This is a genomic window from Gordonia lacunae (assembly GCF_002149015.1).
Taxonomy (GTDB): Bacteria; Actinomycetota; Actinomycetes; order Mycobacteriales; family Mycobacteriaceae; genus Gordonia; species Gordonia lacunae.
On sequence record NZ_NGFO01000002.1, the window covers coordinates 114841 to 172511 of the forward strand.

The 57671-nt window shown below is 69.0% G+C and carries 52 protein-coding genes and 1 tRNA gene (2 of these 53 only partly in view); 29 read left to right on the top strand and 24 right to left on the bottom strand.

What is annotated here, in order from left to right; all coding sequences use genetic code 11:
* On the top strand, nt 1–22 hold the final stretch of the coding sequence (locus CA982_RS02330) for a TetR/AcrR family transcriptional regulator (protein WP_244176101.1). Its footprint begins 635 nt before the window's first position; the window shows 22 of its 657 coding nt (coding positions 636–657); the start codon falls outside the window, past its left edge; the stop codon is at nt 20–22.
* A 225-nt stretch (nt 23–247) separates the two neighbouring features.
* Nucleotides 248–1618 carry an MFS transporter gene (locus CA982_RS02335; protein ID WP_086533736.1) on the top strand — a complete coding sequence of 457 codons (1371 nt, stop codon included), beginning with the start codon at nt 248–250 and terminating at the stop codon, nt 1616–1618.
* Between the two features lie 76 nt (nt 1619–1694).
* Here the strand turns inward: CA982_RS02335 and CA982_RS02340 are convergent, their stop codons facing one another.
* Nucleotides 1695–2549: an SDR family oxidoreductase gene (locus tag CA982_RS02340; protein ID WP_244176102.1), complete on the bottom strand. Its 855-nt coding sequence runs from the start codon at nt 2547–2549 to the stop codon at nt 1695–1697.
* Nucleotides 2550–2971: 422 nt separating this feature from the next.
* Here CA982_RS02340 and CA982_RS02345 point away from each other — a divergent pair, with 422 nt between their 5' ends.
* The 5 genes from CA982_RS02345 (at nt 2972) to CA982_RS02365 (ending at nt 10478) form a co-directional block, all read left to right on the top strand.
* The gene (locus CA982_RS02345) at nt 2972–4426 is read left to right on the top strand and encodes a 4-hydroxyphenylacetate 3-hydroxylase N-terminal domain-containing protein (protein WP_086533738.1); all 1455 of its coding nucleotides are present in this window, start codon (nt 2972–2974) and stop codon (nt 4424–4426) included.
* On the top strand, nt 4423–5181 hold the full coding sequence (locus CA982_RS02350) for an enoyl-CoA hydratase/isomerase family protein (protein ID WP_086533739.1): 759 nt from the start codon (nt 4423–4425) through the stop codon (nt 5179–5181). Before CA982_RS02345 ends, CA982_RS02350 begins: the two co-directional genes overlap by 4 nt.
* Before the next feature lie 73 nt (nt 5182–5254).
* Entirely contained in the window at nt 5255–7396 is a 2142-nt protein-coding gene (gene betT, locus CA982_RS02355; protein WP_086533740.1) for a choline BCCT transporter BetT, read from the top strand.
* Entirely contained in the window at nt 7393–8916 is a 1524-nt protein-coding gene (locus CA982_RS02360) for an aldehyde dehydrogenase family protein (RefSeq protein WP_086533741.1), read from the top strand. The genes betT and CA982_RS02360 overlap by 4 nt, the downstream gene beginning before the upstream one ends.
* Nucleotides 8913–10478 carry a GMC family oxidoreductase gene (locus CA982_RS02365; protein ID WP_086533742.1) on the top strand — a complete coding sequence of 522 codons (1566 nt, stop codon included), beginning with the start codon at nt 8913–8915 and terminating at the stop codon, nt 10476–10478. Before CA982_RS02360 ends, CA982_RS02365 begins: the two co-directional genes overlap by 4 nt.
* A gap of 2 nt (nt 10479–10480) precedes the next feature.
* Here the strand turns inward: CA982_RS02365 and CA982_RS02370 are convergent, their stop codons facing one another.
* Nucleotides 10481–11083 carry a TetR/AcrR family transcriptional regulator gene (locus CA982_RS02370; RefSeq protein ID WP_086533743.1) on the bottom strand — a complete coding sequence of 201 codons (603 nt, stop codon included), beginning with the start codon at nt 11081–11083 and terminating at the stop codon, nt 10481–10483.
* Nucleotides 11084–11152: 69 nt separating this feature from the next.
* Between CA982_RS02370 and CA982_RS02375 the strand changes: the two genes are divergently transcribed.
* The 3 genes from CA982_RS02375 to CA982_RS02385 all read left to right on the top strand — a co-directional run bounded on the left by CA982_RS02375 (nt 11153) and on the right by CA982_RS02385 (nt 14006).
* Nucleotides 11153–12052, top strand: a complete 900-nt coding sequence (locus CA982_RS02375) for an alpha/beta fold hydrolase (RefSeq protein ID WP_086533744.1) — start codon at nt 11153–11155, stop codon at nt 12050–12052.
* Nucleotides 12053–12138: 86 nt separating this feature from the next.
* Nucleotides 12139–12678, top strand: a complete 540-nt coding sequence (locus CA982_RS02380; protein ID WP_244176103.1) for an RNA polymerase sigma factor — start codon at nt 12139–12141, stop codon at nt 12676–12678.
* Nucleotides 12675–14006, top strand: a complete 1332-nt coding sequence (locus CA982_RS02385; protein WP_086533746.1) for a VOC family protein — start codon at nt 12675–12677, stop codon at nt 14004–14006. The genes CA982_RS02380 and CA982_RS02385 overlap by 4 nt, the downstream gene beginning before the upstream one ends.
* Before the next feature lie 186 nt (nt 14007–14192).
* Here the strand turns inward: CA982_RS02385 and CA982_RS02390 are convergent, their stop codons facing one another.
* Nucleotides 14193–14666 (bottom strand): anthrone oxygenase family protein, encoded by a 474-nt coding sequence (locus CA982_RS02390; RefSeq protein WP_086533747.1) that lies wholly within the window; start codon nt 14664–14666, stop codon nt 14193–14195.
* 116 nt (nt 14667–14782) lie between these two features.
* On the opposite strand from CA982_RS02390, the gene CA982_RS02395 reads away from it, so the two are divergent.
* Together CA982_RS02395 and CA982_RS02400 are read left to right on the top strand one after the other, a co-directional pair.
* Complete coding sequence (locus CA982_RS02395) at nt 14783–16093, top strand: PQQ-binding-like beta-propeller repeat protein (RefSeq protein ID WP_086533748.1); 1311 nt, start codon at nt 14783–14785, stop codon at nt 16091–16093.
* A 217-nt stretch (nt 16094–16310) separates the two neighbouring features.
* Entirely contained in the window at nt 16311–17075 is a 765-nt protein-coding gene (locus tag CA982_RS02400; RefSeq protein WP_086533749.1) for a lytic transglycosylase domain-containing protein, read from the top strand.
* 276 nt (nt 17076–17351) lie between these two features.
* Here CA982_RS02400 and CA982_RS02405 read toward each other — a convergent pair whose 3' ends face one another.
* From CA982_RS02405 to CA982_RS02420, 4 genes are all read right to left on the bottom strand, one after another.
* Nucleotides 17352–18644, bottom strand: a complete 1293-nt coding sequence (locus CA982_RS02405; protein WP_086533898.1) for a M18 family aminopeptidase — start codon at nt 18642–18644, stop codon at nt 17352–17354.
* Nucleotides 18645–18658: 14 nt separating this feature from the next.
* Nucleotides 18659–19339 (bottom strand): phosphoribosylformylglycinamidine synthase subunit PurQ, encoded by a 681-nt coding sequence (purQ, locus tag CA982_RS02410; RefSeq protein WP_010844202.1) that lies wholly within the window; start codon nt 19337–19339, stop codon nt 18659–18661.
* A 10-nt stretch (nt 19340–19349) separates the two neighbouring features.
* Nucleotides 19350–19589 carry a phosphoribosylformylglycinamidine synthase subunit PurS gene (gene purS / locus CA982_RS02415; RefSeq protein ID WP_010844201.1) on the bottom strand — a complete coding sequence of 80 codons (240 nt, stop codon included), beginning with the start codon at nt 19587–19589 and terminating at the stop codon, nt 19350–19352.
* Between the two features lie 95 nt (nt 19590–19684).
* Entirely contained in the window at nt 19685–20167 is a 483-nt protein-coding gene (locus tag CA982_RS02420) for a glutathione peroxidase (RefSeq protein WP_086533750.1), read from the bottom strand.
* Nucleotides 20168–20293: 126 nt separating this feature from the next.
* Here CA982_RS02420 and CA982_RS02425 point away from each other — a divergent pair, with 126 nt between their 5' ends.
* Both CA982_RS02425 and CA982_RS02430 read left to right on the top strand, forming a co-directional pair.
* Nucleotides 20294–20800 (top strand): MarR family winged helix-turn-helix transcriptional regulator, encoded by a 507-nt coding sequence (locus tag CA982_RS02425; RefSeq protein WP_086533751.1) that lies wholly within the window; start codon nt 20294–20296, stop codon nt 20798–20800.
* Between the two features lie 139 nt (nt 20801–20939).
* Complete coding sequence (locus tag CA982_RS02430; RefSeq protein ID WP_086533752.1) at nt 20940–22487, top strand: DHA2 family efflux MFS transporter permease subunit; 1548 nt, start codon at nt 20940–20942, stop codon at nt 22485–22487.
* 182 nt (nt 22488–22669) lie between these two features.
* On the opposite strand, the gene CA982_RS02435 is transcribed toward CA982_RS02430, so the two are convergent.
* Nucleotides 22670–24829 (bottom strand): S9 family peptidase, encoded by a 2160-nt coding sequence (locus CA982_RS02435; protein WP_086533753.1) that lies wholly within the window; start codon nt 24827–24829, stop codon nt 22670–22672.
* Nucleotides 24829–25725 (bottom strand): phosphoribosylaminoimidazolesuccinocarboxamide synthase, encoded by an 897-nt coding sequence (locus tag CA982_RS02440; RefSeq protein WP_086533754.1) that lies wholly within the window; start codon nt 25723–25725, stop codon nt 24829–24831. Before CA982_RS02440 ends, CA982_RS02435 begins: the two co-directional genes overlap by 1 nt.
* An 89-nt stretch (nt 25726–25814) precedes the next feature.
* Here CA982_RS02440 and CA982_RS02445 point away from each other — a divergent pair, with 89 nt between their 5' ends.
* Nucleotides 25815–26093 carry an Rdx family protein gene (locus CA982_RS02445; RefSeq protein ID WP_086533755.1) on the top strand — a complete coding sequence of 93 codons (279 nt, stop codon included), beginning with the start codon at nt 25815–25817 and terminating at the stop codon, nt 26091–26093.
* Between the two features lie 338 nt (nt 26094–26431).
* Here the strand turns inward: CA982_RS02445 and purB are convergent, their stop codons facing one another.
* The 3 genes from purB to CA982_RS02460 form a co-directional block, all read right to left on the bottom strand.
* The gene (gene purB / locus CA982_RS02450) at nt 26432–27859 is read right to left on the bottom strand and encodes an adenylosuccinate lyase (protein ID WP_086533756.1); all 1428 of its coding nucleotides are present in this window, start codon (nt 27857–27859) and stop codon (nt 26432–26434) included.
* An 88-nt stretch (nt 27860–27947) separates the two neighbouring features.
* A complete protein-coding gene (locus CA982_RS02455; RefSeq protein ID WP_086533757.1) occupies nt 27948–28349 on the bottom strand; it encodes a hypothetical protein in 402 nt (133 codons plus the stop codon).
* Nucleotides 28350–28434: 85 nt separating this feature from the next.
* Nucleotides 28435–29028: a TetR/AcrR family transcriptional regulator gene (locus tag CA982_RS02460; RefSeq protein WP_208617872.1), complete on the bottom strand. Its 594-nt coding sequence runs from the start codon at nt 29026–29028 to the stop codon at nt 28435–28437.
* A gap of 223 nt (nt 29029–29251) precedes the next feature.
* Between CA982_RS02460 and CA982_RS02465 the strand changes: the two genes are divergently transcribed.
* The 3 genes from CA982_RS02465 to CA982_RS02475 all read left to right on the top strand — a co-directional run bounded on the left by CA982_RS02465 (nt 29252) and on the right by CA982_RS02475 (nt 31594).
* Nucleotides 29252–30007 (top strand): DUF6882 domain-containing protein, encoded by a 756-nt coding sequence (locus tag CA982_RS02465; RefSeq protein ID WP_086533758.1) that lies wholly within the window; start codon nt 29252–29254, stop codon nt 30005–30007.
* 60 nt (nt 30008–30067) lie between these two features.
* Nucleotides 30068–30550 carry a nucleoside deaminase gene (locus tag CA982_RS02470; protein WP_086533759.1) on the top strand — a complete coding sequence of 161 codons (483 nt, stop codon included), beginning with the start codon at nt 30068–30070 and terminating at the stop codon, nt 30548–30550.
* Between the two features lie 81 nt (nt 30551–30631).
* Nucleotides 30632–31594: an alpha/beta hydrolase gene (locus CA982_RS02475; RefSeq protein WP_086533760.1), complete on the top strand. Its 963-nt coding sequence runs from the start codon at nt 30632–30634 to the stop codon at nt 31592–31594.
* Nucleotides 31595–31673: 79 nt separating this feature from the next.
* Here CA982_RS02475 and purD read toward each other — a convergent pair whose 3' ends face one another.
* The 3 genes from purD to CA982_RS02490 form a co-directional block, all read right to left on the bottom strand.
* Complete coding sequence (gene purD / locus CA982_RS02480) at nt 31674–32927, bottom strand: phosphoribosylamine--glycine ligase (RefSeq protein WP_208617861.1); 1254 nt, start codon at nt 32925–32927, stop codon at nt 31674–31676.
* A 177-nt stretch (nt 32928–33104) separates the two neighbouring features.
* Nucleotides 33105–35180 carry an ArnT family glycosyltransferase gene (locus CA982_RS02485; RefSeq protein WP_086533762.1) on the bottom strand — a complete coding sequence of 692 codons (2076 nt, stop codon included), beginning with the start codon at nt 35178–35180 and terminating at the stop codon, nt 33105–33107.
* Nucleotides 35177–36442, bottom strand: coding sequence for a bifunctional glycosyltransferase family 2/GtrA family protein (locus tag CA982_RS02490; protein ID WP_086533900.1), 1266 nt, complete (start codon nt 36440–36442; stop codon nt 35177–35179). The genes CA982_RS02485 and CA982_RS02490 overlap by 4 nt, the downstream gene beginning before the upstream one ends.
* Nucleotides 36443–36589: 147 nt before the next feature.
* Here CA982_RS02490 and CA982_RS02495 point away from each other — a divergent pair, with 147 nt between their 5' ends.
* On the top strand, nt 36590–38710 hold the full coding sequence (locus tag CA982_RS02495; protein ID WP_086533763.1) for a RecQ family ATP-dependent DNA helicase: 2121 nt from the start codon (nt 36590–36592) through the stop codon (nt 38708–38710).
* A gap of 18 nt (nt 38711–38728) precedes the next feature.
* On the opposite strand, the gene CA982_RS02500 is transcribed toward CA982_RS02495, so the two are convergent.
* The gene (locus tag CA982_RS02500; RefSeq protein WP_064569208.1) at nt 38729–39154 is read right to left on the bottom strand and encodes an HIT family protein; all 426 of its coding nucleotides are present in this window, start codon (nt 39152–39154) and stop codon (nt 38729–38731) included.
* A 92-nt stretch (nt 39155–39246) separates the two neighbouring features.
* Between CA982_RS02500 and CA982_RS02505 the strand changes: the two genes are divergently transcribed.
* Both CA982_RS02505 and CA982_RS02510 read left to right on the top strand, forming a co-directional pair.
* Nucleotides 39247–40347 carry a DNA adenine methylase gene (locus CA982_RS02505; RefSeq protein ID WP_425269019.1) on the top strand — a complete coding sequence of 367 codons (1101 nt, stop codon included), beginning with the start codon at nt 39247–39249 and terminating at the stop codon, nt 40345–40347.
* Between the two features lie 34 nt (nt 40348–40381).
* Nucleotides 40382–41221: a hypothetical protein gene (locus CA982_RS02510; RefSeq protein WP_086533765.1), complete on the top strand. Its 840-nt coding sequence runs from the start codon at nt 40382–40384 to the stop codon at nt 41219–41221.
* Here the strand turns inward: CA982_RS02510 and CA982_RS02515 are convergent.
* The 4 genes from CA982_RS02515 to CA982_RS02530 form a co-directional block, all read right to left on the bottom strand.
* The gene (locus CA982_RS02515; protein WP_086533766.1) at nt 41218–42657 is read right to left on the bottom strand and encodes a sensor histidine kinase; all 1440 of its coding nucleotides are present in this window, start codon (nt 42655–42657) and stop codon (nt 41218–41220) included. The two genes, CA982_RS02510 and CA982_RS02515, sit on opposite strands and share 4 nt — an antisense overlap.
* A gap of 28 nt (nt 42658–42685) precedes the next feature.
* The gene (locus CA982_RS02520; protein ID WP_086533767.1) at nt 42686–43408 is read right to left on the bottom strand and encodes a response regulator transcription factor; all 723 of its coding nucleotides are present in this window, start codon (nt 43406–43408) and stop codon (nt 42686–42688) included.
* 94 nt (nt 43409–43502) lie between these two features.
* Nucleotides 43503–44189: a DUF899 domain-containing protein gene (locus tag CA982_RS02525; RefSeq protein ID WP_086533768.1), complete on the bottom strand. Its 687-nt coding sequence runs from the start codon at nt 44187–44189 to the stop codon at nt 43503–43505.
* Between the two features lie 108 nt (nt 44190–44297).
* Nucleotides 44298–44507, bottom strand: a complete 210-nt coding sequence (locus tag CA982_RS02530; RefSeq protein WP_086533769.1) for a hypothetical protein — start codon at nt 44505–44507, stop codon at nt 44298–44300.
* Nucleotides 44508–44562: 55 nt separating this feature from the next.
* Here CA982_RS02530 and CA982_RS02535 point away from each other — a divergent pair, with 55 nt between their 5' ends.
* The 3 genes from CA982_RS02535 to CA982_RS02545 all read left to right on the top strand — a co-directional run bounded on the left by CA982_RS02535 (nt 44563) and on the right by CA982_RS02545 (nt 46900).
* Nucleotides 44563–44841 carry a hypothetical protein gene (locus CA982_RS02535; protein WP_086533770.1) on the top strand — a complete coding sequence of 93 codons (279 nt, stop codon included), beginning with the start codon at nt 44563–44565 and terminating at the stop codon, nt 44839–44841.
* 93 nt (nt 44842–44934) lie between these two features.
* The gene (locus CA982_RS02540; protein ID WP_086533771.1) at nt 44935–45174 is read left to right on the top strand and encodes a three-helix bundle dimerization domain-containing protein; all 240 of its coding nucleotides are present in this window, start codon (nt 44935–44937) and stop codon (nt 45172–45174) included.
* 100 nt (nt 45175–45274) lie between these two features.
* A complete protein-coding gene (locus tag CA982_RS02545) occupies nt 45275–46900 on the top strand; it encodes an HNH endonuclease signature motif containing protein (protein WP_086533772.1) in 1626 nt (541 codons plus the stop codon).
* A 12-nt stretch (nt 46901–46912) separates the two neighbouring features.
* Here the strand turns inward: CA982_RS02545 and CA982_RS02550 are convergent, their stop codons facing one another.
* The gene (locus CA982_RS02550) at nt 46913–48109 is read right to left on the bottom strand and encodes a winged helix DNA-binding domain-containing protein (protein ID WP_086533773.1); all 1197 of its coding nucleotides are present in this window, start codon (nt 48107–48109) and stop codon (nt 46913–46915) included.
* A gap of 480 nt (nt 48110–48589) precedes the next feature.
* Here CA982_RS02550 and CA982_RS02555 point away from each other — a divergent pair, with 480 nt between their 5' ends.
* Nucleotides 48590–52378 (top strand): nSTAND1 domain-containing NTPase, encoded by a 3789-nt coding sequence (locus CA982_RS02555; protein WP_086533774.1) that lies wholly within the window; start codon nt 48590–48592, stop codon nt 52376–52378.
* Between the two features lie 118 nt (nt 52379–52496).
* Here CA982_RS02555 and CA982_RS02560 read toward each other — a convergent pair whose 3' ends face one another.
* Nucleotides 52497–54131 (bottom strand): carboxylesterase/lipase family protein, encoded by a 1635-nt coding sequence (locus tag CA982_RS02560; RefSeq protein WP_208617862.1) that lies wholly within the window; start codon nt 54129–54131, stop codon nt 52497–52499.
* Nucleotides 54132–54203: 72 nt separating this feature from the next.
* Here CA982_RS02560 and CA982_RS02565 point away from each other — a divergent pair, with 72 nt between their 5' ends.
* Nucleotides 54204–54557 carry a Fe-S protein gene (locus tag CA982_RS02565; protein WP_086533776.1) on the top strand — a complete coding sequence of 118 codons (354 nt, stop codon included), beginning with the start codon at nt 54204–54206 and terminating at the stop codon, nt 54555–54557.
* A 66-nt stretch (nt 54558–54623) separates the two neighbouring features.
* Here CA982_RS02565 and CA982_RS02570 read toward each other — a convergent pair.
* Together CA982_RS02570 and CA982_RS02575 are read right to left on the bottom strand one after the other, a co-directional pair.
* Nucleotides 54624–54698, bottom strand: a tRNA-Thr gene (locus tag CA982_RS02570).
* Nucleotides 54699–54765: 67 nt separating this feature from the next.
* Entirely contained in the window at nt 54766–55152 is a 387-nt protein-coding gene (locus tag CA982_RS02575; RefSeq protein WP_086533777.1) for a RidA family protein, read from the bottom strand.
* A 168-nt stretch (nt 55153–55320) separates the two neighbouring features.
* Between CA982_RS02575 and CA982_RS02580 the strand changes: the two genes are divergently transcribed.
* From CA982_RS02580 to CA982_RS02585, 3 genes are all read left to right on the top strand, one after another.
* On the top strand, nt 55321–56817 hold the full coding sequence (locus tag CA982_RS02580) for a threonine/serine exporter family protein (RefSeq protein WP_086533778.1): 1497 nt from the start codon (nt 55321–55323) through the stop codon (nt 56815–56817).
* A 167-nt stretch (nt 56818–56984) separates the two neighbouring features.
* On the top strand, nt 56985–57146 hold the full coding sequence (locus tag CA982_RS26650) for a hypothetical protein (RefSeq protein ID WP_010842782.1): 162 nt from the start codon (nt 56985–56987) through the stop codon (nt 57144–57146).
* 4 nt (nt 57147–57150) lie between these two features.
* On the top strand, nt 57151–57671 hold the 5' portion of the coding sequence (locus tag CA982_RS02585) for an alpha,alpha-trehalose-phosphate synthase (UDP-forming) (RefSeq protein WP_086533779.1). The gene runs 1009 nt beyond the window's last position; the window shows 521 of its 1530 coding nt (coding positions 1–521); the start codon lies at nt 57151–57153; its stop codon lies beyond the right edge, outside the window.

The following is a 57671-nucleotide window of genomic DNA, read 5'->3' on the forward strand; positions in this document are numbered from 1 at the left end:
CCTCGTACTCCTCGAGGTCTGACAACGTCCTCACCCACGTAAGAGTACGGGTTGACTGTTTCGACCGGGGTTGGCTAATCTCCAGCTACCCCGGCGCTGGGACGTGACCGACACTCGGCGCGGACTGTGTCCGGGAACACCCCTCCGGCCCGACGGCCGCACCTTCGACGACCTCACGGCGACCCCCGGAAGAACGGCCGTGGCTCGATTCCGTCGGCCGGGCACCCCCCGAGCCAGGAGCATCTCCGTGCCCACAGATCACACCGGCGAACGGCCGGCACCCCGTTCGGCTCGAGCGTCGATCGCCGCCGCGATCTCGACGTCGCTCGAGTGGTACGACTTCTTCATCTACTCCACCGCGGCGGCGCTGGTGTTCAACGTGACGTTCTTCGCCACCGACAGCACCGTCGTGTCCGCACTCAACTCCTTCGCCACTGTCGCCGTCGGCTTCATCGCCCGGCCGATCGGCGGAATTCTCGCCGGCCAGCTGGGAGATCGCTACGGCCGCAAGCCCGTTCTGGTCGGCGCGGTCTGCCTGATGGCCGTCGCCACTTTCCTGATCGGCTGCGTGCCCAACACCCAGACGGTGTGGCTGGCACCGACCCTCCTGGTCATCCTCCGCATCTGCCAGGGCCTGGCCGTCGGCGGACAGTGGGGAGGTGCCGTCCTGATCGCCACCGAGAACGCGCCGGCACATCTGCGTGGCTTCTACGGCAGTTTCGCCCAGCTCGGCGTGCCGATCGGTCTGGTGCTGGGCAATGTCGCGTTCCTCCTCGCCACCGGACTGTCGAGTTCGGACGCCTTCCTGTCCTGGGTCTGGCGAATCCCGTTCTGGATCAGCCTGGTCATGCTCCCGGTCGCGTTCGCCATCCACCGGTTCCTCGAGGAGACACCGGAATTCAAGGCAGTCGCGGCCAAGATCGCGCAGACACCCGAGGTGCAGCGCTCGCCGATGCTCGACGTCATCCGACGCAACCCGGGGACCATCCTGATGGCCGCCGGAGCCAACACGATCGGAATCGTCTTCTTCTACATCATGATCACCGGTTCGGTGCAGTTCGTGACGACCTACCTCGACGTCGCCCGATCCACCGTGCTCACCTGGATTCTGATCTCCTGCGTCGTGATGGTCCCGCTGGTCCCGGCCTTCGGCTGGCTGTCGGATCGCGTCGGCCGCAAGTTGGTCTTCGCGATCGGCTCGGCGGCCATGATGATCTGGGCCATCCCGATGTGGCTGCTGATCGGGTCGTCCTCGCCGACGTCCATCTGGCCGTTCGCGGTCGCCGTCCTCGTCGGGGTCGTGGCGATGGCGCTGCAGACCGGTACGCAGGGAACACTTTTCGCCGAGCTGTTCCCGCCGGAGATCCGCTTCTCGGGCGCGTCCCTGGGATATCAGATCTCGGCGATCGTCGGCGGGTTCGCCCCGTTCGTGATGGTCGCGATCATCAACGGCAACCCGGACAACGCCTGGCGCGTGGGGCTTTTCCTCACCCTCCTGGCCGCCGCGTCGTTGCTCTGCCTGTATGTCATCGTCAAGAAGCGCTATCACGGCGACTTCGACTCACAGGTATCGGCCGGCGTCGACGACGCACAGCCACCGGCTCAGCCTGTTCGATAGTCGCGGTCTTCCCGGCGACCGGGACACCACGGCGGCGCCGGGTCATCGAACGATGACCCGGCGCCGTCGTGGTGGTTCAGTTCCAGTTCATCCAGAAGTCGAGCTCGAGCTCCTGGTCGCCGGGCACGACGCGGTGCTGCTCGAAATCGCGGACACCGTCACGCGCGAGGACGTCGTCGTCGATGAAGCACTGTCCGGTCGCCAGCCAGGCCGGTTTGGTGATGATGCTCAACGCGGCGTCGGCCATGATGCTGGGCTTCCGACTCCGCGCGACGAGCTCCTCGCTCAGGATGTTGCGCACCGCCGCCGTGTTGATCGTTGTCCGCGGCCACAACGAATTGACCGCGATGCCATCGGCTTTCAGCTCGGCGGCCAGACCGATGGTGACCATGGACATCGAGAACTTCGAGATCGTGTACGCGGTCCCGATCTGACTGAACCACTTGGGATCGAGATCGATCGGCGGCGAAAGCGTCAGCACATGGGCGTTCTCCGATGCGCGCAGATGCGGGATCGCCGCCTTCGTCAGCGCGAAGGCACCTCGCGCATTGATGTCCTGCATGAGGTCGTATTTCTTCATGTCGATCTTCTCCGCGGACGTCAGATCGAGCGCACTCGCGTTGTTGACCACGATGTCGATGCCGCCGAAGTGCTCGACGGTGCGGGTCACGGCCTCGGCCACCGAGGCGTCGTCACGGACGTCACCCACGATGGGCAGTGCCCGCCCGCCGGCCTCGGTGATCGCGGCCGCCGCCGTGTGAATCGTCCCGGGGAGTTTCGGGTGCGGCTCGGCGGTTTTCGCAACGAGCGCGATGTTGGCGCCGCGCGCAGCGGCCGCCACCGCGATGGCCTCGCCGATTCCCCGGCTGCCGCCGGAGATCAACAGGGTCCGGCCCTGCAGCGAATCGTCGGGGGTGTGGGTCGATGTCACGGTGAGTCCTTTCGGTGCGCACATCCATCGGGTGTGCGAGGTCGGGACAGCGACGCATGGGCCGACTCGTTCGACACCACCGCCACTCGCTGCCTGTTTGGTTGAGCTAAACAGTCCGGAGATAGTTGCATCTCGGGCGGGCGCCCGAGATACCTCCGGAGTCGAGATGACACCGCCGTTCCCGGCCCCGGCGCACCCCTGTTCGGCTCCGCCGAGCGTATCTCTCGAATCCGCTGATGTGCAATCAATGCGCATGTCATCGCTTGCGTCGAAGCCCCGCAGGACACGCAGGCCCCAGGGCGCGAGGCTCCACCCCGGCCGACGCCCGCCCGCGCCGGGACTTGACCCCGCGCCGACCGAGCGGGCATGCTGTCCGAGCGATCGCTCGCTCACGGCGGGTGACCAATCGAGAGGGGACAGTTGTGGCCATCCGGGACCCGCAGGCCTATCGAGAGGGCCTCCGCGACAACAGGCGCGTCGTCTATCGCGGCGAGAAGGTCGACGACGTCACCGCGTTCGGCGAATTCGCGGACGCGATCGCCCACTCGTCACTCGCCTACGAGATCTCGCGCACCGAGCCGGATCTCGCGGTCGCCGACGACGGCGACGGGCCCTACACCGCGTTCTACCGGGTGCCGCGCACCGCGGCGGACATCAGCAACCGCGGTCGCCTGATCGAGACCCTGTCCCGCATGGGCGCGGGGACGATCGTGCTCAAAGAGGTGGGCAGCGACGCCCTGTTCGCGCTGCTGCGCGCATTGTCCGGCGACAGCCTCGCCAAAGCCGAGGCGTACTACCGGTACTGCTGCGAGAACGACGTCGCGCTGGCGGTGGCCCAGACCGATGTGAAGGGCGACCGGTCGCTTCCGCCGCACCGGCAGCCCGATCCCGATCACTACCTGCGGATCGTCGACGAGGACGCCGACTCGATCACCGTGTCCGGCGCGAAGGTCCATACCTCGTTCAGCGCCAACGCCGATGAGCTCATCGTGCTGCCCACCCGCGCGATGTCGGAGGCCGATCGCGACTGGGCGGTGAGCTTCGCCATCCCGGTCGACACCGAGGGCCTCACGCTCTACGTGTCCCCCTACCTGCACGGCGAGCACCACGCCTTCGAGCACCCGATCTCGTCCCGGCACAAGCTGCTCGAGAGCCTGACGGTGTTCGACCGGGTCCGCGTCCCGAAGGAGCGGGTCTTCCTCAACCGGGAGCCCGAACTCGCCGGCCCGCTGGCACTCGCCTTCGTCGACTACCACCGCTTCACCGCGGTGAACTACAAACTCCCCGTCCTCGACCTGCTGGTCGGGGCCGCCATCGGTATCGCCGAGGCCAACGGCATCGCCGGTGCCGGTCACGTGAAGACCAAACTGACCGAACTGATCACCTACGCCGAGACGGTACGTGGTTTCGCCGAGTTGGCCGCGGTCCGATCGCGCAACGGCGGCAACGGAATCCATCTCCCGGACCCATTGGCGGTCAACATGGCGAAGTACCACTTCGCGCACGGGTTCCACCAGGCCGCGGCCACCCTGCTCGACCTCGCCGGCGGCCTGGTGGTCACCGGGCCCGGCGGACAGGACTGGGATGACCCCGCGGTTCGTGCGGTGCTGGAGAAGTACTTCGCCGCCGCCCGGCCGGCCCAGGAGCGCCTGCGGCTCATCCACCTGATCGGCGACCTGACCACGGGGCAGTGGGGCGGCTACCAGTCGGTTCTCGCCACCCATGCCGAGGGATCGCTGGAGGCCGAGAAGATGCAGATCGCACGGGCGTACGACAGCACCCGGGCGCGTGCCGCCGTCGACGCGGTACTCCGCGCGGCCGCCGAAACACCCGATGCCGGAGCCGAACTCGTGGCAACCGCGGGAGCCGCTCGATGACCGCGGGCCTCGACTTCGCCCTCGACGACCGCGGGGTCGCCACCATCCGGCTGAACCGGCCGGAGGCCGCGAACGCCCTGGACATGGATGTCGCCGACGGACTGGCGGCGGCGGTGCAGACCATCGAACGCGACGGCGGCGTCCGGGTCATCCGACTGTCCGCGGCCGGTCGGCTGTTCTCCGGTGGCGGCGATGTCCACGGCATGGCCACCGCGACCGACCGGGGTCGGTTCCTCGCCGAGCTCGCCGGATCGGTCCACCGGTCGCTCATCGCGCTGGACCGCCTGCCCGTTCCCGTCGTGGCCGCGGTTCAGGGCACCGCCGCGGGCGGCGGTCTGGGTCTCGTCCTCGCCGCCGACGTGGTGGTCGCGACGCCGACGACCTCCTTCGTGGCCGCATACTCCACGATCGGACTCTCCCCCGACTGCGGAGTGTCCGTCAACCTGCCCCGGACCATCGGCCTGGGGCGCGCACTGCGCATGCTGGTGCGGAACGAGAAGATCGATGCGGCAACCGCGTTGGACTGGGGCCTCGTCCACGACATCGTCGAGGCGGAGGAACTCGAGAGTGCCACCGACGATCTCGTCGCGCTCCTGCTCGAACGGCCCGCGGCCGCGATCGGGCACGCACGACGCCTGGCGCGGGCGTCCTTCGGCCGTACGTTCGCCGATCATCTCGACGACGAGGCGGCCACCATCGCGCGGCTGGGTGCGGGCGACGAAACCGGCGCACTGCTCGCCCGATTCACCGGCTGACGCCGGCCCGCCCGCATCCGGTGATTCGCCCAAACCGCCCGATTCACCGGTGAGCGGACTAGCGTCGTAGCCCATGAGCAGCGACGCCCGGCCCCGGTCGCACCGGGTCAACCTGACGGTCTTCCTCGCCTCGGCCGTCATCGTGGTCGCCTTCGCCGTGTGGGCGCTGGCGGCACCGGCGGCGGCCGAGTCGACGATCAACGACGTCCGCGATTTCATCACCCGGTGGTTCGGCTGGTGGTACTTCATCCTCGCGACCGCCATCGTCGGTCTCGTGGTGTTCCTCGGCCTCAGCAAGTACGGACGCTACCGACTCGGGCCCGAGGAGTCGCGCCCGGAGTACAGCCTCTTCACCTGGACGTCGATGCTGTTCGCCGCCGGTATCGGCATCGATCTGATGTTCTTCTCCGTCGCCGAACCCGTCACCCACTTCCTCAACCCGCCGACGGGTCTCGCGGAGACCAACGCCGCGGCGCGCGAAGCGGTCACGTGGACGGTCTTCCACTACGGGGTGACCGGGTGGGCGATGTATGCGCTGATGGGTGGCGCGCTCGCCTATTTCGCCTTCCGGCACAACCTCCCGCTGACGATCCGCGCGGCCCTGTACCCGATCTTCGGCAAGCGTGTCGAGGGGCGGTGGGGCGACGCGATCGACGTCGCGGCCGTCCTGGGCACCATCTTCGGCATCGCCACCTCGCTGGGAATCGGCGTCGTGCAGCTCAACTTCGGGCTGAACGAGATCTTCGGGATCGAGCAGGGCAAGGCCGCCCAGATCGGTCTCATCGTCCTGGCGGTGGTCATCGCGACTGCGTCCGCGACGTCGGGCGTGGACAAGGGCATCCGACGCCTCTCGGAGATCAACGTGATCCTGGCGATCTGCATGCTCGTCTACATCACGGTCGCCAAGGACGCCGACTTCCTGCTCAACGGGCTCGTCCAGAACGCGGGCGACTACGTCTCCACGTTCGCCGACCGGACGCTCGACACCTTCGCGTGGGACCAGGTGAACCCGCCGCCCGGCAACGACGCCCGCGCCTTCGTCGACGGTTGGACCCTGTTCTTCTGGGCCTGGTGGGTGGCCTGGGCCCCGTTCGTGGGACTCTTCCTCGCGCGCATCTCGCGGGGACGCACGTTGCGCCAGTTCATCTTCGGCGTCCTGGTGGTCCCGTTCAGCTTCATCCTGGTATGGATCTCGATCTTCGGGAACAGCGCCCTGCAGGTGGCCCGCGGCGATGCGGACTTCGCCGAGACGACGGCCTCCACCCCCGAGGCCGGGTTCTATTCGCTGCTCGAGCAGTATCCCGGTTCGACGCTGCTCATCGGGATCGCGACGATCACCGGCCTGCTCTTCTACGTGACCAGCGCCGACTCCGGCTCGCTCGTGATGGGCAATTTCACCAGCCGCCTCGACGACCCGATGGCCGATTGCGCCCGCTCGCTGCGCATCTTCTGGTCGGTGGCGATCGGATTACTCACCCTGTCGATGCTGTTCGCGGGCGGCGGCGACGGGTCCATCCTGACCCTGCAGGCCGCGACGGTGATCATGGGCCTGCCGTTCTCGTTCGTCCTCGGACTGATAGGTGTCTCGCTGCTTCGCGCGGTCCGCAACGAGTCGGTGAAACTCGACAGCTTCCGGACCACCTTGCCGAAGGTGATCGCCGTCGGGCGCGGCCCAGCCGAACACGGCAGCTGGCGGCAGCGACTCATCGGCACCCTGCGCTTCCCCGGCCCGGCCGCCACCCGAAAGTTCATCGGGGCCAACGTTGTCCCGGCGATGACCGAGGTCGCCGAGCAGTTCAACCGTGAGGGGATCGCCGCGACCGTCGACGAGTCGGCCGAGAACGAAGGGCTGCCGTCGCCGCGCCTGCTCGTCGAACTCGCCGAGGTGCCCCGTTTCGAGTACTGCGTGTGGCCGGTATCGGCACCGACCCCGACGTACGCGGTCCGGACCCAGCGTTCCGACGATCGTTACTTCCGATGCGAGGTGTACCTCACCGAGGGATCGCAGGGGTACTCGCTGTCCGGGTACACCCGCGACCAGATCATCGGCGACATCCTCGACCAGTACGAACGTCATCTCGGCTACCTGCATCTGCGAGACGCCGCCGCGGACCACCACGACCCCGAACCGGCACCGGGCGCCGACGACGGTACCGTGCCCGACAGCGACACGGACATCCCCGACAGCAGTTCCGAAGGAGCACCGGTTCGATGAGCGAGACCCTCTACATCGACGGCCGCTGGCGGCCGGCCGCGTCCGGTCAGACCCGCGAGATCCGCTGTCCGGCAGACAACTCGGTCGTCGGTGTGGTGGCCGAGGCCGGCGTGGCCGACACCGAACAGGCGATCGCGGCGGCGCGGCGCGCCTTCGACGCCGGCGACTGGAGCGCCACACCGGCCGCCGAACGTGGCGACCTCCTGCTGCGTGTCGCGGGCCAGATCGACGAGCGCCGAGACGAATTCGTCCGGGCCGAGACCCTCGACACCGGCAAACGGCCGTACGAGTCCGACCTCGACATGACCGACATCGCCAACTGCTTCCGGTATTTCGGCAAACTCGCGGCCACCGACGCGGGTCGCGTGGTCGACACCGGATCACCCGATGCCGATTCCCGCATCGTCTACGAACCGGTCGGTGTCTGCGGACTGATCACGCCGTGGAACTACCCCTTGCTGCAGGCAGCCTGGAAAGTCGCTCCGGCGCTCGCAGCGGGAAACACCTTCGTCCTCAAACCCGCCGAGCTCACCCCACACACCTCGATCCTGCTGATGCAGGTACTCGAGCATGTCGGTCTCCCGGCGGGCGTGGGCAACCTCGTCCTGGGCGCGGGTGCCGAGGCCGGCGCTCCCCTGTCCTCGCACCCCGACGTCGACCTCGTCTCGTTCACCGGAGGTCTGGTCACGGGCCGGGTCATCGCCCGGGAGGCGTCGGCAACGGTGAAGAAGGTCGCGCTCGAACTCGGGGGCAAGAACCCGAACGTGGTGTTCGCCGACGCATGTGCCACCGACGACCTGCTCGCCGCCGCGGTCGACAACGCGCTCAACGCCGCGTTCCTGCACTCGGGCCAGGTGTGCTCGGCCGGAGCGCGACTCATCATCGAGGAGTCCGCACACGACCGCTTCGTCGACGAACTCGTCCGCCGCGCGGAACGAATCCGGCTGGGGCTCCCCTACTCCGAGGGCACCGAGACCGGTCCGCTCATCTCGGCGGCACACCGCGACAAGGTGCACGCCTACGTCGAGCAGGCCCGTGCGGACGGCGCCGTCATCCGCACGGGCGGCGGCTTCGCCACCGGCGATGCGGGATCGGGCAGTCTCGACGACGGATGGTTCTATCTGCCCACCGTGATCGATCGCGCCGACCGTTCGATGGCCTGCGTGCACGACGAGGCGTTCGGACCCACGGTCACCGTCGAGACCTTCGCCACGGAGGACGAGGCCGTGACCCTGGCCAACGACACCGTCTACGGGCTGGCCGGTGCGGTCTGGTCGGCCGACGCGGCGCGCGCCCGCCGCATCGCCGGACGGATCCGGGCCGGAACGGTGTGGGTCAACGACTTCGGGCCGTATCTGCCCGAGGCCGAGTGGGGCGGGTACGGCCAGTCCGGCTTCGGTCGGGAACTCGGTCCGTCGGGACTGGCGGAGTATCGCGAGGCCAAGCACGTCTACGAGAACCTCCGACCGGGGGTCACCGGGTGGTTCGCGAACCGAGACGATCGGGAGGATGAGCAGTGAGCGAGACCTACGACTACGTGGTCGTCGGCGGCGGCTCCGGGGGTGCCGTGGTGGCCTCGCGGTTGTCCGAGGACCCCTCGGTCACGGTGTGCCTGCTGGAGGCGGGTCCGTCCGATGTCGGCGACGACGCGATCCTCCGGCTGGACCGGTGGATGGAACTCCTCGAATCCGGTTACGACTGGGACTATCCCATCGAACCGCAGGCGAACGGCAACGACTTCATGCGCCACGCCCGGGCCAAGGTCCTCGGCGGGTGCAGTTCGCACAACAGCTGCATCGCCTTCTGGGCGCCGCGCGAGGACCTGGACTCCTGGGAACGCGACTTCGGCTGCGCGGGATGGGGTTCGGCGGAGTTGTACCGGCTGTACCCGCAACTCGAGACCAACGACGCGCCGGGCGCGCATCACGGCCGCAGCGGACCCGTCCACGTCATGACGGTGCCGCCGAGCGATCCGTGCGGCGTGGCCCTGCTCGACGCCTGCGAGGCGGTCGGCATCCCGCGGGTCGAGTTCAACAGCGGTTCGACGGTTGTCAACGGCGCCAACTTCTTTCAGATCAACCGGCGGCCCGACGGCGTGCGGGCGTCGTCGTCGGTGAGCTACCTGCATCCACATCTCGAACGCCCGAACCTCACCGTCCGCACCGGTTCCTGGGCCAAGCGAGTGGTGATCGAGAACGTCGACGGCGGGCTGCGCGCCGTGGGCGTGGACATCACCGACAACGCGTTCGGCCGGACGACACGGATCCAGGCCCGGGGCGAGGTCATCGTGTCGGCGGGCGCGATCGACTCCCCGAAGTTGCTGATGCTCTCCGGGATCGGGCCGGCGGACGACCTGCGCGAGCACGAGATCGAGGCCCTCGTCGACGCGCCGGGGGTCGGTGAACACCTGCAGGACCACCCCGAGGGAGTGATCGGGTTCGAGACCACGAAGCCGATGGTCCGCCAGTCGACCCAGTGGTGGGAGGCGGGAATCTTCACCACCGTCGACGCGGGTCTGACCCGGCCGGACCTGATGATGCACTACGGCAGTGTGCCGTTCGACATGCACACTCTTCGCCAGGGCTACCCGACCAGTGACAACACCTTCTGCCTGACACCGAACGTGACGCACGCCCGGTCGCGGGGCACCGTTGCGTTGCGCTCCCGCGACTTCCGCGACAAGCCGCGCGTGGACCCCCGGTATTTCACGGACGTCGAGGGCTACGACATGCGGATCATGATCGCCGGGCTACGCAAGGCCCGCGAGATCGCCGCCGCCGAACCACTGTCGACGTGGATTGCGCGCGAACTGTATCCGGGCCCCGACACCACGAGCGACGCCGAACTCGCCGACTACATCACCCGGACCCACAACACCGTCTATCACCCGGTGGGCACTGTGCGGATGGGCCCACCCGACGACGAGTTGTCTCCGCTCGACCCCGAGCTGCGCGTGAAAGGCGTTGCGGGCCTGCGGGTCGCCGACGCATCGGTGTTCCCCGAACACACCACGGTGAACCCGAACCTCACCGTGATGCTCGTCGGCGAGCGCTGCGCCGAGCTCGTGCGCGCGGACAGCTGACACTAGGTCGCGAACGAGTCGACGATCCGCTCGAGCACCGCGGCGACCTGCTCGGTGGCGGCCGCGCGGTCGTCCGCCGCGGCGACGTAGAGTGCCGCCTCGTCGAGCGCGCCGATCGCGACATGGGCCAGGGGGCGGGTGGGCTGCTCGACCGCCTGCCCCGTCGCGATCGCCGCCGCGATCAGTCCCTCGACCAGAGCGAATCCGAATTCCTCACCGCGAGCCCGCCATTCGCTCCAGCCCAGGACCGATGGCGCGTCGACCAGGGTGATGCGGTGCACTTCGGGCTCGGTGCACAGCCGCAGGAAGAGGCGCATGCCCGACTTCAGCGCGGCGAGCGGGTCGTCCGCGGCGCGCTCGCCGACGTCCGCGGCGATCTGCGCGACGATCGACTGCTCCACGTCGTCGTAGACGGCGACGAACAGCCCTTTCTTGTCGTCGAACTGGTGATAGAGCGCACCGCGCGTGACCCCGGCCTCGGCGACGATCTCCTGGGTGCCGACGTCGGCGAAGCCGCGTTCACCGAAGAGCATGCGTCCGGCGGCGATGAGCGCCGCGCGGGTGGCCGCGGTCCGCTCCGCCTGGGTACGACGATTGACTTTCATACAGTTTGCACGTAACTTTCATACTCAGTGTTCGTAAGTCATCCGAGTCTACGAGAAGCGGGTTTCGCCATGGCAACTGCACCGCGGACGGCCACACGCCCACCCACCCCGCTACCGACCGTCGACTTGCCCTCCGGCGTCGTCGAGTACGCCACGTACGGACCCACCGACTCCGCGCACCCGCCGATCGTCTTCGTCCACGGCGCCGTCGTCGACCATCGGTTGTGGGAACCGACCGCACTCCTGCTCGCCGAACGCGGATTCAGGTGTTGGGTCCCCCTCATGCCCCTGGGGTCCCATCGGATTCCGCTCGGGCCCGCCGCGGACCGGTCACCGCGCGGGATGAGCCGGCTCCTTCGCGAGTTCGTGGACCGCTTCGACCTGTCCAGCGCGACCCTGGTGGCCAACGACTCCGGTGGGGCGATCACCCAGTTCGCCCTCGACGACGACCCGCGATTCGTCGGCCGGCTGGTGTTCACGAATTGTGATGCGTTCGATCTCTTCCCGCCCCAGCCGTTCCGCCTGTACTTCGCGCTGATGAAGAACCGTGCGTTGCTGAAGCCCCTGGCCGAGGCGATGCGACTGCGCGCACTGCGGCACTCCGCGCTGGGGGTCGGCCTGCTGCTGAACGATCCCGACCCCGAACTCACCGGCTCGGTCTTCGAGCCCCTGCAGGGGGACGCGCGCATCCGCGACGACTTCATCGCGTTCCTGCGCGGCATCAGTCCGGCCGAACTGGCGGAGGTCACCCCGCGGATGTCTGGGGTCGACCTCCCGGTCCGCCTGGTGTGGGGACGCGACGATCGATGCTTCACCCCGGCGCACGGACGCCGCCTCGCCGCGGTCTTCCCCGGGGGCGCCCCGTTCGTCGAGGTTCCCGGCGCACGGACGTTCGTGTCCCTCGACCAGCCGCAGGTCGTCGCCGACCAGATCGCCGAGCTCACCGTCGGGGACCTCGCCTCGCCCTGATCGGAAGGACGGCACGAAGCGGGCCGGACGCAAAGAAATTCCGTCACCGGCGTCGGATTCCCGGGCCCGGGCGCGACGATGGAGATGTGAGCAGCGACCAGTCGGTTTCTTCGGCCCGGGGACCAGAGGGATTGCTGGCGGTCTACGACCAGGCACTGCCGGAGGTGTACGGCTTCGTCGTACGCCGCTGCACGGATCGTCGAACCGCCGAGGACGTCACCTCCGAGACCTTCCTGGCCGCGATGGACTCGGTCCGACGACGCCGTGAAACCGAACCGACCATGCCGTGGCTGATCGGGATCGCCCGGCACAAGCTCGCCGACCACTGGCGACGCGCCCAGCGCACCCCGGAGCCCGTCGACGATCTACCCGACCGCGGCGACGACCCCTGGGACGCCGAACTCGACCGGATGGTCGCCCATCACACCCTCGGCCAGCTGTCGCCGGTCCATCAATCGGTGCTGACGCTGCGCTACGTCGACGATCTCCCCGTCGCCGAGTGCGCAGAGATCCTGGGTCGCACGGTCGGCGCGACCGAGGCGCTTCTCACCAGGGCCAAGCGCGCGTTCCGTGCCGCCTATCCCGAAACGCAACCCCAGCCCAGCGGGAGAGGAGGTCACGCATGAGTACCCGGAACAGCTCGCGCTTCGACGCGACACGAGATCCGCTGCACGTCCTGAACGCGGCGCACACACCCGGCTTCGACGATCCCGTTCGTCCCGACCGCGATTTCGCCACCGCGCTGCGTGATCGCCTCGAGCGCGGGGCGACACTACCCGAAGGAGTCGTCATGGCCACCGCAACACAACTCGAGGCACCCGAGGCCGTCCCGTCCGACGCGTCCGCCCGGCCGGCACCGACGGTCGAACGTCCCGGCGCGCTCCCCTATCTCGTCGTCGCCGAGCCGCAGGCCGCGATCGACTGGTACGTCGACGCGCTCGGCGCACGGTTGCGCGGCGAACCGATCGTGATGTCCGACGGCGTGATCGGTCACGCCGAACTCGAAGTGGGCGGCGGCGCAGTCTATCTCGCTGCCGAGTTCCCCGACCTCGGACTCCGCGCACCCGAACCCGGGGCGGTCTCGGTCAGCCTGATGGTGGCCGTCGACGACACCGACGGCGCGGTCTCGACGGCCGCCCGTGCCGGCGCCGCGGTCACCCGCGAGCCGTACGAGGCCCACGGCACCCGTACGGCGGTCATCGTCGACCCGTTCGGACACCGCTGGATGCTGAGCGGGCCGTCGAAGATCACGACCGCCGAGGCGGTCCACCAGGGCGACGTGGGCTACATGTCCTTGAACACGCCCGACGCCGCCCGCGCCCGACGCTTCTACGGCGACGTCCTCGGCTGGGAGTTCGACGCCGAGGGAAGGCGGGTCACCAATGTCGGCCACCGCCTCGGCATCTTCGAGACCGACGGCGCGCCGACGATGTTCTGCGCGTACGCCGTCGACGACCTCGAGGCGGCCCGTGAGCGCATCGTCGCGGCTGGCGGGCAGGGCGAGTTCGGCGCCAGCCCCGACGGGCACCGCGTGGTCGACGCGGTCGACGACCAGGGCGTCCGCTTCGCGGTCTACGCCGCCGAGCCCGGCGACGTCCGGCCGCAGGCACATCCGCGCGATCCAGGGGCCATGACCTACCTGACGGTGTTGACGCCCGACAGCGGACGCTTCCGCGCGTTCTACGGGTCGGTGCTCGGTTGGACTTTCCACGGCGGGCGCATCGACGACGGCTGGGAGGTGGACGACTCCCGGCCGCAGGTCGGTCTCGCGGGTGGTGCCGACAGCTCGGTGGCGGTGCCGATGTGGACGACCGGCGATGTCGTCGCCGCGGTCGAGCGCGTCCGCGCCGCGGGTGGCACGGTGCTCGACGAACCGAGCACGGCGCCCTACGGCATCTCCGCACGATGCACCGACGACCAGGGGGCACAGTTCTACCTCGGCCAGTTGTTCTGAGTTCCTGCCATGGGGCGCCGACTCGGCGCAACCAGCAGCGGGTCACCAAGTGGCTTCGACTCCGCGCCTCGCGTCGCTCGGTGCCGGCTCAACCAGCGGAAACGGCACACCCACCACCCGCCGGCCGAGCTTGTCGAGGTCACCCCACGAGCCGAGCCCACCACCCGCCGGCCGAGCTTGTCGAGGTCACCCCACGAGCAGTCCGACGACCAGCACCGCCACCGCGGCGGTGGTCAGCACGGAACGCACGATGTTCCACGGCACCCAGACGGCGGTGAACCGCGTCCAGACCCGCGCCGCCTCGTCGCCGCGCACAGCGCCCGCGGCGTCGAGGCGGTTGTTGGCGGGGACGTTGACGGCCATCGTGATGACGACGCCGAGCGCGGTGAGGATCGTCGCGGCGAGGGCCCACCAGCGGAGCCCCGATCCCCAACCGGCCCAGACGGTCAGCGCGCCGAACACCACGCCGCCGCCGAAGATGACCGCGAAGAGCGGGTTGAGGATGGCGCTGTTCATCCGCTGCATCCCCGCGACCGCCACGTCCGCACCGGCGCGGGTCAGACCGGGGATCACGGCGTAACCGAATCCCGCCAGCACACCGGCACTCAGTCCGGTGGTCAGAATCGTCAGGGTCACCATCACATCGCGCAGCAGGTCCATGGGAACAGTCCAGCGCTTCACGCTCCGGAAATCCATGACCGGACCGGCTGATTCCGGCTCGGCCGTCCGGCTCCCGATTCCGAAGCGGCCACCACCGTCGTGGTTGACTCTTACCCATGTCCTCTCGCTCTCGCGTCCGGGCCCTGTCCGCGCGTCTGCCGTTCGGCATCGGGACCGTCGTCGTCGTCCTGTGCGCCGCGTTGGTCGTGACCGGCGGCGTGGTGCTCGCGAGCGGCGACGCCCGGACCGACGACGGTGAGTACGCCTATGGTGAGCTGCGCGGATACGAACGGGAACCGGGCACCGCGTGGACGATCGTCGGCCAGGAGGATCTGCCCGACTACACCGACGAGGTCACCATCGAGATCGCCGACATCTCCGACGAGGGATGGCTCATCACGTACCCGTCCGGATTGGGACGCTCGTTCGTGATGGTGGACCGGCGCACGGGAAAACTGCTGTGGGACAGCCCCATCAACGCGGGTCAGGGCGACTGCGCGGTCAACGAGGCGGGCCAGGTCGGTTGCGCGGTACAGCTGGGCACCCCACTCGAGGACGGCTTCTACCTCGTCGACGACGCCGGGGTCCCGACCCGCACCGCGGAGTACCTGGACACCAAGGCCGTCGAAGGACTCGGCACCAATTTCCTGCGTGTGAACCGAGTCGGGCACCAGGTCACACTCAACACCCCGGCCGGCAAGAGCATCTGGGCGCGGACCTTCGCGGCGCCGATCGTCGGCATCGACGTCACCGGTGACATCGTGATCATCAAGACCGCCGACGCCAGTCAGCATCTGGTCAACCCGGCGACGGGGGAAGACCGTATCGGCTGTGACCAGTGCTCGATCAGGCTGTACCCGAGCGGCGTGACCGTCGACCATCAGGCGTACGGCGAGGAGAAGGTCGTCACGTACGCGACCGTGAACGGACGGGTCGACGCCGATCCGGTCGCCGAGGCCGACGGCCTGCGCGTGCTGCCGGGACCGTCGACCCTGCCGGTGCTCAACGCCGCGAACCGGGTGTTCGCCGCCGAAGGGCAGTACGAGGTGCGCGATCCGGCGCGACCCGGCGCGCTGTGGCAGATCCGCGACGGCGAACTGTCGAAGGGCAACGCCGTCGCGTGCGGTTCCCTCGTCGACTTCGGCCGTCTCGACGGTTCCCGGACGACGTACGAGCTCGCCGACGGCACGCACATCGGCAGCGGACCGCCGCCGGGTCCGCAACAGCCGATCCTCGCCAACCCGCGGTGTGTCGGCTCCAGCGGCACCACCATGGTCCTCGTCAACCAGGGAGTGCTGACCGGGCTCACTCCGGCCAACACAGCGGCCTGGGAACGCGGCCTGTCATCTCCCGGGCTCGTCCGGGTCGTCGACGGATACATCGTCGTCAGTGAGGGCAGCACGCTGTCGATGCTGCGTCCGAACTGATCCGCCTGCCGTCCCGATCCTTGCGCGATCAACCATTCTGTGGGCCGTTTCACAGGCGTTGCCCAGCCTCGGGCCTCACCTGCGAAGACACAGATCGCTCTCCACGTCCAGACCTCACTTGATCACGACAAGGTAACGCTTTGCTCACGGCCGCGTGTACGGTCGGCTCGGTTCCGCAAGCACGAACCACGAGATGTACACGCGAGGTCGATCAGTTTTGGGTAAGCACTCCAAGCCACGGAAGAGGTCCCGCACACCGTTGTGGGCCACCGCTCTCCTGCCGGTGGGCGTTCTGGCCGGCGCGGCCACCGCCGGCGCCGAGCTCTCCGGCCACACGATGGCGCCGACGCCGGTGTCGGCACCCCAGCCCGCCTCCGAGGCCACCACCACGCCCCCGTCGGTCACGCCGGCCGTCCGGGCACATCCCATCGCGCCGACCCCGCCGCCACCACCGGTCCGTCCGGCGAGCGTGACGACCGGCGCGGTCCCGGTGACCAACTACGACGCCTACGAGTCCGCCGCGAAGGCCGTCACGAGCACTCACCCGCGCTGCGGGATCGACTGGAAGGTGATCGCCGGAATCGGTCGCGTCGAGTCCCATCACGCCGACCAGGGCAACGTGAACCCCGACGGCGTGCTGCGCAGTGCGATCTTCGGTCCGCGACTCGACGGCTCCCTCGCCGGCAACCAGGTCGTCGGTGACACCGATGGCGGCGAACTCGACGGCGACCCGGTCTACGACCGCGCGGTCGGCCCGATGCAGTTCCTGCCGTCGACGTGGAAGATGTACGCCGCCGACGGAAACGGTGACGGGAAGTCCGACCCGCAGAACATCTTCGACGCCGCGTTGACCACCGCGAACTACCTGTGCGACGAAAACCTCGACCTGCGGGACTCGTCCTCACTCGTGACCGCCGTGCTGCGGTACAACAACTCGATGGACTATGTGAACAAGGTTCTCGGTTTCGCCCGCGAATACTGATCCCCGCGCTCCCGGAGGAGCGCAAGCGACGACCGACCCCTGCTCCCTGAGGAGCGTCCGGAGCTTGCGGAGGGCGCGTCACGAAGGGTCCGGCGACCGAGGTTGCGAAACCCTTCGTGACGCTCGCAAGCTCGCTCCTCAGGGAGCAGAATGACGCTCGCAAGCTCGCTCCTCAGGGAGCAGAATGACGCTCGCAAGCTCGCACCTGCAGGGCAGGGTTACGCGCTTCTTTCGGGTTCGGGAGCGGGGGACGGCGGCTCGCCCCGCTCGCGACCGTCAGTCCTGCGTCAGAAACGCTTGCAGCGCGGCCGAATACATCGGCACGTCGTCGGCGCCCATGAGCTCACGCGCGGAGTGCATCGCGAGCTGCGGCGCGCCGACGTCGATCGTGGTGAGACCCGTGCGTGAGGCCGTGATCGGACCGATCGTCGACCCGCACGGCAGATCAGCACGGTGGACGTACCGCTGCATCGGCACCCCCGCGGCATCGCACGCGAGCGCGAAGATGGCCTCCCCCACCGCATCCGACGCGTAGCGCAGGTTCTGGTTCACCTTGAGCACCGGGCCGCCACCGATCGAGATGCGGTGGCCGGGTTCGTGCCGTTCGGGATAGTTCGGGTGGGTCGCATGCGCCATGTCGCCCGACAGGCAGACACTCGCGGCCATCGTGCGGAGAAAATCTGCGCGTGATCCACCGCGCGCCAAGACGATCCGTTCGCAGATCGAACCGAGGAAGTCCGAGGCGGCACCACGCTCGGAACCGCTGCCGACCTCCTCGTGGTCGAACAGCACCAGCATCTTCGTGCTCGCCGACGACCCGGCGTCGAGCATCGCCCGCAGACCGGAGTAGCAGGTGCCCTGGTTGTCCAATCGGGGTGCGCTGAGCAGGTTGTCGTCGGCACCGATGATCGCCGACGGCGCCACGTCGTGGGTCATGAGTTCCCAGCCGAGGAGCGCGTCCGGATCGATCCCCGCATACTCCGACACCCAACCCAGGATGTCGGGCACCTCGTCACCGAGCCCCCACACGGCGTTGACGTGCCGTTGCGGGTCGAGCGAGACGCCCTTCCGGTCCTCGGACAGATGGATGGCGAGCTGGGGCACCCGCACGATCGGCTCGGTCACGTGGACCAGCGTGTGCGCCACCGAATTCCCCGACCGGTACGCGAGGCGGCCGGAGAGGCCGAGATCGCGGTCGAGCCAGGAGTTGAGCCAGGCGCCGCCGTAGGGTTCGAGCGCGATCATCGCAACCCCGGCCGACGAACGGTCGGGATGCTGTTTGAGCCGCAGGTTGGGGCTGTCGGTGTGCCCGCCGACGATGCGGAAGGCTCCGGTCTGCCCGGTCTCCCACGCGATGATCGAGCCACCGCGGATGACGTAATGCCGCGCCGACGGCGCTGTCAGGTCGACTCCCGCCCAGTCCTGGTCCTCGAAAAGCCGGGTGTAGCCGGCACTCTCGAGTTCACGGGCCACCGTCGCGCAGACGTGGAACGGCGACGGCGACGCATCGACGAACTCGCCGAGCCCGCGCGCGGTCGCACTGGTCGGAATCCGGGCGGACGCACTCATCGGCGAAGCTGCGCTCACGCCGAGGCGAGGACCGAGTCGATCGCCGAGTAGAACAGTCCGAGACCGTCGTCGCTGGGACCGGTGAGCGGCTCCGTCGCGTGCTCGGGGTGCGGCATCAGACCGACGATCCGCCCGTCGGGGCTGGAGATCCCGGCGATGTCGAGGGACGACCCGTTGGGGTTCCGCTCGGGGAACCGGAACACGACGAGCCCCTCACCCTCGAGCTCCTCGAGCTTGCGCTCCGACGCGACGTACCGACCTTCGCCGGACTTGAGCGGGATGAGGATCTCCGCCCCCTGCTCGAAGCGGGTCGTCCACGCCGTGGTGTTCGACTCGACGCGCAGCCACTCGTCGCGGCAGATGAAGTGCAGGCCCTCGTTGCGGGTCAGGGCACCCGGCAGCAACCCCGCCTCACAGAGCACCTGAAAACCGTTGCAGATGCCGAGGATCGGCATTCCCTTGCCCGCGGCCTCGACGACCGATCCCATCACCGGCGCGAAGCGGGCGATGGCACCGGCACGCAGATAGTCGCCGTAGGAGAATCCGCCGGGCACGATGATGGCGTCGACGCCCTTGAGGTCGGCGTCGCCGTGCCACAGAGCGACCGGCTCGGCGCCCGCGAGCCGGACCGCGCGGGCGGCGTCGACGTCGTCGAGGGTGCCAGGGAAGGTGATGACCCCGATGCGTGCTGTCATGTGTTGCTCTCTACTCCGCGACGCGCGAGACGTTGAAGTTCTCGATGACGGTGTTGGTCAGGAGTTCTTCGGCGATGCGCTCGAGGGTCGTGTCGTCGACGGTGTCGTCGACCTCCAGCTCGAAACGCTTGCCCTGCCGGACGTCGCCGATACCGCTGAACCCGAGCCTGCCCAGGGCGCCGACGATGGCCTGGCCCTGGGGGTCGAGAATCTCGGCTTTGGGCATCACGTCGACCACCACTCGCGCCATGGACCGCTCCTCAATGTCTGCTGGTCGGTTGTCGCCTGATCGGTGCTCTCCCGATCAGTTCACGCCGGTCAGCTTACCGGGTGCGCCAAATCGGCTCAGAGCACGGATTCGATGGCGGCGATGACCGTCGGGTCGGTGGGCTCGGTGCGCGGACGGAAGCGGTTGACGACCTCCCCGTCGGCGTTGACCAGAAACTTCTCGAAGTTCCACTGGATGTCGCCCGCCTCGCCGTCGGCGTCGGCATGCCGGGTGAGTTCGGCGTACAGCGGGTGGCGATCGTCGCCGTTGACATCGGTCTTCGCCAGCAGGGGGAAGGTCACACCGTAGGTGGCCGAACAGAACGTCGCGATTTCCTCGGCGGTACCCGGCTCCTGGCCCATGAACTGGTTGCACGGCACACCGACGACGGTGAGTCCTTTGTCCCCATAGGTCTTGGCGAGTTCCTCGAGCCCGGCGTACTGGGGTGTGAGGCCGCACTTGCTGGCGACGTTCACCACGAGGAGCGGTCCGCCGAAGTCGTTCAGCGAGACGTCGGAGCCGTCGAGGGCGGAAACCGGGATGTCTTTGATGTTGGCCATGGACGCCAGATTAGACGGCGCCCGCCGGATACTCCGGAGACGTGGGTCACAGCCCTGCGCAGCGTATGCCCAAGCTCACGCTTAATTGCGTTCCTGCAATAGTTGCATTCGGGTTAGCATCTTCGGGTGTCCGGAGAATGCAGGTCGTACAGCGGTGCCGATGAGTCGGTGAACGCTGCGTCGACGGCACTCAACGCCTTCCTCGAGCGGCTCATCGACCTGGGCCGGCCCGAGACACTGGAGAGCCTGGCAGCCACCGACATCACGTTCTCTCAGTTGCGCATCCTCTCCGCACTCGCCTGCCAGCCCGGCCCGATGTCGGTGAACGCCATCGCCGATCAGGTACAGCTGTCCCTCGCAGCCGCGGGCCGGACAGTGGACAAACTGGTCGGCTGCGATCTCGTCGACCGTCGCGAGGACCCGTCCGACCGTCGGGTCAAGCGCATCTCCCTCACCGACGCGGGGCGGCGCTACCTCGAGACCCATCTGGCCGTGAAGCGCGGGACCATCCGGCACTTCATCGCCAATCTGCCGGCAGACATGCGGGACAACCTCTGCGCGGCGCTGCGCCCGATCGTCGACGACGCCGTCGACCATTTCTGTCTGCCCTCCGACGGACGGCAGGCCTCATGACACCTCGTCTCGACCTCGACTCCCTCTGATCCCCTGACCGCCTCTCTCGACCCACCTGGGTCGAACGAGCCCGACAGACGATCCGCCGCGGGTCACCGTGGCACGCCGAATTTCTCGCCCGACCGATAGGAACACCCGAATGACTTCATCCACAGGTGGTCACCTGCACGACGGCCCCCCGGACACCAAGCTGGACCGTCACGTCCTGTTGGTCGCCGGCGTGGTCGTGCTCGGTGCGATCATGTCGATCCTCGACGTCACTGTGGTGGCCGTCGCGCAGAACACCTTCCAGCAGGAGTTCGGCACCGACGCCGCCGGCGCCGCCTGGACGGCGACCGGTTACACCCTCGCCCTGGCTGCGGTGATCCCGCTGTCGAGTTGGGCCGCTTCACGTTTCGGCACCAAGAAGGTCTACCTCGTCTCCCTGGTCCTGTTCACCCTGGGATCGGTGCTGTGTGCCCTGGCGCCGAACATCGGGATGCTCGTCGCGTTCCGCGTGATCCAGGGACTCGGCGGCGGCATGCTGATGCCCATCGGCATGATGATGCTGACCAAGGCGGCGGGCCCCGAGCGCGTCGGCTCGGTCATGGCCGTGCTCGGCATCCCGATGCTCCTCGGCCCGATCTCGGGTCCGATCCTCGGCGGCGTCCTCATCGAGCAGCTGAGCTGGCACTGGATCTTCCTGATCAACGTCCCGATCGGCATCGTCGCCCTCGTCTACTCGTGGATCGTCCTGCGCGACGACGCCGAGACCAGCCGGCCCTCGATCGACGTCGTCGGTCTGCTGCTGCTCTCGCCGGGCCTCGCACTCTTCCTGTTCGGCATCTCCTCGAGCGCCGAGCACCGGACCTTCGTGACGGCCTCGGTCCTCGTGCCGACCATCATCGGGGCGATCCTCATCGGCGCCTTCATCGTCCACGCCCTGCGCAAGAAGAACCCGCTGCTCGACCTGCGGCTGTTCACCAACCGCACACTCAGCATCTCGGTCGCCACCATGGTGCTGTTCATGATCGCGTTCTTCGGTGCGGCACTGCTGTTCCCGCAGTACTTCATCGGTGTGCGCGGCGAGTCCACGCTGGCCGCGGGCCTGCTACTCGCCCCGCAGGGTGTCGGCGCCATGCTGACCATGCCGATCGCCGGTCGCCTCACCGACAAGATGGGGCCGGGCAAGTTCGTGCTCGTCGGCATCGTTCTGATCGTGCTGGGCCTGAGTACGTTCATGTTCCTCGGTGCGGACACGTCCTACTGGCTGATCTGTGGTTCGCTGTTCGTGCAGGGTCTCGGCATGGGCATGACGATGATGCCGATCATGTCCTCGGCCCTGGCCACCCTGAAGAACTCCCAGGTTCCCGACGGCTCGACGCTGCTCAACGTGATCCAGCAGTCGGCGACCTCGATCGGTACCGCGGTGATCTCGGTGATCCTGGCCAGCAGCCTCGCGAGCCGGCCCGAGGCGGGACTGGCGATCATGGCCAACACCTCCGACGCACCGTTGCCGCCGGGAGTGCCGGATCCGCTGCCGCAGTCCTTCTTCGAGACCGCCGCGGACGTGTTCTCCAACACGTTCACGATCTCGGTGGTCCTGATCGTGCTGACGCTGATCCCAGCGTTCTTCCTGCCTCGCAAGAAGATCGCCTCGCAGCTGACCGAAGAGGACATGGACCGCGGACCGATCATGATGCACTGATCACCCTCTCCCCGCTGGTTGAGCTCTCCCCTGCTGGTTGAGCTTGTCGAAACCCGAAGCCCCGTTCGACTCGGTCGAACGGGGCTTCGTGGATTTCGACAGGCTCAACCAACGGAAGGTGAGCTCAACCAACGGAAGGTGAGCTCAACCAACGGAAGGCTCAACCAGCGACGTGGATCCGATCAGTTCTCGAGTGCACCCGACTGCTGGAGAATCCACGCCAGCTCGAAGGCGACCTCTTCCCATTGCTTGTAGCGCCCGCTGACGCCGCCGTGACCGGCCGACATCTCGGTCTTGAGCAGGACCGGGTTGTCGGACGTGGTCTTCTCCTGGAGCCGCGCAACCCATTTCGCCGCCTCGGTGAACAGCACCCGGGTGTCGTTCAGCGACGTCTGCGCGAGGATGGGCGGGTACGGCTTGGCATCGACGTTCTCGTACGGCGTGTAGGTCTTCATGTACCGGTAGACCTCGGGGTCGTGCAACGGGTCACCCCACTCGTCCCACTCGATCACCGTGAGGGGCAGGGACGGATCGAGGATCGAGTTCAGTGCGTCGACGAACGGCACCGACGCCAGGATCCCGTTGAACAGCTCGGGCGCCAGGTTGGCCACCGCGCCCATCAGCAACCCGCCCGCGGACCCGCCTTCGGCGACCATCTGCTGCGGTGTCGTCCAACCGGATTCGACCAGATGGCGGCCCGCCGCGACGAAGTCGGTGAAGGTGTTCCGCTTGCTGAGTTCCTTGCCGTTCTCGTACCAGTACCGGCCCATCTCGCCACCGCCGCGGATGTGGGCGAGGACGAACACCATGCCGCGGTCGAGCATCGACAGTCGCGCCACCGAGAAATACGGGTCGATACTCGCCTCGTAAGAGCCGTATCCGTACAGCAGCAGGGGCGCGGGCCTGGCGGCGTCGGTCTCCTTGCGGCGCACCACCGACAACGGGATTCGGGTTCCGTCCTCGGCGACCGCCCACTCACGCGACTGCACGTAATCGGCCGGGTCGTAACCCCCGAGAACGGGCTGCCGCTTGAGGAGGGTCCGCTCGCCGGTCGCCACGTCCAGCTCGAACAGTTCCGCCGGTTCGATGAAACTGCCGTACCCGATGCGTAGTCTCGGCGCGCTCCACTCCGGGTTGGCCGCGAGGCCCGCCGAACTCAGCTCCTGGTCGAAGGTGACCTCCCGGAAGTCCGACTCGGCCGGGATGCCGTCGATCTGCCTCAGATCGGCGATCGCCAGACGCGGCAGCGCATCCCGGCGGTAGGACAGGACCAGGTAGTCCGCGAAGGCGTCGAGGTCCTCGATCCGGCGCTGCGGGTCGTGCGCGATGAGGGGCCGCCGGTCCGACGGGTCGGCGACCGGCGCGAGATCGATGGCGAAATTCTCCGCCTTCTGCCCGTCGCGGACCTCGTTGTGCACGATGACGAGGTAGTCCTCGCCACCGATCACGGCGTGCTCGACGCTGTACTCGACGCCTTCCACTCGCGGTGCGACGCTGCGGAATTCACCGGTCGGGTCGTCGGCGGCGAGCAGGTAGCTCTCGGAGGTGATCTTGGAACCGACGCCGATGACCAGATACTTGTCGCTCCGCGTGGTGCCCATCCCGACCCAGAACCGCTCGTCGGGCTCGTGGAAGACCTTGACGTCGTCGGTTCCGGCTCCGATGTCGTGGCGCCACACCGTGTCCGGGCGCCACGCGGCGTCGACCGTCGAATAGAAGACGTGCCGGGCGTCCGCCGACCAGACCGCACCACCCGAGGTGTCACGCACCTCGTCGGGGAGAAGTTCGCCGCTGCGAAGGTCCTTGACCCGCAGGGTGTATCGCTCGTCCCCGACGACGTCGATGCTGTAGGCGAGCCAGTTCCCGTCGTCGCTGACGGTCAGCGCGCCGAGGCTGAAGAAGTCATGGCCCTCCGCCTCGACGTTGGCGTCGAGCATGATCTCCTCGCCGGGCAGCGGGTCGTCGCCCACCTCCGGTGGGGTCCAGTCGTCGTCGGACCGGATCGGGCACCGGCAGGACGTCGAATACTGTTTACCCTCATGGGTTCGCCCGTAGTACCAGTACCGGCCGCGCCGGTTCGGCACCGACATGTCGGTTTCCTTGGTGCGACTCTTGATCTCGCCGAAGATCTGCGCGCGCAGGTCCGCCAGCTGGGCCGTCTGCGATTCGGTGAAGGCGTTCTGCGCCTCGAGGTAGGCGATGACCTCGGGATCGTCCTTGTCGCGCAACCATTCGTAGTCGTCGACGAAGGTGTCGCCGTGGTGGGTGCGCTCGGCGGGCACCTTCTTGGCGACCGGCGGGGTCACCACCGGGGTGGTCGCGTCCTGTTTCTCGTCGGCCATCAGTTCACCTCTGCATCGGGCCAGTCGGCGAAGGACTTTCGTGAAATCCATTCATAGGCATCGATATACCGTTGTCTCGTGCGCTCGACGACGTCGTCGGGCAGCGTCGGCGGCGCGACGTCGGACGCCCGGTCCCATCCGGAGTCCGCGCTCGTCAGCCAGTTCCGCACGATCTGCTTGTCGAAGCTCGGCTGCACCTTGCCCGCCGCATAGGTGGCGGCCTCCCAGTACCGAGACGAGTCGGGGGTGAGCACCTCGTCCGCGAGGACGAGCTCGCCGTCGGCCCCGCGGCCGAACTCGAACTTGGTGTCGGCGAGGATGATCCCGCGCTCGGCCGCGACCGCCGCACCCCGCGCGTAGATGTCGAGGGTGGCCGACCGCAGTGCCTGCGCCAGCTCCTCCCCCTCCTGTTCGACGACCCGCTCGAAACTGATGTTCTCGTCGTGCTCGCCCTGCTCGGCCTTGGTGGCCGGAGTGAAGATCGGCTCGGGCAGCTTGCTCGCCTCCGACAGACCAGCCGGCAGTTCGACCCCGCACACCGATCCGGTCGACTCGTAGTCGAGCAGGCCCGACCCGGTCAGGTAACCGCGGGCCACGCATTCGACCTGGACCATGGGCAGGCGGCGGACCACCATCGAGCGGCCCACGACCTGCGCCGGGATGCGATCGTCGGTCGGTCCGCCGGCCAGGTGATTGGGCACGCCGAGCTCGTCGAACCAGTAGAAGCTCATCGCCGTCAGGATGCGTCCCTTGTCGGGGATCGCGGGACTGAGGATGTGGTCGTAGGCCGAGATCCGGTCGGACGCCACCAACAGCAGGGTGTCGGCGTCGATCTCGTAGATCTCGCGGACCTTCCCCGACGCCAGATGACGGTAGGTCTGCAGTTCAGGACGCATGGACTCGACCCTAGAGGGTGAGGTGTCCCCGCGGGGCGGCAGGGACCTCCCGCCCCGCCTCGCGGCCCGGGGTCTGCGATCCTGGACCGATGAGCGAGCCGCACATCACCATCACCTACTGCACGCAGTGCAACTGGCTGCTGCGGGCGTCGTGGATGGCCTCGGAACTGCTGAACACCTTCGGCACCGAGATCGGTTCGGTGACACTCGTCCCCGGCACCGGTGGCGTGTTCGTCATCGAGGTCGACGGCACGCAGATCTGGGAGCGCAAGCGCGACGGCGGCTTCCCCGGCGCCCCCGAACTCAAGCGACGCGTCCGCGACACCGCGCTCCCGGACTGGAACCTCGGGCACTCCGACCCTTCGTGACGCTCGCAAGCTCGCTCCTCAGGGAGCAGTAGCCCCGCACCGGAGTGAGCAGCGACGACCCACTGCTCCCTGAGGTGCGAGCGAAGCGAGCCCCCACTGCTCCCTGAGGTGCGAGCGAAGCGAGCCCCACTGCTCCCTGAGGTGCGAGCGAAGCGAGCCACGAAGGGCCTCGCAACGTATCTCACCAGGCCCTTCGAGGCTCGTCGCTTGCGCTCCTCACACCTCAGGGAGCAGATTGCGCTCGCTTGCGCTCCTCACACCTCAGGGTGCAGATTGGGCTCGCTTGCGCTCCTCACACCTCAGGGAGCAATAGCCCGTCACGAAGGGTCTGCGGAGAGCTACAGAATCGGCGCCGGGGAGTAGCCGGCGGCGTCGGGGTACTGCCCGATGATCTTCTCCGCGGCCGCGATCACGTCGGCGACCTGCTGCTCGGCGGCACCCACGAAAGCGGTCTTGTCGGCCAGCAATTCCTCGAGCTGGGTGCGGTCGAGCGGGATGCGGTCGTCGGCGGCGAGCCGGTCGAGGAGGTCGGGCTCGCGTCCCTGCTCGCGCATGGCGAGCGCCACCGCGACCGCGTTCTCCTTGATCGCCTCGTGCGCGGTCTCGCGGCCGACGCCGGCGCGCACCGCGGCCATCAGGACCTTGGTGGTCGCCAGGAACGGCAGGTAGCGGTCGAGTTCGTTGGCGATCACCGCCGGGTAGGCGCCGAACTCGGCGAGGACGGTCAGGAAGGTCTCCATCAGGCCGTCGATCGCGAAGAAGGCATCGGGTAGGGCCACCCGGCGGACGACCGAGCAGAAGACGTCGCCCTCGTTCCATTGCGCGCCGGCGAGTTCCGCGGCCATCGAGCCGTAACCCCGGAGCACGACGGCGAGCCCGTTGACGCGTTCACAGCTGCGGGTGTTCATCTTGTGCGGCATCGCCGAGCTGCCGACCTGGCCGGGCTGGAAGCCCTCCGTCACCAGCTCGTGACCGGCCATCAGCCGGATGGTGTGGGCCAGCGACGACGGTGCCGCGGCCACCTGCACGAGAGCCGAGACCACGTCATGGTCGAGCGAACGCGGGTAGATCTGGCCTACCGAGGTGAACGAGCGCGCGAACCCGAGATGGGCGGCGACACGCTCCTCGAGGTCGGCGAGCTTGGCGGCGTCGCCGCCGAGCAGGTCGAGCATGTCCTGCGAGGTGCCCATCGGACCCTTGATCCCGCGCAGCGGATAGCGGTCGATGAGCTCGCGCAGCCGGGTGAGCGCGATCATGAGTTCGTCGGCGGCCGAGGCGAATCGCTTGCCGAGGGTGGTCGCCTGCGCGGCGACGTTGTGGCTTCGTCCGGCCATGACCGTCGACGAGTAGTCCGCCGCCAGGGCGACGATGCGGGCGAGCACCGCGACCCCGTGCGCATGGACGTGCTCGAGCGAACGCAGGATCTGCAGCTGCTCGACGTTCTCGGTGAGATCCCGGCTCGTCATGCCCTTGTGGATCTGCTCGTGACCGGCGAGGGCGTTGAACTCCTCGATCCGGGCCTTCACATCGTGACGGGTCACCCGTTCACGTTCGGCGATGGATGCCAGGTCGACCTGGTCGACGACGCGCTCGTAGTCGGCGATGGCGTCGGCCGGCACGTCGATGCCGAGGTCACGCTGAGCCTTGAGGACCGCGATCCACAGCCGCCGTTCGAGTTCGATCTTGGTGCTCGCCGACCACAGCTCGGCGAGATCGGCGGAGGCATAGCGGCTGGCCAGGACGTTGGCGATGACGGGCTTCGACACCCGCCCAGTGTAGGTTGCCGCCGATCAGATCCTCAAAATGTCCGCGCGCACGAACGCCGCAGGTGAACGGTCGGGGACGGGCGCACCGTCAGAAGGCCACGCACGATCCGTTGGAGCCGTAACCCTGCCGCACGCGGACGAACGTCGGCTGCGAGACCTTCCCGTTCTGCACCGCGTACAGGTATTTGTCACCGATGCGCTGTGGCACCCAGGTGGTCGAGGCGAGCGCACCCTGCGGCAGGTCACGTCCCACGAAGCGCGGCGGCAGGCCGGCCTTGACCTCGAAGAACTCGACCCAGCCGGAGGAGTTGACCGCCACGGTCAGCGGATACGTACAGCCGGTGCCGTACACCGCCGACGAGAGCGGGACCGATGCGTCGACCCGGCCGGCCGGCGCCGCCTGCGCCGACGGCGCCAGGAGTGCCGTCGTGCTCATGACCCCCGCGCCGAGCGCGGCTCCGATCCCCACCATCCAGCGTCGACCCGACACTCGATCCCCTTCCCCGTTGGTGACCTGACGCCCCATCGTGTCATCACCGAACCGGCCGCGCGGCCGGTTCGCGAGATCGCCCCGGTCACTCCCGCGGGGCGAGGACGTCGACGACGTCGAGCAATGCGTCGCGCACCGCATCGATCGGCCGCACCGCGGTCTGGGCCAGGGCGCCGACGATGGCACCGTCCTCGATGCCGATCAGTTGCGCGATGTGCACCGGGTCGGCGACCCGGTGTGATTTGACCAGGACCTCGCAGTGATGGAACGCCAGCGACTGCCCACGCGCGGCGACGACGTCGCGAAGTAGGGGATGGCGCGCCGCGAGCGCGATCATCTCGTACCGCGCCGACAGTCGCTGGAGCGTGGTGTCGGAGCCGACGAAGACGTCGGCGAGCGCGCCGGCCGTCGCCGTGCTGCCGCGGTGCCGGCGCGGAAGAGCGTTGCAGCGGGCGAAGACTGCGGTCTCGTCGTGCGCGCACAGGTTGGCGGCGGCCTCGGCCATCAGGTCGTCGAGGGAGCCGAAATAGTAGGTGGTCGACGCCAGCGGGAGTTGCGCGCGTTCGGCCACCGCGCGATGACGCACGGCGTCGAAGCCGCCTTCGAGCAGCAGCTCGCCGGCAGCCTCGATCAATCGAGACCGCCGCCGCGCACCCTTCGGTGTCGCCGCCGAGGTCATCATGGTTGTTCATGCTGCCAAAGGGCCGGTACCGTCGTATCGCTTTCACGAAAGCGACGCACGCCCAAACGGATTCCCGTATAAGTCCGCTACCTCCGGGAACGTCCGATTCGACGCCGCCCGCTCGCCGCCGGCTCGCTGCGCCCCGGCGCGGACCGACGCCTCGTCAGTCGGACATCGGACACCGGGGTTCGACGACCATGCCCGCGGTTACCGTGAGCGCATGCAGTTCGACGGCCTTCACGCTGTCGCCGACTACGCGGCGCTCTACACCTGTCTCCGACAGGTCGCGTTCGCCGATTTCCTCCGCGGACGCCTGGGCACCTTCGAGGCGCGCTGCGATCCGGCGGAGCGGGCCGTCGTCTTCACCGCGACCTCCGCTTGCGGACAAGACGGGCAACACGACTCGGTCCGATCGCGGGCCACCCTGATCGCGGTGATCGAAGCGGACGCGATCGTGTGGGGCTGGGCCCATCCCCGCGGCGAACCGGCCGGCCCCGCAGCCGCGCTACGGGACGTCGGGGCCCGATTCGGCGTCGACGACTTCGCCGCACCCCGGGTATCGTTGCCGCCCAACCCGTCTCGCGATCAGGCCGTCGACTGTCGGGCGGAGGCGATCGACATCGTGGCCGCCGCCGCGGTCGAGAGCACCGGGATCAGTCCCTACTGGACGGGACGACTCGAGAACGGGGAACTCGCCGTGTACCTGCTCGACGACGTCGCCCTCCCCGAGCCGAGCTTCGCCGACTTCGCCACGGCGATGCCGACCGTGATGAGATCTCTTGCGGTCAACGATCATCGGGTGGCGATCCATGGGATGGCCGCACGGCGCGGCTGGCACATCAGCTGGCGGGCCGGCTCCGACTGCGGGCGGTCGCCGATCTGTGACGTCACCGACGGCGAGTCGGTGGCGCATGTCGAGTTCGACCGGCGCGCGCGACCCGTCGACTTCACCTGTGAACTCGTCGGGCAGGCCTGAGCCCTCGCTCTTCTCCCGCGGCCTGCTTCGCCGGCGGCGAAACGTGCGACCATCGGGGACATGTCCCCCGACGATCACGACGACGTCCATCTCCGGCGGGCGATCGAGCTCGCCGCCGCGGCCCGCGCCCGCGGCGATCATCCGTTCGGTTCACTTCTGGTGGCGCCGGACGGCGGGGTGGTGGCCGAGGGCATGAACACCGTCGACACCGCGGGTGACCCCACCGGGCACGCCGAGACCAACGTCGTGCGCGCGGTCGGGCACCTCGATCCGGCCGCCCGGGCCGGGCTGACGCTGTACACGAGCACCGAGCCGTGCGCCATGTGCGCCGGAGCGATCTACTGGGCCGGGATCGGCACGGTCGTCTATGCGCTCGGCGAGGACGAGCTGCGGGAGATGACCGGCGACGACCCCGCCAATCCGACACTGGCGATGCCGTGCCGCCGGATCTTCGAGGCCGGCAGCCGGCCGATCGTCGTCCGCGGCCCGTTCGCCCTGGACGCCGCACGAGGGGTGCATGCCGGTTTCTGGCAGCACAGCTGAGAGGAGATTCCTCACATCGGTGCGCGTCGGGCGCCGATCCGTTGCCGCGAGACGGGGGTCGGCTATTACCCTGTTGACTCGATGACCCGAGTGCCGCCACCGACCAGCGATACCGACGCGCGCAGCAGGCCCGATGACAACGGCCGCTCCCGCGTCGGTCGTCGTGCTGTCCTGGCCGCCGGACTCGGCGCCGCCGCGCTCGGCGTCGCCGCATGCTCGAATTCGACCCCGCCGACGTCGGTGCAACCGCGCAAGCTGGAGGGCCGGGCCGACGACGAACTCCCGGTCGAGGCGTCTCCGCCACCGGTCACCGGAGGGCCGCCGCTGATCACCGGCAGCTTCCGGTCCGCGCGGATGGGTGGTCGGGACACGCGCTGGGCCGTCGCCCGCCCCAACGGCGTGACCGGCACGCTGCCCGTCGTCGTCGTGCTGCACGCGCTGAACACCAACGAGAAGTCGATCTTCGGGCCGAAGCTCGAGATGCAGACCGTGATGCAGCAGTACGTCGATGCCGGCAATGCACCGTTCGCGCTGGCCGCCGCCGACATCGGGCGCAACTACTACCATCGGCGCACCGACGGCACCGACGGCGGCGCAATGGTCCTCGACGAGTTCCTGCCCATGCTGGCGAGCGATCCAAAGCTCAACCTGTCCACCGAGCGCATCGGACTCTTCGGCTGGTCGATGGGCGGCTATGGCGCACTTCGCCTGGCCGCGATGCTGGGCGCACCGCGCGTCGCGGCGGTGGCGGTCAGCTCGCCCGCGATGTGGGCCGACCCGCGCAACTTCCCGCCGCGCGCCTTCGACGGCATCGCCGACTACCAGGCCAACTCGCTGTTCGGCGCGCAGCCGAAGTTCGCGAAGATCCCGCTGCTGATCAACATCGGTTCGAGCGATCAGTTCTACACCTACACGCGACAGTGGGCCGCCGGACTCCGGCCACCCGCCGCGTTCGGGACCGCGGCCGGCGGTCACACCAACCGCTACTGGCGCAGCGTGCTGCCCGAGCAGGTCGAGTTCCTCGGACGGAACCTGGCGGTCTGACCCGGCCGAGTCGCTCACGTGTTCCGTTGGCGCTCACCTGATCTGGACAGCGGATCGGAATGGACCCGCGGAGCGGAACTCAGATGTCGATCCGGCCCTCGAGGGCGTTGCGACCGATGTCGCTGCGGAAGTGGGAACCGGGGAGCTTGATGCCGGCGATCCGCGCGTAGGCCTGCTCGCGGGCTTCGGCGAGGTCGGCGCCGGTACCCACCACGGCGAGGACCCGTCCCCCGGAGGAGACGACGGCGCCGTCGGCGTTGCGCGCGGTGCCGGCGTGCAGGACCCCGTCGATGTCGGCGCCGGTGATGACGTCGCCGGTGCGCGGCTTGCCGGGGTAGTTCTCCGCCGCGACCACCACGGTGACCGCGGCACCGTCCCGCCACTGCAGCGGCGGGAGGTCGGCGAGCGTCCCGGTTGCGGTCGCGTGCAGCGCCTGCCCGAGCGGCGATTCGAGCAGGGCCAGCACGGCCTGCGTCTCCGGATCGCCGAAGCGACAGTTGAATTCGACGACGGCCGGCCCGTCCGATCCGATCGCGAGGCCGGCGTAGAGCAGGCCGGAGAACGGGATTCCGCGTCGAACCATTTCGGCAGCAACGGGTTTGACGACCTCGTCGACGATGCGCGCGGTCATCTCCGTGGGCAGCCAGGGCAGCGGCGTGTAGGCACCCATGCCGCCGGTGTTCGGGCCGGCGTCGTCGTCGCCGACGCGCTTGTGGTCCTGCGCGGGGAGCAGCGGTACCACGGTCTCCCCGTCGACGAGGCAGAACAGTGACACCTCCGGACCGTCGAGGAAGCTCTCCAGCAGGACCGGGTGCCCGCTCTCGAGGCACTCGGCCGCGTGGTCGCGGGCGACGTCGCGGTCCGTGGTGACGACGACGCCCTTGCCCGCGGCCAGACCGTCGTCCTTGACCACCCAGGTCGGGCCGAACCGGTCGAGCGCGGCGTCGAGTCGTGCGGGGTTGTCGACGATCTCGGCATGGGCGGTCGTGACCCCCGCGGCCTTCATCACGTCCTTCGCGAACGCCTTCGACCCCTCGATCTGCGCGGCCTCGGCACTCGGGCCGAACGTCGCTATCCCGGCCGCGCGCAGGGCGTCGGCGACTCCGAGGACCAGGGGCACCTCGGGGCCGATGACCACGAGGTCGGCGCCGACCTCGCGTGCCAGCGCCACGACCGCGTCGCCGGAGACGGCGTCGACGGGATGGTTCGTGGCGATCGACGAGGTGCCGGCGTTACCCGGGGCGACGTGCAGGTCGGTGACCGCCGGATCGTTCGCCAGACCGATGAGGAGGGCATGTTCGCGGCCGCCCGAGCCGATCACGAGTACGCGCACGTCCATGACTCTAAACGGTCGGTCCCCACGGCTTCGCCCACGGGCACGACGCCGAACAGCAGCAACATGCCGGGGGACGACCCGTCCCGCTCCCTGAGGTGCGAGCGACGCGAGCCTCAGGGAGCGGAGGGGGCGTCGGGGTACGACGCCTACTGCGGTTCGACGGTGAGCGAGCCGTCAGCTCGTGGGCTGGGTGAGGTCGTACATGGTCACGCCGTCGACGGTGACGGCGGTGAAGTTCTCCTGCACCCAGGTGCTGATCTGCGACGACGGTTGCGTCGAGTTCCCACCCATACCGCCACCCATACCGGGGCCGAAGCCGCCACCGATGAAGTAGTGGATCTTCTTCGCGGCCACGAGCTGCTGGAATTCGGCCAGGGTCGGCGACGGATCGCTGCCGTTGAAACCGCCGATGGGCATCACCGAGTGACCGGTCTCCAGCTGGTAGCCGGAGGCCGACATCGATCCCACGGCAGCGGCGACCCAGGTGTAGTCATCGGCGTCGGCGCTGAGCGTGTTCACGATGGCCGTCGAGGGCGTCGAGCCGCGCAGCAGCCCCCCGCCGCCACCGCGGCCGTCGGCGCCCTGCCCGCCCATGCCGGGCATCCCCTGGCCGGGACCTCCCATGCCTTGCGGAGGCGTGCCGGGCATGCGCTGTCCGAACGGCCCACCGGGGCCACCTCGTCCGCCGGGACCGCCCGGTCCACCGCCGCCGGGACCGAACTCGCCCTCGACACGGGGACCCGCGGAGATGATGGAGCCGCTCTTCTCGGTCGCGATGGTGTCGACGGTATAGGCGACCGGGCCGGCCAGGCCGGCCATGACGGCCCCGATGAGGGCGGCGGCCGCGATGCTCCGGCGCTGGGCGACGACCATGGCCACCGCCGCGGCGAGTCCGACGACGAGGACGGCGTACCGGAGCCACGGCACGAAGTCGGGCGTGCGATCGAGCAGGACATAGCCCCAGACCGCGGCGACCGCGACGGAGATCCCCAGCGCGATCCTCACCCACAGCCGGTCCCGGTGCGACCAGCAGACCGCCGCGCCGCCGGCGAGGACCGCGGCGACCGCGGGAGCCAGCGCGGCGGTGTAGTACTGGTGGAAGATCCCGGCCATGAAGCTGAAGACACCCATCGTGACCAGCAGCCAGAGTGCCCAGACGACCAGGTACGCGCGACGCGGGTCGGTCCGTCGGGCCGTCCCGATGAGGACGAGCGCCACCGCGGCGAGGATCAGTCCCGTCGGGATCAGCCAGGCGATCTGACCGCCCTGCGCGGGTTCGAACATCCGGAGCCAGCCGGTCTCCCCCCACATACCGCCGCCACCGCCGGGGCCACCCGGTCCACCGCCCATGCCCTCCATGGCGTTTCCACCACCGGGGACGACGGCACCGGTCTCGTTGCCGTTGAGCCGGCCGAGGCCGTTGTAACCGAGGGTCAGCTCGAGGATCGAGTTGTTCTGCGAGCCACCGATGTACGGCCGCGACGACGCGGGCCACAGCTCGACCGCCAGAATCCACCACCCCGCGCTGACGATCATCGCGCCCAGCGCGGCGAACAGCTGCCCGAGCCGGCGCAACCAGCCGCGTGGACCGAAGGCGAGGTAGGTGACCGCCAGCGGCGGCACGATCAGCATGACCTGGAGCTGCTTGGTGAGGAAGCCGAACCCGACGAACACCCCGGTCAGGATCAGCCATCGCCAGCGACCGTCCTCGAGCCCCTTCATCATCGACCAGACGGCCGCGATCATCAGCAGGATGAGCAGCGCCTCGGGGTTGTCGAAGCGGAACATCATGGCCGCGACCGGCGTCACCGCGAGGATCACCCCGGCGAGGATGCCGGCCCAGTGGCCCAGGTACTTCCGGGTGATCAGGTAGAGCAGCGCCACCGAGGCGACGCCCATCAGCGCCTCGGGCACCAGGATCGACCACGAGTTGACCCCGAAGATCCGGGCGCTGAGCCCCGGAATCCACAGCGAGGCAGGCGGTTTGTCGACCGTGATGGAGTTCGCCATGTCCGACGACCCGAAGAACCAGGCCTTCCACGACTGGGAGCCGGCCTGGATGGCAGCCGAGTAGAAGGAGTTGGCCCACCCGTTGATCGACAGGTTCCACAGGTACGCGACCGTGGTGCCGAGCAACAGCACTGCCAGCGAGATGCGTTCCCAGCGCGAGTTCGGCGACACCGGACGCCGCACGCCCGAGGGATCGTCGGATGCAACAGGATCCGTCGGCGGAACGAGGGTGGTGCTCATGCGGCGACCTCCGTGTGATGAGCTGATGCCTTGCGGAACACCCAGCGGAGACCGATGAACCGGGTGAGTGTGGCCACCAGGTTCGCGGTCACCAGGATCATCAGTTCGATGTGTTTGGTCGCGTCGGGCGCCGCGGTGTGGAGCACCAGCAGCGCCCCCGAGGTCACCAGCCAGCCGAACAGGAAGACGCCCAGCCCGAAGAGCTGATGGCGCAAGGCGTTGTCGCGTCCGCGGATGCCGAAGCTGAACCGCCGGTTGGCGGCGGTGTTGAGGACGGCGGTGACCGCCAGAGCGACCACGTTCGAGATCTGGGCGCCGAGGAACGAGTGGAGCGCCAGGAACAGCATCGCGTAGGCCAGCGTCGAGGCCACGCCCACCACGCAGAAACGTGCCAACTGGCCGACCATCCCAGTCGGCACCCCGTCGAGCTGCGGTCCAGCGGCTCGGTCCCGGCCGATGGACGCACGCAGCTGCGCGATCGGCAACCGACCCATCGCCAGCGCGAGACCCACGCGCGCACAGCCTTTCAGGTCGGCGATCGCGGTCGGCACGATGTCGACGGTGCTGTCGGGGTCGTCGACCCAGTCCACCGGCACCTCCGCGATACGCAGACCGATCTGTTCGGCGAGGACCAGGAGCTCGGTGTCGAAGAACCAGCCGGTGTCGGCGACGAACGGCAGCAGTTCGCGCGCGATGTCGGTGCGCATGGCCTTGAACCCGCACTGCGCGTCGGAGAACCTGGCCCCCATCGCGGTCCGCAGCATCAGGTTGTAGGAGCGGGAGATGAACTCGCGCTTGGGTCCCCGGACGACGCGTGCGGAACGGCTGAGGCGCGTACCGATCGCGATGTCGGAGTGCCGCGAGACCAGCGGGGCGATGAGTGGCATGAGGGCGTTGAGATCGGTCGAGAGGTCGACGTCGCAGTAGGCGACGATCTCGGCATCGCTGTGTTGCCACACCGCGCTCAGCGCTCGCCCGCGTCCCTTCTGTTCCAGGTGGACGACCCGCACGCCGTCGAGTTCACCCGCCAGCGCGACCGCGATGGCGAGGGTGTCGTCGGTGCTCGCGTTGTCGGCGACGGTGATGCGCGAGGCGTAGGGCACGTGCAGGCGCAGGTGGTCGGCGAGGCGACGCACCGACGACGCGATGTCGGCCTGTTCGTTGTAGACGGGGACCACGATGTCGAGTACCGGATTCGGCGTGGAACTGTCGGTCAGTGTGTACATCTGCGCCGTCCGGCCCGGCGGTGCTTCTGGGATCATGCGGACCACTCTCGGTTCCCAGCCTCGCGTCACTCTGCGTGCGAGCTGCCAGGTTCCTGTGAACGCTTGCCCGCATGAGCGGGACGATCGGTCGAACGGTGTGGACGGACATGTCGGCGTGTCCGAGGGCGCCTCTACATTGGGCACATGGCCGCAACCCTCGCCCCGGACCAGCTGACCGCCGCCAATCGCGTCATCACCAGCCTGGCCGGTGAGGGCGCGGCCCTGCGTGACGACCAGCTCCGGGCCGTGACCGCGCTGGCCGGCCGCCCCGCCGATCCCGGCGAGCGCGGTGCGCGCGTCCTGGTGGTCCAGGCGACGGGATGGGGCAAGTCGGCTGTCTACTGGTCGGCGACAGCGATCATCCGCGCGGGCGGCGGTGGGCCGACCCTCATCGTGTCGCCGCTGCTGTCCCTCATGCGTGACCAGGTCTCGGCCGCCGCCCGCGGCGGGTTGTCGGCGGCCACCCTCAACTCGTCGAATGTCGACGAGTGGTCGATGATCGAGGCACAGCTGCGCGCCGGCGACCTCGACGTCCTGCTCGTGTCGCCGGAGCGGCTCGCCAACCCGGGCTTCGGCCGCCGCGTCCTCGACGCCCTCGCGGGCAACCTGGGTCTTCTCGTCATCGACGAGGCCCACGCGGTCTCGGACTGGGGTCACGACTTCCGACCAGACTACCGCCGCGTCGCCGACGTGCTGCGCACCGTCAACCCGACGACGCCGGTGCTGGCCACCACGGCCACCGCCAATGCGCGTGTCACCTCCGACGTCGCCGCTCAGCTCGATGCCGGCACCGCCGGCGAGCCCACCCTCGTCCTCCGGGGACCTCTGGCCCGAAAGTCCCTGCATCTCAACGTTCTCGACAGTCTCTCCCCGGTCCAGCGGTACGGATGGGTGGCGCAGTCGCTGCCGGCGCTCCCGGGATCGGGCATCGTGTACGTGCTGACCGTGGCCGACGCCGACCGCCTGGTCGAGGCCATCCGGGCGGTCCACGGCGACACCGTCGCGGTGGCCGCCTACACCGGCCAGCTCGACGCCGACCGCCGCCACGAACTCGAAGACGCGTTGCTGCGCAACGAGGTCAAGGCGCTGGTCGCGACGTCGGCGCTCGGAATGGGCTATGACAAACCCGATCTCGGCTTCGTGGTGCATGTCGGGTCACCACCGTCGCCGGTCTCCTACTACCAGCAGGTCGGTCGTGCCGGACGCGCTCTCGACGATGCCGTCGTGATGCTCCTGGCGTCCCAGACCGACGACCGGATCTGGGACCACTTCGCCACCGCGACGATCCCCGACCCGGACAAGATGCGTGATCTGCTCGCCGCCCTGGAGTCCGCGGACGAGCCGCAGTCGGTGGTGCAGCTCGAGGCCGCGACCCGGTTCCGGCGTACCCGAATCGAATTGATGCTCAAGCAACTGGCAGTCGACGGCGTCACCGACCGGACGCCGGACGGGTGGGTCGTCACCGGCAAGCCCTGGACCTACGACGCCGCGCACTACGACGGCATCCTCGCCGTGCGCCGGCGGGAGGCCGACATCATGCGCGCCTACATCGCGGGGCGCACCTGCCTGATGCGGCTGCTCACCGAATCACTCGACGACCCGCAGGCCGCGGACTGCGGGCGCTGCTCGGTCTGCCGGGGCGCCCTCAGTGACGGTCTCACCGACACCGTCGACGACGAGACCGTGCGCACCGTGACCTCGACGCTGCGCCGCAAGGCCCAGACCCTGGACCCCCGCAAGATGTGGCCCGGCGGCGAATTCGGCCGTCGCGGAAGGATTCCCGCGGATCTGCTGGCCGCGCCGGGACGCGTCCTGGCACACGCCGACGCCCCGGAGTGGGTCGAGGTGCTCGCCGCCGCACGCAACGGGGACGAGCGCGCGGTCGCCGAACTGGGCGACGCCGCGGTCGCGACGCTGGCCGCATGGGTGCGCGACACCGGCATCCGCGCCGACCTCATCGTCTCACTGCGCCTGACCGGCACCACGCTCGCCGAGACCCTGGCCGACCACCTGCGGACGGTCGGTAAACGCGAGGGCGGCAGCTTTCCCGTGCGCATGGGCGATCCACCCACCGACGCGACCGGCGCGGTCGAGGCCGCCTACTGGCGCGACCATCTCGGCGACCCGCCCGACGTCGCGGGCCGCAACGTCATGCTCGTGGTCGACGCCAACAGTTCGGGCTGGCCGATCACCCTGGCCGCCGCCGCTCTTCGTGAGGCCGGCGCGACCGCGGTGCTGCCGCTGCTGATCCACCGGACGGTGTGAGCGGGACCGTTCAGAGGGTCAGTCGGCGACGTACTCGCCGTACCCGAGCGACCGGAGACTCGCGCGGATCTTCTCCGCCGCGGCATCGAGGTCCTCGGGACGCGCGTTCTTGTTCGCGTTGGCGAGGTCGAAGGTCTCGAGCGACAGCGCCGGGAACACATGGACGTGCACGTGCGGAACTTCGAGGCCGGCGATGAGCAGACCCATCCGAGGTGCGTCGAAGGCGTCCTTCACCGCGCGTCCCACGTTCTGTGCGACCGCACTGAGATGGGCGAACGCGGCGGTGTCCATCTGCTCCCAGTGATCGACCTCGGCGCGGGGAACCACCAGGACGTGGCCGGGCGTGACGGGCTCGATGGTGAGGAACGCGACCGCCTCGCCGTCCTTCCAGACGAATCGACCGGGGAGATCGCCGTTGATGATCATGCTGAAGACCGATGCCATGGGCCCGAGTCTAACGGCGGGTGATGTCCCGGACGTCTCGCAGCCGGACTGTCTGCGGCCGGCTGTCGGGGGTCCATGACATCCTTTTCGGTGTGAGTGGGCCAGAAACTTCCGGGACGGGACGCACCTCCCGAGCCGTCGTCGGATCGAGCGAGGTCCTGGCCCGCGCCCAGCGGTTCCCACGCCTTCGGTACATGGGGTCCAAGTACCGCCTGCTGCCCCACCTCGAGCGCACCTTCGCCGACATCGGCGGGTCCACCGCGGTCGACGCCTTCTCGGGTTCCGGAGTGGTGTCCTACCTCCTCAAGGCGCAGGGTTTCGAGGTCGTCAGCAACGACTTCCTCAATTTCCCGCACATCATCACCCGCGCCTCGGTGGCCAATTCGAGTGTCCGGCTCGAGCCCGAACTCATCGAGGCCATCTGCGGTCCCCCCGCCGACGACCGCGACTACATCTCGCGGACCTTCGACGGCTTGTACTTCACCACCGAGGACCGCGCCTTCCTGGACTCGGCGTGGTCGCACGTCGACGCCTTGCGCGGGTATCGGCGCGACCTCGCCATCGCCGCCCTTGTCCTCTCGGCCGCCCGTAAGCAACCGCGCGGCGTGTTCACCTTCACCGACTCGACGCGCTACGCCGACGGCCGGCGTGACCTGACGATGTCCCTGCGCGACCACTTCCGTCTGCGCGCAGCCGGGGACTACAACGCCACGGTGTTCAGCAATGCGCGCAGCAGCCGGAGCGTCCAGGGTGACATCTTCGACCTCGAACTGCCGTGGTCCGCACCACCGGATCTGGTCTACCTCGACCCCCCGTATGCCCCGCCGACCGACGACAACGACTACATCAAGCGGTATCACTTCCTCGAGGGCTTGTCTGCGTACTGGCGCGGCATGAGTATCATGGAGAACACGAAGACCAAGAAGCTGCCGAAACGCTTCACCCCCTTCGCCTACAAGCGGACCATCGAGGACGCCCTGCTACGCACCTTCGAGCATTTCGAGGACGCCGGCGCCATCGTGCTGTCGTACTCGTCGAATGCGTTGCCGGGCAAGGACCGGATCGTCGACCTGCTCGGGAAGGTCAAGCCGTCGGTGGAGGTCATCGCGATCGACCACAAATACAGCTTCGGCACCCACGCGGCCGCGACGCGCCGCGACGTCAGCGAGTACCTGTTCATCGGCCGGGACTGACCGGGACACGACCCATCGACGACACGACGAACCGATGAGCACCGCCGGCGACTTCGACGACTACCTGGCATCCCTGGGACGGTTGACCGCTCACGTCGACCCGACCGCGTCGACGCCGGAGGCCGAGCGGATCACCCAGGCCACCGCGCGTCTCGGCGAACTCCTGGACACCGACGTCGCGGGGCTGGCGGCCTGGGTGCGGGACAACCCCACCGACGTGCCCGTCCTCGGGCTCGCGGTCGGGCTGTCCCAGGAGAAGCTGAAGAACGCGCTGCGCGACCGTTTCGACACCAGCGGCTGGCACGCATTGGCGCGCGCACAACCGGTCGAACTGGTGACCTGGCTCGACACCGAGTTCGACCTGGTCCGCATGCTGCGCAGCCAGCTGTCCCGCACGTTCACGTTCGCCGACATCCTCGTGGCCCGCGCCGGCACCCGCGCGACCGCCACACGCGCGGGTGCGTCGGGCCGGCGCATCGAGGACGAGATCGAGGACATCGCCCGCGACATCGGGCTCGACTACGTCACCCGTTCGCGGTTCGCGGGACGCAATGGGCGGACCGCCCCCGCCGACCTGATCGTGGGCGACCCGTCCTCGGCCGACATCGTGGTGGCGGCCAAGGGCTTCGACTCGACCGGGTCCAAACTCACCGATGCGGTCCGCGAGATCGAGGAGATGGCCGAGGTGCGGCTGCCGACCCAGCTGGTTCTCGCGGTCATCGACGGGATCGGGTGGAAGTCACGGCAATCCGACCTGCGCCGCATCCACCAGCTCTGGGCCACGCGTCAGATCGACGGGATGTACACACTCGTCGGGCTCGATCGATTCCGCGATGACGTCACCGACTTCGCGAAGCTGCGTCGGTTGATCTAGCCGGCGTCCGCGAGCGGCAATCGCACCCAGAACGTCGCGCCCGCACCCGGACTCGTGTCGACGCCCACCCGACCGCCGTGCGCGGCCACCAGGGCGGCCACGATCGACAGGCCGAGACCGCTGCCACCCCCGGAACCGCGGTGCCGCGAGGAGTCACCGCGATAGAAGCGCTCGAAGACGTGCTCGGCATCCTCCGCCGAGATTCCCGGGCCGGTGTCGGCGACGGCCAGCACCGCCTCGCCGGCGCCCGGACTGCCGGCAAGACCGTCGTCGACCGCCACCCCGACCGTGATCGAGGCGTCCGGCGGCGTGTGGTTCACGGCGTTGCCGATGAGATTGCGCAACACCTGCACGAGACGCGGCCCGTCTCCCAGGACGACCGGCGGCCGATCGCCCGGGACGACGTCGAGCCGGATCTCGCGGTCGGGCGCGGCGACACGCGCGCTCTGCACGGCGTCGGCGGCCAGACCGAGGAGGTCCACGGGCGCGGAATCGACAGGTCGCGCAGCGTCGAGTCGCGCAAGCATCAGCAAATCCTCGACCAGCAGGTTCATCCGGCCGGCCTCGTCGTCGATGCGTCGCATCGCATCGGTGACATCGGGAACGCCGCCCTGCGAATAGAGTTCGGCGAACCCCTTGATGGACGTGAGCGGAGTCCGCAATTCGTGACTGGCGTCGGCGACGAAACGGCGCATCCGCTCCTCGGAGGCTCGGGCCTGCTGTTCCGATGCTGCGGTCGAGGCGAAGGCGTGCTGGATCTGCCCGAGCATCCGGTTCAGCGAATCCGACAGACTGCCGACCTCGGTGTTGGGCGGCGCCGGCGGCACGCGCCGAGTCAGATTCCCCTCCGCGATCTCGTGCGCCGTCTCCTCCACACGGCGGAGCGGGCGCAGACTCGTGCGCACCAGGACATAGCTCAGCACGCCGATGAGCAGGACGACCAGCGCGCCGATCGCGAGCTGCAACCAGATCAGCCTGCTCACCGTGTCGTCGATGTCCGACATCGGGGTGGCCACGACGGATCTACCGAAGCTGTTGCTGCGCTTGATGACCCGCCACTGCGGCCCGTCGCCGTCGACGGACGGGACGGTTACTGGTCCGGCATTGTCGCCGGTCAGCCCGTCGAGGTCGGGAGCGTCGTCGAACTGGTTGTAGACGTTGTCCGCGGACACCCCTCCGGGCCCGTAGACGACAGACTCGACGTAGTAGGGCGACGGGGGCCTGCGCGGCCCGGGCGGGCCCGGGCCGTCGCCCAGGAACCCGCGGGGTTCGGCCCACGTGCGTACGGCGTTCTCCAGCCCGTCGTCGGCGCGGGAGATCAGATCCTGGCGCATCGACGAGGTCACCGCCACACCGGAGGCGAGCAAGCCGATGGCGACGAGCAGCACGGTCAGGGCCACCAGCGAGATCCGTAGTGGCACACCGCGCGAACGCATCCCGCGCCCGGTGCTCGGCACCGTCGCATCAGTCACGGGGTTCACGCATCACATAGCCGACCCCGCGGAGGGTGTGGATGAGCCGCTTGTCCCCGGTGTCCAGCTTGCGCCGCAGATACGACACATAGGATTCGACGACGTTCACCTCCCCGCCGAAGTCGTAGTTCCACACATGGTCGAGGATGCGCGGCTTGGACAGCACCGTGCCCGCGTTGACCATGAAGTAGCGCAGCAACGTGAACTCCGTCGGCGAGAGCGCGACCAGCTCGCCCGCCTTGAACACCTCGTGGGTCTCGTCGTCGAGTTCGATGTCGGCGAAGGTGATCTTCGACGACGCGCGCTGCTGATCGTCGAAACCGCTGCGCCGCAGCAACACCTGCAGGCGGGCCACGACCTCTTCGAGGCTGAACGGTTTGGTCACGTAGTCGTCGCCGCCGATGGTCAGACCGTTGATCTTGTCCTCCACGGTGTCCCGCGCGGACAGGAACAGCGCCGGAGCCTCCACGCCGTCGGCGCGCAGCCGACGCAGCAGCCCGAACCCGTCCATTCCCGGCATCATCACGTCGAGGACGAGGACGTCGGGCTTGGCGGCGCGGCAACGGTCGAGGGCTGCCGGACCGTCGGCCGCGGTCTCGACCTCATACCCCTGGAACTTCAGCGACACCGACAACAACTGACGGATGTTCTCCTCGTCGTCGACCACGAGGACCTTCGCGCCGCGCGTGCTGCTCTGTTTCGCCACTTCACTCACACGACCAGACTCCCAGGACGTCCTGGTTCCTCACTGTAGGCACGCTGGGAGAGTCCTGTGAACGCTGACCAGCGGGTTCGGTGGAGCCGGGGAGTCACGCGTCGGGGTCACCATACGCCGCGGCGATCTCCTCGGAGCCGCGCCAGCGCGAGTAGGTCGGGCTCTGGGGCCACCCGTCTGGGGAGTCCTGCCACTCTTCCTGACGGCCGTAGGGCAGCACATCGAGTAGTCCGAACGTGAAGCCCAGCTGTTCGGTGCCGCGTCCCGTCGAGTGCCACGTGCGATAGACGGTGTCGCCGTCCCGGAGGAACACGTTCACGGCGAACCCCTCCCCCGGCGCGGCGTCGACATCGGCGGAGAAGGTCGTGCCTGCCGAGGAGTACCAGTCCATGCGATTGCCGACGCGCTCCTTGTAGGCCACGATCTCCTCGATCGGTCCGTGCGTGATGATCACGAACCGCGCGTCGTAATCGGCGAGGTAGTCGAGCCGACTGAACTGGGTGGTGAAGCCGGTGCAACCAGGGCACTGGAATCGCGCGCCGTCGGTCCACATGTGGTTGTAGACGATCAGCTGTGCACGTCCGTCGAAGACGTCGACCAGACGAACCGGCCCGTCGGTCCCGGTGAGGACGTAGTCGTCCATCTCGACCATGGGGAGTCGACGACGCTGCGCGGCCACGGCGTCGAGCTCGCGGGTCGCCGCCTTCTCGCGGCGCCGCAGGTCGGCCAACGCCGCCGCCCAGGTGTCGCGGTCGGCCACGGGTGGGAGTGCCGTGCTCATGACGATGCCTCTCGCATGACGGTGCCTTTCGCTCGGTGATGACAACAGTTCACCGGGTCAGACCCGACCTCGCCCCCGAATTCATCGCAACGACGGGACGGCACCTCGTCAGCCGAAGAGTTCGTACACGGTCTGGAGTCGGCGAACGTGGTCGCGGACCTCGTAGAGTTCCCGGCGCGCCGACCGTTGCGCCTTCTCACCGCCGCGACCGGACTGCACAGTGTCCACGAGGGTGTCGGCGACGCGTTCCAGCTCGTCCACCAGCACCCGGGCCTGCGCCTGCGCGACGGGATCGACAGGTCGTCGCGACCGAACCATGGGTGTCATCGTAGGTTCTTCGACTGTTCACCGCTGGCCATCACCATCGATGTCCATGGGGGAAGCGGAATACCGGGACGCGGGCCGAGCGCAAGCCCTGATGTTCCTCGTGGAACTGGAACGGCACGCGCGTTTTCTCGTGTCACGCATCGAACAGTCCGGCCGGCGCAGCCGGGACATCACCGGTGAGGTCGCCGAGCTGAACGAGACCTACGAGACGATCGCGGCGCTCAGATCGCACTACGGACTCGTACGATCACCGGCGAACACGATGGTCGTCGGTCGCACGGATGCCCGCGCGCGGCACCGGCCGCCGCGGGGCTCCGTTCGATAAGCGAGATTGAGCGCCGATAGCGACGAGATGAACGGTCGGTGAATGCATCGATCGTGACGGTCCACATTGTCGCATTCCGACTAAATTGTGTGCATGGATGCCAATGACGAACGTCGTCAGATCAGCGAAGTCCAGGACCGGCTCATCGGCCTCTACTCGCACCGGTCACCCCACGACGTGGCCGCCGCGGTCGAGAAGGCATACCAGCACTTCGAGGGGACCGAGGTCCGCGACTTCGTGCCGCTCCTGGTCGAACGACGCGCCAACAAGGCCCTCGGCGGCACCGACGTGATGGCCGATCCGGCCGCCGTCCCGCCGCACGTGGGAGAGTGACCTTCGGGCGGCCGAGGCCGTCCTGGTTCCATCCACAGCCACGAGGGAGCCGTAGATTCGCCGCGGAATCCTTGTCGGTACCCTGTCGTATGTTGGTCACATGCAGTTCGGGGGCGGTGACTCAGAGACGCCGGGCGAGAAGCCCGAGGCCGAGTTCGCGTTGCCCGCAGCAGTTCTGGATACCCAACTGTCGCCCGGTGAGCTCGTCGACGTCATCACCCACTGCGCGTCGATCACGTCAGCAGCCTCCTACCGGTTACTGACCGCGGCAAGCCTGCTGCATGAGGAACGTGAACTCGACTACCACATGCGCCGCACCGAAAACCGCGACGGCCAAGCCTCTTCCGAAGCCGATCTGCACCGACACGCCGCCGACGCTGCCGCCGGGATCGACCCATATGCCCAGTTCGGGCCCGACGGCTTCGACCAAGCCACCGCCGAACTCGGTGCGGCACTGACGATCACCGCCGCCGAAGCCCGCGACCTCATCCGCACCGGCGATGTCCTGCGCTACCGGCTCATGCTCACCGGCAACACCCTCGCGTGCGGGCGGATCGACCAGCGCCGCTTCACCATCGCCATGAAACGCACCGACTACGTGCCCGACACTGACATGCAGACCGTCGATGCCCATCTCGCCGAAGCGATCCTGGCCCGCCCACCGATGTCGACAACCCGGTTCACCACCCTGGTCGACGCCATCGTCGCCAAACACGCCCCCGACGCGATCCGCCGCCGCCGCGAACGCGCCACCGCCGACCGCACCATCACCATCACACCCAACCGATTCACACCCGGCCAGTCCCGCATCAGCGGCAACCTCCCGATCACCGACGCCGCCGCACTCAACGCCCGACTCGACGCGATGGCCGCCTCCGTACATTCCGACGACCCCCGCAACAAGCGGCAACGACGCGCCGACGCGATGATCGCGCTGGCCGCCCACCTCGACACCCTGCCCTGCCAGTGCCTACAGTGCGCACCCGAGCCGGCACCGATCAACCTCGACCGCCCTCAGATTGAAACCGGTTGCGATACAACCAAACCCGGCGACACCACCTCGACACCACCCGAGCCGGCTCCGGTAGCAGACGCCGCACCGCACAGGCCGGTGCCGATGTTTCACATCGTGGTCAACCTGTCGACACTGCTCGGCCTCGACGACGATCCCGGTTTCCTCGACGGTCACGGCCTGATCGACGCCGACAGCATGCGTTCGCTCCTGGCCGACGCGCGTCGCTCCTTCATCACCACCCCCGGCACCAGCCCAGCAGAGTCCACCGATGCCCGGTACGCCCCGAGCCGCAAACTGCAGAACCTTGTGCGGTGCGGCGAACTGGGCTGCACCTTCCCCGGCTGTAACCAACCGGTATGGACCACCGATCTCGACCACACCATCCCGTTCGACCACGACGCGCCCCAGACCGGCGGCGCGACCGTACGGCACAACCTCAAACCACTCTGCCGGTTTCACCACCGCATCAAAACCTTCGGCATGTGGCGCGACTACCAGGACGACTACTTGACCGCCTGGTTTCAGTCCCCGACTGGACACACCTTCGTCGGCAACGCCTTCAACGGCCGCGACCTGTTCGGCTACCTCGTACCTGGCCGACCCCCAGACCACCCCGCACGCAGCACACTCGCCGACCAGCGAACCGCGCGCACCACCACCCACCGTCGCGAGATCGACGCGTGGAACGCCGCCAACCCGCCGCCCTTCTGAGAGGCCGCACCGTCACAACCCTCGCGCATACGGTGCGGCGTAGCCGGTCTTCATCGGCTCGTCGCCCAACCATGCCGCGAGTTCATCGGCCCGGGCATCGAGTGCCCGACGCGCATCCCGGGACAGCGGCTCCAGCGGGATGATGTCGATGGACGAGTCGGGGCGGCGATACCAACCGCCGACGATGCGCCCGTCCCACCAGGCGGTCTGACCGCCGTTGCCGACGGAGTCGAAGACCTGCGCGGTGTGGTTGCCGAGATAGAAGCCGCGCTCCTTGTAGCCCATGGTGGTCGGGTCCAGTTCGGGCAGGAGCACGGCCTGCGGTTCGACCGGCCCGTCCCCTCCGCCGTCGATACCGGTGCCGTCGGGTAGATCGTCGGGCAGGACATGACCGACTCCACCGCGTTCCAGGTCGACCCGGACCGTGCCGAGTTCGGCGAGGGCCGCGCGGACCGCGGTCTTGGTCGAGCCCAGCCACCACACCAGGTCGGTCTCCGTACCGGGTCCGTAGGTTCGCAACCAACGCCGGATCAGCGCGCAGTGGCCGTCGTGGACGCTCATCGACGGCAACGTCTCGCCGAGCCAGAGCGGCATCGAGGTCCACGCCGGTCGCGACAGATGCCAGCCCAGCCGATTCGGCCCCCGGACGATCGCCCCCTCGGCGTCGAGCATGTTCAGCACGCGCGGCCCCATCGGGGCGCGGCCCGCCCACGAGGTACCCGCGCCGTGGGAGATGTAGCCGTCGAGTGCCGGTAGCCGCTCGCGGAGTTCGGTGGAGGTCAGCGACTCGCCGCCGGCCAGTTCGGCGAGGACTGCCTGCCGGGCGGTCTCGATCCAGCCCTCGGGGTCGTCGAAGTCGGGACTACGCCGGAGGTCGCGCAGCATGTTGGTGCGTTCGGAGGCAGAGATCCGCGGCCCCAGTGCGCCGATGGACTCGGCCAGGACGTCGCGCGGGAACACGAACAGTGTGCGCCGCATCGCGAGGTGCTTGACGAGCGTCCGATCCTCGTAGAGGGCGGTGTCGACGGAGTCGCGGGTGAAACCCGGACCGACGCGGGCCCACGCGGCCAGATGGACCGTCGACGGAGTGGTGGCGTGCAGACCCACCATGGTGGCGGCCGCCTCCACCGCGTCGGCGGCCCGCGACGAGGCGTCGAGGTGTGCCCGGCGCATCAGGCGTGCCCGGCGCTGGGCGTCGGTGATCAGCATGCAGAGATCGTAGTGAGCCGTGCTGACAAGAGAATGCAACGAGCACGAGGAGGGGACGCGGGTGCCGGAGACCGCCGACCCCCGTCGACCCGGTGTCCGGCACCCGCGCGGTCGTGTGGGCCGAACGACACACAGCCCCCGACGGGCAGTGTTCGCGACACTTTCGGTGTGTCCTTCGACCGACGCAACCTGTGCGCTTCCCGACCACCGTCGAGTCGCGCCCCACAAGCAGACCCCACGAACGCGACCCACTCCACCCCTGTTCCGGAAACCGGCACATAAACGCAGTTCAAGCGGCTAACGGACTATCCGGACCGGACAGAACCAGGTCCGGATCCGGCGGCCGGACCGCCGCCGGGAGCGGCGACGCGGGCCCGAGATGTGGCCGTCGCCACATCGGGTCGTCGATGGTGGCGCGGTGGGTTCGGCTACCGCATGATGGTGCGGTCGAACTGTCGGGGCGAGCATGGGAACAGCTGAGTGGATTTCGGAGAGGCACTCGCGCGACTGTTCGTGCAAGCCGGCCGTCCCACACTGCGGGCCTCCGCGTCCCGAGCTCGGGTGTCGGCACAACGGATCAGCGACTGGCGAAACGGCCGGCATCTCCCCCGGGACTTCGCGACCGTCGAACCGCTGCTCGTCTGGCTGACCGCGCGCGCCGTCGCCGCCGGGGCCGAGGATGTCCTGACCATCCCGCAGTGGCGCGAGATGTGGGACCGGCGGACGCCCGAGGAGACCACCGGGGCCCAGCCGTCCGCGACGCAGCACGCGCGCCCGTTCGCCGGACTGGCCACCCTCACCGCAGCCGACAGTCAGATGTACTTCGGCCGGGACGACGTCGTCGGCACCCTGGTCGACGCGATCCTGGCGGCGCGCACGGGCCCGCCCCCGCTGGCCCCCGCGTCTCGGCTCGTCGTGGTCACCGGGGTGTCGGGATCCGGTAAATCCTCGCTGCTGCGGGCCGGCCTGGCCCGGGACGCCCGGTTGCCCTCGCCCCGACTCGGCGAGATCACGCCGGACGGTCTCGTCATCGCGGAGCCGGCGGTTCCGGAGGCCACCGAGGCAGCCGAAGTCCCCGGGCCCCCGACCGAGGACGCGGTCATCGTCATCGACCAGTTCGAGAACGTCTTCTCCCTCGAGGACTCGCTCCGCGCCGAGACGCTGCGCCAGGTCGAGGAACTCGCGTCCGACACGGTCGTCGTGGTCGGCGTGCGAGCCGACTTCTTCAGCCAGTGCGTCGAGCACCCGTTCCTCGCCGACGCCTGGCAGCACCGCTGCGTGATCGTCTCGGAGATGACCCGCACGCAGTTGCGCGAGGTCATCACCGCGCCTGTCCGGCTCGCCGGCGGCCGGATCGAGACCGGACTCGCCGACGTGATGATCACCGAGCTGTACGAGGCATCGACGGGCGGCGACCGGGCCGGCCGCCTGCCCTTGCTGGCGCACGTCCTGCAGGCGACCTGGGCACGACGCAGCGGCAACCGGATGACCCTCTCCGGTTACCGGGCCACCGGCGGCATCGCCCGCGCCGTCGCCGACACGGCCGAGGCCGCCTGGGCGGCGATCGATCCGCGGCACCGGGACCTGGCGCGGGCGGTGCTGCTCGCCCTCGTGCACGTCGGTCCGGCCGGCATCGCGCTGCGCGTGCCGCTGTCCACGGTGACCATCGCGAACCGGTTCCCGCCCGAGGTCTCCACCGTCATCGACGAGTTCGCCCAGGCCAGGCTGCTCACCGTGTCCACCGACTCGGTGATGCTCGTGCACGATGTCGTGCTGACCGCGTGGCCACGTCTGGCCGAGTGGATCGCCGACGATACGGACAACCACCTGTGGCGCCAGCAGGTCGACGCCGACAGCGCGGCCTGGCTGGCCAACGGCCGGGGCCGGTCATTCCTCTACACCGGATCGCGCCTCGACGACGCCAAGCGGCGCCGGCGAGCCCTCCGCAGTGACTATCTCCACCTGCTGAGCAGGGAGAACGACGCGTTTCTCGACGCCGCGGTCGCCATGCAGCAGCGGCGACGCCTGACCCGGCTCGGTGCGGTGTCGGTCATCGTGGTGCTGGCCATCGCGGCGTCGATCACCGCGGCGATCGGGTTCCGCCAGGCGCACGACCTCCGGCAGCAGCGCAACGCCGCCGAACGATCGGCGCTGCTGTCCCACATCGACAGCATGCAGTACTCCAACCCGTCCCTGGCGGCGCGGCTGTTGCTCATCGCGCATCAGATCTATCCCGACGACCCGACCGTCGAGAGCCGGTTGCGCGGGGCCGCGACGACGCCCCTCGTGACTCCGCTGACCGGACACACCGGCCCGGTCTACGACCTCTCCTTCGACCGGACGGGCACCCGGCTCGCGTCGGCGAGCGGCGACCGGACCGTACGCGTCTGGACGCGGTCGGGTTCGTCGGACTATCGGGAGACCGCCGTCCTGCGCGGCTTCGGCAACTACGTGACCAGCACCGATTTCCACCCCACCCGACAGTTGCTGGCGAGCAGCAGCGGAGACGGCTCGGTCCGCATGTGGGATCTCACCGACGTGTCGAACCCCCGGCTGGCGACGACGCTGTCCCCCGGACACGGCACGGTCTACATGGTGCGATTCGCCGCCGACGGCCGCACGCTGGCCGCGTCGTCGGACGACGGCACGATCACCGTCTACGCGGTCTCCCCGGCCGGATCGATCCGGGAGACCGCCGTGCTGCGCGGGCACACGGCCGCGGCGCGGACCCTGTCCTTCAGCCCCGACGGACGCGTCCTCGCCAGCGGTGGCGACGACCGCACCGTCCGACTGTGGACGACCGGCGACGCACCGCAACCGCTGGGTCCACCGCTCACCGGTTTCCCGAGCATCACCCATGCCGTCGCCTTCAGCCCCGACAGTCGCTCGCTGGCGGTCACCGGCGACAGCCCCAACACCCAACTGTGGGATGTCGCCGACCCGCGTGCACCCCGCCCGCTGAGCACGTCCCTGCCCAACAGCACCGCGGGCTCGTGGTCCATCGGCTTCGACGGTTCGGGTTCGCAGCTGGCCTCCGCCCGGGCGGACGGTCTCGTGCGGGTGTGGAACACCGCGAACCCCGGTTCGCCGACGCTGCAGTGGGCGCTGCAGACCACCTCCGAGCAGGGCTCGGTCCGGACCTTCGCCGCCCGGTTCGACCCCAGTGGCGAACAGCTCGTGTCCGGCCGGTCGGACGGGACCATCGACGTCTGGAGCCTGCCCGGCCGGACCGAACCCGACCGCGGCGGAACGATCACCGGACTGGACACCGATGCCGCGCACCGAGTTCTGGCGACGGTCGGCTCCGACACGACGCTGAACCTGTGGACGACGTCGGGCGGCCTCACCCTGCGCTCACGAACGCCCATCCAGCGCCGCGTCAACGACCACCCGCGCGTCAGCCTCAACGGCCCCGGCACCCTGGCTGCCACGGCGAACAACAACGGTGGGCTCGTCGAGATCTGGGACATCGCCGACACCGCGGCCCCGCGCCGCGCCGCGGCCCTCGACCTCGCCACCCGCTATTCGTTCCCGGTCGTCTTCGCGCCGGCGGGGAACCTGCTCGCGACCGGCGACACCGACACCACCGTGGCCCTCTGGGACACCTCGGTGCCCGGCTCCCCGCGCCGGGTGGGTGCACCGCTGCGCGGACCGACCGACCTCATCCGCAACGCCGCCTTCAGCCCCGACGGCACGCGGCTCGCGCTGACCTCCGACGACAAACGCGTCTATCTGTACGACCTCACGTCGTCGAGTCCGGACCCGGTCGACGTCGTCACCGTCGCGGCGCCGGTGGCGCAGGCCGCGTTCGACGACGACGGCGATGTGCTGGTGGTCGCCTCCCGCGACCTCACCACCTGGCGACTGCCACCGATCGGCACGGACGCCGAACCGGAACTCCTCGACCGGTACGAGGACATGTTCGCGTCGACGGTGTCGGTGGCACCGAACCGGCTCGCGGTGGGCACCGCCACGCACGAACTGATCAGCTTCGCGCTCGGCGACGACGGCCGGCTCACCGATCGGCAACCGGTCGGGACACTGCTCGCCACCACCGACACCACGACCACCTGGCAACTGCCGGCCGAGCTCCCGTCCGACGACGAGATCATCGCCGGTGGCGACACGACCGGGAACGTCTACCGGCACACGCTCGATCTCGCCGTGGCCCGCGACTGGATCTGCGCGAGCACCGCGCCCCTCACCGACGCCCAGCGCGACGCCTATCTCCCGCACGTCGACGTCCGAGCGAACTGCCGTCGGGACTGAATGCCGTTGCCCGGCAGGTGACCTCGACACGCGGCGTCCTCGCTGCGCTCGGTCGACGCTGCTCGGCCAGCGGGGGCGCGGCGTCCTCGCTGCGCTCGGTCGACGGGGTCACGCTGCCTCAGCGGAAGCCGAGCACCTCGTCGCCCCACGCCTCCCAGATGTCGCCGTCGAGGTTCTGCACGACCCGATCCTCGGCATCGATGCGCAGCACCGGACGATGGCCGGTGTCGTAGGTGGGCCACGGATCGCCGAGAGTCCCGGCGTCCGGCTCCTGCCCGTGCGCGAAGGCAGTCCAGCGTCGAACCATCCTCTCGGACACCGCTTCTCCCTGTTTGCGGCCGCCGAGCAGGAACGTGATGTCGCGGGGCCCGGCGCCCAGATTGCCCCACACGTACGGGACTTCGGTCGCGTGGGCGGCGCCGAGTCCGAGGAGCCGGAACATCCGTGTCGTCCAGTCGTAGCGGTACACGTAGACCGGCGCGGAGCGTGCGTGCGCCTCGGCGAGCCACAACGTGGGCATCCGGAACGCCACGTCGCGGGCCACGCCGAGCCCGGTGACCTTGGGGCGCAGACCCGAATAGGCCGAGAGCACCTGCGCACGCTCCGGCAGGACGACGTCCGGATACTCCTTCGCCATCCCTGCGAACATCCGCTCGATGTCGGCGGTGGTGATCGGCATGAGCGGGGACTTCATGTACTTGAACAGGTTCGCCTCGTCGCGGTTGGTCCCGATGATCAGCGGCACCGGATGCGCGCGACCCGCCCGATAGACGTCGAGGGGATGCTCGGGCAGCAGATCGCCGTCGATGACCGGGGCGAAGGCGATGGTCCCCGGCGTCTCGCCGGGAATCTTCTCGAACAGCGTGGTGGTGATCGCCGAACACGTCATGCCGTCGAGTTCGTCGAGCCGCGCGACGATCTCGCCCGTGTCGAGCTCACCCGCGTCGATCCCGGCGGCCTCGAGCAACTGCGCGGCGACCCGCGCCGCCCGGTCCGCCCCGTACATCGACGTCACGGGTGAACTCTGCGCGATCGCCCGGCCGAAGAGCCCGGTCGCGGCCGGCATGGTGAGCAATGCGGTGACCAGTCCCGCCCCGGCCGATTCGCCGAACACGGTCACCTTGTCAGGGTCGCCACCGAACGCGGCGATGTGGTCGTGAACCCAGCGCAGCGCCGCCAGCACGTCACTGAGTCCGGCGTTGGACTCGAACCGCTCGTCGATCGACGACAGGTCGGCGAACCCGAGCACCCCGAGCCGGTAGTTGAGCGTCACGACGACGACGTCACCCGTGGCGGCGAGGTTCGAGCCCTCATAGAACGGTTGGGCCCCGGATCCCAGCACGTAGGCGCCGCCGTGCAGCCACACCATGACCGGGAGTCCGACCGCGTCGTCGGCATGCTCCGAGGCGCCCGGCGGGGTCCACACGTTGAGGAACAGACAGTCCTCGTCCATCACCACGTCCGGACCGAGGCGCACCGCGGGGTTCAGCTGCTGCGGGCACACCGCGCCGAAGGTCGAGGCATCCGCGACGTCCTCCGGGGCATCGCTCTCCCCGAGCGGCACCGCACGACGCCAGCGCAGCTCACCCACGGGCGGACGGGCGTACCGGATGCCCCGCCACACGTCGGCCCGCTCGCCGACGACGCCACGGTGGGTCCCGACGCGGGTCCGGGCCAGCGGCCGCGGACCGTCGGTTGCGTCTCCCCTGGGTGACGGCGGGATCGTGGACGTGCCCGGTTCGTCGTGCGTCATCAGTCCATCGTGCACCGTGAACCTGTTCCGGTTGCCCAGAATTTCCGTGCGCCTCCTGGGTAGTGTGACCGCATGGAGCTACTACGCAACGTCGTAATCTTCCTGCACATCATCGGCTTCGCGGTCACCTTCGGCGCCTGGGTCACCCAGCTCGCGGCGCGCGAGTTCCGCGTCACCCGCGTGATGGACTACGGGATTCTGCTCTCCCTGCTCACCGGACTCGCGCTCGCGGCGCCGTGGCCGGCCGGAATCGACCTGAACTACCCCAAGATCGGCATCAAACTGGTGATCCTGGTGGTCCTCGGCGCGATCCTCGGCATCGGGAGCGCGCGGCAGAAGCGCACCGGCGAACCCGTCCTGCGTCCCCTCTTCTGGGCCGTCGGTGCCTTGTCCCTGCTCGCCGCGGGCCTCGCGGTCATCTGGTAGCCGACCCGGTGGCGAGATCCGCCGACGACAACGCCGCGCACCGGATCGGTGCGCGGCGTTCGTGCGTGGAGCCCCCTGTCGGGATTGAACCGACGACCGCTCGCTTACAAGGCGAGTGCTCTACCACTGAGCTAAGGAGGCGCGCGAGCGAGTATATCCGCCGGACCGCCGTCCACGTCATCGGCACCCGACCGGCCGGGCCGCCGGATCAGCCCCGGATCGCGGCGACCGCTTCGATCTCCACCAGCTGGTCGTCGTAGGCGAGGACCGAGACGCCCAGCAGGCTGCCGGCGGGCCTGTGGTCGCCGAAGGCCTCGGTCACCGCGTCCCACGCGACCACCAGATCGGCCTGCAGGTGTTCGGCGACGAACACGGTCACCTTGGCGACGTCGCGCAGCGTCGCGCCGGACTCGATCAGCGCGGCCTCCAGGTTCTTCATGCACTGCACGGCCTGCTCGCGGACGTTCCCGGGGGCGACGGTCGCGCCGTCGGCGTCGATGGGCGCCGCGCCGGCGGTGAAGACGAGACTTCCGGGACTCACCGTGGCGCTACGGGTGTGGCCGTCTCGAGGACCGTTGATCTGCACGGAGGACATGCCGCGATCGTAGACGAGCGGCCTCGGTCGCGACCGCCGCCGACTCCTCCGCGCACCCTGCCGGTGCCGCCCGGACCGCGGAGGTGTATCCAGTCTCCTGTCAGGGTTGAACCGGCCGGGTGTCGGTTACCCCGCGAGCACTCCACCACCGACCCGAGGAGGCCTTGCGTGCGCGAACAGATCGGCCGTGTCCTGCGTCGGCTCAGCGGCAGCCGGCAGGCGACGATCGACACCATCGAACCCGGCAGCATCATGGTGTCGCCGCGCAAGCCGATCGAACCGTTCGACGTCGCGGCCATCACCGAGGTACTCGACCTCGCCACCAAGATCGGCGCCGTGCTGCTCGACTCGGGCACGGGAGCCATCGACACCCAGACCCAGATCAAGTTCGTCGCCGGTGTGTACGGCCTCGAGGACGTCGACGTCGACGTCACCTACAACACGATCGTGGTCAGCGCCCGGCGCGGCGCGACACTCCCGCCCATCACGACCATGGAGCAGGTCTACTACCGCTCGATGGACTTCACCCGGCTCGCCCAGGTCGACCGCCTCGTCCGCCGCATCCGCGATTCGTTCATCAGCCCGTCCACGGCGCACCAGATGGTCGACGAGATCATCACGGCACCCCACCCCTATCCGCACTGGCTGGCCACGACCGCCTGGGGGATGATGGCGTCGGGCATCGCGGTCCTGCTCGGTGGTGAGTACCTCGTCGCCGCGCTCGCCTTCTTGACCACCGTGGTGACGGTCACCGTGAACCGCTGGCTCAACCGCATCGGAACCCCCGTCTTCTTCCAGCAGCTCACCGGCGGTTTCATCGCGGTCGTCCCGGCCGCCCTCGTCTTCGCCGCCGCCGAACGGCTCGGCGTCCAGATCGCGCCGTCGCAGGTCATCGCGGCCGGCATCGTCGTGCTGCTGTCCGGACTGTCGCTGGTCGGCTCGGTCCAGGACGCGATCACCGGCGCACCCATCACCGGGGTGGCCCGCTTCTTCGAGTTGCTCCTGATGACCGGTGGCATCATCGCCGGCGTCGGTGTCGCGATCCGGATCCTGGAGGCGGGAGGCATCTTCCTCCCGACCATCACCACGACGACCAGCTTCGAGGTCGTCGAACTCCCGATCCGCGTGGTCGCGGGCGCGGTGGCCGCCTGCGCCTACGCGCTGGCCAGCTACGCCGAGACCCGGGCCCTCAGCGTGGCATTCCTCGGCGGCTTCATCGGTACCGCCGTGGCGGCCGCGTCGACGTTCACCGACATCGGCGACGTCATCGCCAACGGACTGGCGGCGGCTTTCGTCGGACTGATCGGCGGTCTGCTCGCACGCCGTGCGCTGACGCCCCCGCTGGTCGTCGCCGTGGCCGGCATCACCCCGCTGCTGCCCGGTCTCGCGGTCTATCGGGGCCTGTACGGCATCCTCGGCGACCAGACCCTCGACGGGTTCACCTGGATCGCGAACGCGTTGGCCATCGGTTGCGCGCTCGCCGCGGGCGTCACGCTGGGCGAGTTCGTCGCCCGGTCGCTGCGTCGGCCCCAGCTGCCACCCCGCCCGGACTGGCGACTCCGCCGCCGGATCGCCCTGCGCGAGGACCGCGAGGCGCGTCAGGCGCACGCCGCCGCGCGCCGGGCCCGCGCGAACCGATGGCGCCCGCCACCACCACGGCGCTGACGCGAGGCGGCTGGCCGTGAGCACCGGTGATGCCCGGGTAGAATGCGGAGCAGGGCGTGTCATCGACGGCCACTTCGCACCAGCGAATCGGTCGAGACACCGCACCACTGCGCCGCTGTGACATCGCGCGCCGCACGCACACCATGCCGCACAACGAGGGGACTCACATGCCCGCGAAGACGACCGACATCGCCGACGAAGAACTGGAGCCGGTGGCCGACGAGACCGCCAACTCGGCGCGCCGCGTCGTCGCCGCGTACGCGACCGACGCCGACGAGTGCCGGATGCTGTTCGCCATGCTGGGGATCGCGCCGGGCGAGAACGCCTGACCAGGTGGCTCCGCGAGCAGGAGAAACCCACCCCGAGACCGACGGCGTGACCGGTCCCGACCGGGCCACGCACGACGGAGCGGAGTTCGTGGTCGTCGCGAACCGTCTGCCCGTCGACAAAGAGGTCCTCCCCGACGGCACCGTCAACTGGAAGCGGAGTCCGGGTGGGCTCGTCACCGCGCTCGAGCCGATCCTGCGCGCCAACACCGGGGCCTGGGTCGGTTGGTCGGGGATTCCCGACTCCGACGACAACCCCGACATCGAGGGCATCGACATCCACGCGGTCCCCCTGTCGACGCAGGAGATCGCCGAGTACTACGAGGGCTTCTCCAACGCCACACTGTGGCCGCTCTACCACGACGTCATCGTCAAACCCGAGTACCACCGCGAATGGTGGAACACGTATGTCGAGGTGAACCGCCGGTTCGCCGAGGCGGCGTCGAGGGCGGCGGGCGACGGCGCCGTCGTCTGGGTGCAGGACTACCAGCTGCAACTGGTGCCCAAGATGCTGCGGATGCTGCGGCC

Coding starts and splice junctions, on each gene's coding strand:
- CA982_RS02440 (WP_086533754.1), bottom strand. CDS start 25,725: ATGCGTCCTGAACTGCAGACCTACCGTCATCTGGCGTCGGGGAAGGTC.
- purS (WP_010844201.1), bottom strand. CDS start 19,589: ATGGCGCGAGTGGTGGTCGACGTGATGCCCAAAGCCGAGATTCTCGAC.
- CA982_RS02475 (WP_086533760.1), top strand. CDS start 30,632: ATGACCCGAGTGCCGCCACCGACCAGCGATACCGACGCGCGCAGCAGG.
- betT (WP_086533740.1), top strand. CDS start 5,255: ATGAGCAGCGACGCCCGGCCCCGGTCGCACCGGGTCAACCTGACGGTC.
- purQ (WP_010844202.1), bottom strand. CDS start 19,339: ATGACAGCACGCATCGGGGTCATCACCTTCCCTGGCACCCTCGACGAC.
- CA982_RS02370 (WP_086533743.1), bottom strand. CDS start 11,083: ATGAAAGTCAATCGTCGTACCCAGGCGGAGCGGACCGCGGCCACCCGC.
- CA982_RS02535 (WP_086533770.1), top strand. CDS start 44,563: ATGGGGGAAGCGGAATACCGGGACGCGGGCCGAGCGCAAGCCCTGATG.
- CA982_RS02470 (WP_086533759.1), top strand. CDS start 30,068: ATGTCCCCCGACGATCACGACGACGTCCATCTCCGGCGGGCGATCGAG.
- CA982_RS02490 (WP_086533900.1), bottom strand. CDS start 36,442: ATGATCCCAGAAGCACCGCCGGGCCGGACGGCGCAGATGTACACACTG.
- CA982_RS02405 (WP_086533898.1), bottom strand. CDS start 18,644: ATGAGTGCGTCCGCCCGGATTCCGACCAGTGCGACCGCGCGCGGGCTC.
- CA982_RS02465 (WP_086533758.1), top strand. CDS start 29,252: ATGCAGTTCGACGGCCTTCACGCTGTCGCCGACTACGCGGCGCTCTAC.
- CA982_RS02575 (WP_086533777.1), bottom strand. CDS start 55,152: ATGTCCTCCGTGCAGATCAACGGTCCTCGAGACGGCCACACCCGTAGC.
- CA982_RS02565 (WP_086533776.1), top strand. CDS start 54,204: ATGGAGCTACTACGCAACGTCGTAATCTTCCTGCACATCATCGGCTTC.
- CA982_RS26650 (WP_010842782.1), top strand. CDS start 56,985: ATGCCCGCGAAGACGACCGACATCGCCGACGAAGAACTGGAGCCGGTG.
- CA982_RS02515 (WP_086533766.1), bottom strand. CDS start 42,657: ATGCGTTCGCGCGGTGTGCCACTACGGATCTCGCTGGTGGCCCTGACC.
- CA982_RS02445 (WP_086533755.1), top strand. CDS start 25,815: ATGAGCGAGCCGCACATCACCATCACCTACTGCACGCAGTGCAACTGG.
- CA982_RS02395 (WP_086533748.1), top strand. CDS start 14,783: ATGTCCTCTCGCTCTCGCGTCCGGGCCCTGTCCGCGCGTCTGCCGTTC.
- CA982_RS02530 (WP_086533769.1), bottom strand. CDS start 44,507: ATGGTTCGGTCGCGACGACCTGTCGATCCCGTCGCGCAGGCGCAGGCC.
- CA982_RS02435 (WP_086533753.1), bottom strand. CDS start 24,829: ATGGCCGACGAGAAACAGGACGCGACCACCCCGGTGGTGACCCCGCCG.
- CA982_RS02350 (WP_086533739.1), top strand. CDS start 4,423: ATGACCGCGGGCCTCGACTTCGCCCTCGACGACCGCGGGGTCGCCACC.
- CA982_RS02540 (WP_086533771.1), top strand. CDS start 44,935: ATGGATGCCAATGACGAACGTCGTCAGATCAGCGAAGTCCAGGACCGG.
- CA982_RS02485 (WP_086533762.1), bottom strand. CDS start 35,180: ATGAGCACCACCCTCGTTCCGCCGACGGATCCTGTTGCATCCGACGAT.
- CA982_RS02430 (WP_086533752.1), top strand. CDS start 20,940: ATGACTTCATCCACAGGTGGTCACCTGCACGACGGCCCCCCGGACACC.
- CA982_RS02500 (WP_064569208.1), bottom strand. CDS start 39,154: ATGGCATCGGTCTTCAGCATGATCATCAACGGCGATCTCCCCGGTCGA.
- CA982_RS02360 (WP_086533741.1), top strand. CDS start 7,393: ATGAGCGAGACCCTCTACATCGACGGCCGCTGGCGGCCGGCCGCGTCC.
- CA982_RS02390 (WP_086533747.1), bottom strand. CDS start 14,666: ATGGACCTGCTGCGCGATGTGATGGTGACCCTGACGATTCTGACCACC.
- CA982_RS02460 (WP_208617872.1), bottom strand. CDS start 29,028: ATGACCTCGGCGGCGACACCGAAGGGTGCGCGGCGGCGGTCTCGATTG.
- CA982_RS02550 (WP_086533773.1), bottom strand. CDS start 48,109: ATGCTGATCACCGACGCCCAGCGCCGGGCACGCCTGATGCGCCGGGCA.
- CA982_RS02525 (WP_086533768.1), bottom strand. CDS start 44,189: ATGAGCACGGCACTCCCACCCGTGGCCGACCGCGACACCTGGGCGGCG.
- CA982_RS02385 (WP_086533746.1), top strand. CDS start 12,675: ATGAGTACCCGGAACAGCTCGCGCTTCGACGCGACACGAGATCCGCTG.
- CA982_RS02545 (WP_086533772.1), top strand. CDS start 45,275: ATGCAGTTCGGGGGCGGTGACTCAGAGACGCCGGGCGAGAAGCCCGAG.
- CA982_RS02375 (WP_086533744.1), top strand. CDS start 11,153: ATGGCAACTGCACCGCGGACGGCCACACGCCCACCCACCCCGCTACCG.
- CA982_RS02495 (WP_086533763.1), top strand. CDS start 36,590: ATGGCCGCAACCCTCGCCCCGGACCAGCTGACCGCCGCCAATCGCGTC.
- CA982_RS02510 (WP_086533765.1), top strand. CDS start 40,382: ATGAGCACCGCCGGCGACTTCGACGACTACCTGGCATCCCTGGGACGG.
- CA982_RS02560 (WP_208617862.1), bottom strand. CDS start 54,131: ATGACGCACGACGAACCGGGCACGTCCACGATCCCGCCGTCACCCAGG.
- CA982_RS02420 (WP_086533750.1), bottom strand. CDS start 20,167: ATGGCCAACATCAAAGACATCCCGGTTTCCGCCCTCGACGGCTCCGAC.